Below are 56,108 nucleotides of genomic sequence, written 5' to 3' on the forward strand. Positions count from 1 at the left end.
TTATCCCCGTTATCCACAGGCTGTGGGTATAAATTTCAATCTGTTGGCGGGCTGTGGACAAGATTTCCGGAATCGAGGAGGGCGATAAGCGCCTGATTTTGCCCGCAACCTATCCCTTGCTTTATCCACAGCCTGCCCACAGAGATATTCGCGCCCCAAAGAGAAACCAGAAATGTCGCGCATTCATCTCCATCTGCTTTCGGACTCGACCGGCGAAACGCTGGAAAACATCGCCAAGGCGGCGATCGGCGCGTTCGAAAATGTCGAGGCGGTGCGCCATTTCTGGCCGATGGTGCGCTCCGATGTCCATCTTGATCGGATCATGGAGGAGATCGCCGCTAATCCCGGCCTGGTGCTATTCACCCTGTCCAACCACCAGCTTCGTCGGCGGCTGGAGACGCGCTGCCGGGCGCTCGGCCTGCCGCATGTGGCCGCGCTTGACAGCGTGACCGATGCGCTGTCCAACATATTGGGGCAGGAAACCCGCAACCGGCCGGGCCGCAAACATATTCTCGACGAAGCCTATTTCGCGCGGATCGAGGCGATCCAATTCACCATCGCCCATGATGACGGCGTCGGCCATGAAAATTGGGAGGAGGCCGATATCGTCCTCGCCGGTGTTTCCCGCGCCTCCAAGACGCCGACCTCCATCTATCTTGCCAATCGCGGGTATAAAACCGCCAATATTCCTCTGGTAATCCAGTCGCCGCCACCGCGCACCCTCTATTCGCTGAAGCATCCGATGGTGGTGGGGCTGACCGTCAGTCCGGAGCGGCTGGTGCAGATCCGCCGCAACCGGCTGCTTTCCTTGAACCAGGCGCCGGAAACCAGCTATGTCAATCTGGAAAAGGTGCAGGAGGAACTGGCCTTCGCCCGGCGCATGTTCGCGGATAATGGCTGGCCGGTGATCGATATGACCCGCCGGTCGATCGAGGAAGCGGCAGCCGCCATCATCAACCTGTTCAACGACCGCGTGCTGGCGGAAGGAGCATGAGACCATGATCGTGCTGGCATCGCAAAGCGCGAGCCGCCGGGCGCTGCTGGAAGCGGCGCAGGTGCCGTTCGAGGCGCTGTCGCCCGGCGTCGACGAGGAAGCGGCCAAAGAAGCCCTGCGCGCCGACGGTCTGGATGCCCGGCAACTGGCCGATGCGCTGGCGGAGCTGAAGGCGCTCCGCGTGTCGCGGCGGGTGCCGGGCGGGCTGGTGCTGGGCTGCGACCAGACCCTGAGCCTGGACGAGGGCACGATGATCGACAAGGCGCTCGACCGTACCGATGCCGAGCGCATATTGAAGTTGTTCTCTGGCCGGGTGCATCATCTGCACAGCGCGGCGGTGATCGCGCTTAATGGCGAGCCGATCTGGCGGCATATCGAGCGGGTGCGGATGACTGTGCGGCCCTTGTCGGAGGCTTTCATCACCTCCTATCTCGACGGCGATTGGGAGCATTGCCGTTGGTGCGTCGGCTGCTATCGGATCGAGGGTCCGGGCGCACAGCTTTTTGCGAAGGTCGAAGGCAGCCAATTCGCGATTCAAGGCCTGCCCCTGCTGCCTTTGCTTGACTTTCTGCGCGTCCGGGGCGTTCTGGCGTCATGACCGACAAGCTCCCTTATGCCGAAGTGATCGGTGATCCGATCGCGCACAGCAAATCACCGCTGATCCATAATTTCTGGCTCGATGCGTTGGGTATCGAGGCGGAATATAAGAAGACCCATGTGACCAGCGAGGGGCTGTCCGCCTATTTCCTGGCGCGGCGGGCCGATCCCGATTGGCTGGGTTGCAATGTCACGATTCCGCACAAGATCGCGGTGATGGACTATACCGACGATCCGGGCGGCGTACGCGAACGGATCGGGGCGATGAACACCATCGCCAGCGAAACGGGCGGACCGTTGATCGGCACCAATACCGATGCGGGCGGATTCCTCCAGCCGCTGCTGCGCGACAAGTGGAAGGGGCAGAGCGCGGTGCTGGTCGGCGCGGGGGGTGCGGCGCGGGCGATATTGTTCGCGCTGACGAGTCTGGGCGTGCCCGACATCACGGTCATGGCGCGTGATGCGGGGCGAGGGCAGGCGTTGCTCGACCGCGCAGGGGTCAAGGGCCGGGTAATCGGCATGGCGGATGCGCTACCCAGGGCCGACCTGCTGGTCAACACCAGCTCGCTTGGCATGGTGGGGCAACCGCTGCTGGATCTGGACCTCAAACCCCTGGCTGACGACGCGACCGTTTATGATATCGTCTATGCGCCGCTGGAGACGCAATTGCTCAAGACGGCGCGGGCGAGGGGTCTCAAGACCCTCGATGGGCTGGAAATGCTGATCGGGCAGGCGGCACTGGCCTTCGACATCTTCTTCGATGCCGAGGCGCCGCGCGAGCGGGACGAGGAATTGCGCGCCTTGCTGCTCGCTGCCTGACGTCCATGAAGATCTACGGCCTCACCGGCTCCATCGGCATGGGCAAATCGGCCGTGGCCGCCATGTTGCGGCGCGAGGGCGTGCCTTTGTTCGATGCCGATGCCGAGGTGCACCGCTTGCAAGGGCCGGGCGGGGCGCTGCTGCCCGCGATAGAGGCGCGTTTTCCCGGCACGACGGGCTCCAAGGGCGTCGACCGGGCGAAACTGGGCGCGGCAGTCTTTGGCCATGCTCATGAGCTGAAGGCGTTGGAAGCGATCGTTCATCCTGCCGTGCAACAGAGCCGTAAGGCCTTTCTGCGTCGGCATCGGTCGCGAAAATTCGTCGTGCTGGATATTCCGCTGCTGTTCGAGACCCATGGCTATCGCAGGCTGGCAGGCGTCATCGTGGTCACTGCCCCCGCCTGGAAGCAGCGCAAGCGAGTCCTGGCCCGGCCCGGCATGACCGCTGCAAAATTCCGCCGGATTGTCCATCTGCAAACACCCGATGCTGAAAAGCGGCGGCGGGCTGACTATATCATTCACACAGGGACGACCTTCGCTGAGACACGTTTTCAGGTACGCCGCTTGGTCGCTTGCCTTGGTGCGAAGACAGGCCGATAAGAGGGGTCCGGTGAGATTGGCCGGCCAGAGTCGTTGAAGAGGGCGATGCGCGAGATTATTTTCGACACCGAAACGACTGGCTTCGACCCTGCCTCAGGCGATCGTCTGGTCGAAATCGGATGTATTGAGCTCTTCAATCGGGTGCCCACGGGCCGTACCTTCCATGCTTATTATAATCCGCAGCGGTCTATGCCCGCAGCGGCGGAGGCCGTGCACGGGCTGTCGGACGGTTTTCTGAGGGACAAGCCGGTGTTTTCGCACGGTGTCCAGGAATTGCTGGCCTTTCTGGAGGACAGCCATCTGGTCGCGCATAATGCGCGCTTCGACTTCGGCTTCCTCAATCATGAACTCAAGCTTTGCGGCCTGCCCGAAGTGTCGATGGAGCGGATGATCGACACCGTCGCCATCGCCCGCCAACTCCACCCCGGCGCCAAGCACAGCCTGGACGCGCTCTGCACCCGCTACGGTATCGACCGCAGCCATCGCATCAAGCATGGCGCCTTGCTCGACGCCGAATTGCTGGCCCAGCTTTACATCGAACTGACCGGCGGCCGTCAGATCGGCCTTGGTCTTGCACAGGAGGAAGAGAAACTCGTTGTAAATATGGAACTTGCGGCGAAAGTAGCGGTTCGCCCTGTACGCCCCGCGCGCGTCTTTGCGGCCAGCGCGGAGGAGCTGGAGAGGCATGCAGCGTTCGTCGCGACGCTGGACAAGCCGCTCTGGCTTGAGGAGGCCTGATTACAGCCGTCCCTCTTCCGGGATGCACTGCCTTCAAGCCTCCATGCCAACCGGATCGCCATCCCGGGCGGTTCGGCAAGAATAAGGAGAAGGCATATGGATATTCGTGTTTCCGGGCATCAGGTCGATACGGGTGACGCGCTCAAGGAGCATGTCTGGACCCGTCTGGAGGCCATGGCCGAGAAATATTTTTCCCGCGCGCTTTCCGCCCAGGTGACATTCCGGCCGGCTCCGCACGGCGCCTTCCATTGCGACATCGTCTGCCATGTCATGACCGGCCTGATCCTGAAAGGAGCGGGCGAGGCGCAGGAGGCACATCCGGCCTTCGAACAGGCCGCCGAGCGGATCGAAAAGCAGTTGCGCCGCTATCTGCGCCGCCTGAAGGACCGCAGCGCGCAGGCCGCCGCCGCCGAAGCCAGCCGGACCAACGGTTTTGGTCCCGATGGACTGGACGGGGCGGGCTATACGATTTTCGCTTCCTTGGCCGATGAAGAGGAACCGGCCGAAGCTCCACTGATCGTGGCGGAAACTCGCGTCGACATTCCCGAAGCCAGCGTGTCCGACGCAGTCATGATGCTGGACCTGCGCAATACGAACGCCCTGCTGTTCGTCAATGCCGGGACGGCCGCCTATAACATGGTCTATCGCCGGCATGACGGGACCATCGGCTGGGTGGAACCGCGCCTGGGCTGATATCGTTCCCTTGGCCGCCGGTTGACCTTGATCGGCTGGCGGCCTATGGGGCCGGACTTTAAAGATCCGGGCATTGCGTCATTTTTCCGAAGCTGGGCGCGGCTCGGCTGGGATTCGGCATGGTTCATTTCAACGATATCGTCGCACCGGATGCATTGGGCACAGGCCTTTCGGTGAATGGCAAGAAGCAGTTGTTTCAGAAGATCGCCGTGTTGGCGGCAGCGGCCTATGGCTTGAACGCCGATCTGGTGGCCGAGGCGCTGCTGGAGCGCGAAAAGCTCGGGTCCACCGGTTTTGGTGGCGGCGTCGCAATTCCCCATGCCAAGATTCCCGACCTGCAGAAGATGTGCGGCGTGGTCGTCCTGCTCGATCCGGCGGTGTCGTTCGACGCGGTGGACGAAGCGCCGGTGGACATCGTCTTCGCGCTGCTCTCGCCGGTCGATTCCGGGGCCGAGCATCTGAAGACCCTAGCCCGCGTTTCGCGCTATCTGCGCGATGAGGGGCAGGTCGCCCGCCTGCGCGGCGCCAAGTCGACCGCGGCGCTCCATGCCCTGCTCGCCGGTGGCGAGGCGCGTGACGCTGCCTGATTCCGGGCCTGGTACTGGCGTGTCGCCCAGCGGAGAGGCGGCGCATTTCCGGGCGTTGGAGAATCTCTATCGCTCCGCGCCGATCAACCGGTTGTTCCAGTCGGAACTGACGATCCCGGAAGAAGGCCGGTCGGTCATCCATTTCGATGTGGATGAGAGCCAGTTTCATGCAGCCGGCGCGATACATGGCACGGTCTATTTCAAGATGCTGGACGATGCGGCCTTTTACGCCGCGAACAGTCTGGTCAGCGACCGTTTTCTGCTGACGACCAGCTTCAACCTGTTGTTCACCCGACCGATCGGACCCGGCCGCATCCGCGCCGAAGGGCGGTGGATCAGCGGCAAGCGGCGCGTCTATGTTGCCGAAGCGAGCCTGATCGATACGGAGGGTGAGGAGGTTGGGCGCGGCACCGGCACCTTCATGCGGTCGCAATTCCCGCTGTCTTCGCTGCCGGGCTATGCCGCCTGATCGACCCACCGACGCCCGGCTGACCAGCGCGATGCTGGTCGGCGTTCTGGTGCGGCGCAGCGCAGCGGCGGGCGGCTTTGCCACGATATTGGTCAAGGGCGATGCGATCAGCGGCGTGATTCTGATTCAAGCGCTTGAAAAAGGGCGGGAACTAGGCTTGTTCGAGCGCGTTTCTGACTTTGCGGGCGGCTATAGCCTGACCCGATGTGGCCCGGACCCGGAAAAGGGCGCCGAGGCTATGGCGCAATATTTGGAGCGTCGCCTGAGGTCGGACCCCGATCTGTGGGTTGTGGAGCTTGATATCGCGGATGTGGAACGGTTCGCCGCTGAAACGATCTGTTGATCGTTGACTCATTTCCCGTGCGCGGGCACAGGCCTCCGACGCTTCAACGCGCAGGTTGCCGGTTTTCGTCCATGGGGGGCGGATGCGGTAAACACGCAGACGGGGGGCGGCCGGACGTCGGTGTTTTGGGGTTTTGACGTCCTCGGCCAAGAACCGCACGATTTTGAGCTGTAATGAGTTTTCGTCTAAGGGCTGCGATCGTCGCGGCATTTTCCCTGTCCGCCACTGCGGCGTTGACCACAGCCGACATGTCGAGCGCTTCCGAAGCGGCTCCGTCGGTTCTCTCCCTTCCGGGGAGCAATGAGCTCAATGCAGCTCCGGCCGGCGTGAAGCCCGCCGTCACTTTTGCCGCGCCGCGCGAAGTCGCGCAGTCGCTGGCTCCTCTTTCCGACAGCGACGATGTGAAGGCAGACAATCTCGCCGCCCTCGTGAACGCGCAAGGCGTGGCCGAGGATGTTGCAGGCGATATGAAGTGCCTGGCCGGCGCCGTTTATTTCGAATCCAAGGGCGAAAGCCTGGAAGGCCAGTTGGCCGTTGCCCGCGTCATCATCAACCGCGCCAAGTCCGGCCGCTTTGCCGACAGCCTGTGCGGCGTCGTCTACCAGCCGGGCCAGTTCAGCTTTGTGCGCGGCCGCGGCATGCCGTCGATCCGCATGGGCAGCGAAAGCTGGCGCGAAGCGGTCGCCATCGCCCAGATCGCGATGGACGATAGCTGGGACAGCAAGGCCGAGGGCGCGCTGTTTTTCCATGCCCGCCGCGTTTCGCCGGGCTGGGGCAAGCGCCAGCTCGCCGCGATCGACAATCATATCTTCTATCGCTGACACGCTTTCGCGCCGGGCGCGAAGGGGGTGAAGAGGGCCGGTTCGGGCGATGCCTGAATCGGTCCTTTCTTTTTGTTCCCGTCCTGTTCTAAAAGGGGTGCATGGAATCCGACTTTTCCGACAGTTGCTCGCCCCTGACTGACGGCACGGCGCTGGCCGTGGCGCGGGGCACGTTGCGCCTGTTCTTCCGGCACGATATGAGCGGCATATTGGAAGTACCGCTGCCCAATGGCCGTCGCGCCGATATCATGGCGCTGGATGGGGCGGGGCGGATCACCATCGTGGAGATCAAATGCAGTCGCGCCGACCTGTTGGGCGACATGAAATGGCCGGATTATTTCGACTATTGCGACCGCTATTTCTGGGCGGTGCCGTCGGGATTCGACCTGTCGTTGTTCGAGAGTGAGGCGCTGTGGCCCGGACGGACCGGACTGATCGTCGCGGATCAATATGATGCCGAACTGGTCCGCCCGGCGCCGATGGAACCGCTGGCGGCGGCGCGGCGCAAGGCGGAGACTCTGCGCTTCGCCCGGCGGGCAGCGCGACGGCTGACAGCGCTGGCCGACCCGGACCATGCGGCGGAACTGGGATGGTAGTATGACTTGGGCGGAGATGGATGGGAAGGCGGACATCATTTCCGTCATCCCAGCGAAAGCTGGGATCTCGTGAGGCCAGGTCGTGCACTATCGCCTGAGATCCCAGCTTTCGCTGGAATGACGATATTATCAACGTTCCCTATTAGCCAAAATCAGAATACCGGCCCCTGAACCGGCCCCTTGGGCGCAGCCGTCGTCTTCGCCGCGTTCAGCGCTTCCACCAGCCCCGGTGTGCGGCCATCGCGCTGCGCATAGTCCCGCGCCGACATGCCGGCGATCGTATCGCGCTTGTCGGGATTGGCCCCCTGCGCCACCAGCAACCGGACCAGCCCGAGATCGCGCAGTTGCACCGCCCGGATCAGCGGCGTTTCACCGCTGCCATTGGCCTTGTCCACCAGCGCATTATAGGTGAGCAGGCTGCGCGCGCCTTCCTCGAACCGGGCCTGCACCGCGTCCATCAGCGGCGTGTTGCCGTTGTTGTCGGTCAGGTTCGGGTTCGCACCCTTGGCGAGCAGGAAAGTCAGCCATGTATTGTCGCGCCGGGCGACGACCAGATGCAGCGCGGTGTCGCCCGTGGTCACGTCCCGGCTGTTGATGACGGTGGAGCCGGGCTTCTGGATCAGGTCGGTCACCTTCTGCCCATCGGCATCCTTGACCGCCTTCAGAAAGTTGTAATTGTCCGAAAACTGCGCCTGCGCCGCGACCGGCGACAGCAGCGCCAAGGCCAGAGCGGCGGCACGGCCAACGCCCATCCAAGCCGGAAAACGTCCTGTCATTTTGTCCATAGCCCCGTTGGGATTTGCAAATCGGGCCATAGCAGGGCATGGCTGGCGGCGCCATGAACAAAGCGCTGATTTCGCTCGCCCTGCCGCTGACCGCCCTGCTGGCAGCCTGTAATATGGGGACAGGAGGCAATGCATCAAGCGGTGAGGAGAGCGCCCAGGGCGATCTGCATGGGGCGAGCATCGGCGCGCCCTTCACCCTGACCGACCAGGATGGGAAAAAAGTCCGCTGGGAGGATTTCAAGGGCAAATACCGGCTGGTCTATTTCGGCTACACCTATTGCCCCGATGTCTGTCCCATCGACCTGCAACGGATCATGCAGGGCTTTGCCAAGTTCGAGAAGGACCAACCGGCCCTTGCCGCGAAGCTCCAGCCGATCTTCATCAGCGTCGATCCGGAACGGGATACGCCTCCGGTCCTCAAAACCTATGTCGCGGCCTTCCACCCCCGGCTGATCGGCCTGACCGGCACGCCGGACGAGATCGCCAAGGTGGCCAAGGATTTCGTTGTGCTCTACAATAAGGAAGAGGCGAAGGGCGCGAGCGGCTATCTGGTCAGCCACAGCCGGACGCCCTATCTTTTCGGGACCGATGGCGCGCCGGTCGCTTTGGTGCCGGTGGACGATCCGGGGACGCCGGACGCTGATGAGGGCGATCCCGGCAAGGTGATCGCCTTCCTCGAAAAATGGGTGAAGTGACGGTTGGACTTCTGGGAAAAGCCCCTCGACAAGCTGGACCGCGCCGAATGGGAAGCCCTGTGCGACGGTTGCGGCAAATGCTGCCTGCACAAGGCTGAGGATGAAGATACGGGGCGAATCTACCCCACCAATGTCGCTTGCCGGTTGCTCGACCGGCACAGCGGACAATGCACCAATTACAAGGAACGGCGCCGCTTCGTGCCCGATTGCGTGCGTCTGACGCCTGCGAAGGTGAAGACGATCGGCTGGCTGCCGCGCACCTGCGCCTATCGGCTGCGCGGCGAAGGCAAGCCGCTGCCGGAATGGCATTATCTGATCTGCGGCGATCGGGAAGCGGTGCATAAGGCGAAGGAGTCCGTGCGCGGCTGGACGATTGCCGAGGCCGATGCGGGCGATTGGGAAAACCATCTTGTCGACAGAGAGCTCTGACGCCGTCCTTGTCGTCGACGGTGTCGCCGTTCCGGTGCGGATACGCCGGTCGGCGCGGGCCAAGGCCTATCGGCTGTCGCTGGACCATGCGCGGGGGGAGTTGCGGCTCTCGCTGCCTACACGCGCCAATCTGAAGCAAGCTCTCGGCTGGGCGCAGGAGCATGAGGGCTGGGTCCGGTCGCAAATGGCGCGGCAACCGGCGCAAGTGACGCTTTGCGACGGCGCCGTCTTTCCGCTGGAGGGGCGGGAGGTGCGCATCTGTTGGGTCGAAGGCGCCCCCCGCACGATCCGGCTGGAGGGCGAACGGTTGCTGCTCGGCGGGGCGGCGGAATCGGTGGGGCCGCGCGTGCTGCGCTGGCTGAAGACGCGGGCGAAGACGGTGCTGGAAACCGAAAGCCATGCAATGGCGCGGGATAATGGACTGATCGTGGCGTCGGTCGGCATTGGCGATCCGCGCAGCCGCTGGGCGAGTTGCGCCTCCAGCGGTGCGATCCGCTATAGCTGGCGGCTGATCCTCTGCCCGCCCGAGGTGCGCCGGGCGACCGTGGCGCATGAACTGGCGCATCTGCTGCACATGGACCACAGCCCGGCCTTCCATGCGGCGCACAAGCGGATTTTGGGGGAAGATCCCCGACCGGCGCGGGCGTGGTTACGCGCCTATGGAACGGCGCTGCATCGCTTCATGGGCTGAAGGACGCATGGGCAGGAAGAAGCGCTATCTGACAGCCACGATGCCGGACGGCTATGTGAAGACCATCGGGCCGACGGCGGACGCCTTCACCCATTATTGGCGGATCGTCGCGATACTGGAAAATGGCAGGACGGAGGTGTTCTGGGGTCATGCGCGCTCGCTGGCCGAGGCGAAGAAGAAGCGGACGGCGGTGGAAGAAGGTGCCCGGATGCGCGGCTGGAAAAGCTATGCGTTCGAGATAGCGGAACTGGTCGAAACGCCCGCTTAACCCTGCTTTCTGTGCGGCCATGCGCCCGAAGAATCCGCCGGACAATCATGCGCGGCAGTGCGGTTATAGGGCAATCCGCAGTCGCGGCAGGTGACATAATCGCCCTGTTTCAGCCCATGGCCCACGGCCACCCGCTCGTCGAAGACATAGCAATCGCCCTGCCAGCGGCTGTCCGCTTCGGGTATTTCCTCCAGATAGCGCAAGATGCCGCCGCGCAGATGATAGACCTCGTCAAAGCCGCGGGCGCGGACCAGCGCGGTCGATTTCTCGCATCGGATGCCGCCGGTGCAGAACATGGCGATGCGGGGTTCACGGCCCTCTTCGCGCAGCTTTTCGGCAAAATCGTCGAACCAGGCGGGGAAATCGCGGAAGGAGCGTGTACCCGGATCGATCGCGCCTTCGAAGCTGCCGACCGCCACCTCATAGGCGTTGCGCGTGTCGATGATCACCGTGTCGGGATCAGCGATCAGCGCGTTCCAGTCCGCCGGATCGAGATAGGCGCCCGCCTGGTTCGCCGGATCGAGATCGCCCGCGCCCAAGGTGACGATCTCCGTCTTCACCTTCACCTTCATCCGGGCGAAGGGGGCTTCATCGCTATGGGCATATTTGACGTCGAGATCGGCGCAGCCGGGCAGGGCGCGGATATGCGCCACCAGCGCCTTAATCGCCGCCTCGCTCCCCGCGACCGTACCGTTAATCCCCTCGCCCGCCACGATCAGCGTGCCGCATGTCTCCAGATCCGCACAAAGCAGGCGCAAATCGCGGGCGATCGCGTCCGGATCGGGGAAGGATGCGAAGCGGTAAAGCGCGGCGATGGTGAAAACGGACTCCATGGCAGCGCCCATAGCCGCTTCGCCGCCCTCTTGAAAGCCGGAGGGCAAGGGCGCATAGCCGGCCTATGGTTCCCCTTTCGTTCGCGGGTCACGAATTTCTGGCATTGCCGGAAGCGGCGCTGTTCTGGCCGGCGCGCTCGGCTTTGCTGGTGGCCGATCTGCATTTCGAAAAGGCGAGTTGGTTTGCGCGCTTCGGACAGTTCCTGCCTCCGCATGACAGCCGGGCGACGCTGGATATGATCGAGATGCTGGTCGAACGGACGGGCGCGCGGGCTGTCTGGTCCCTGGGCGACAGTTTTCACGATGCCGATGGCGCGGCACGGCTCGATCAGGGGACGCGGGCGCGGTTGACGGCGCTGACGGACCGGCTCGACTGGGTCTGGATCACCGGCAATCACGATGTCGGCATGGCCGACACGCCGGGCGGAGAACCGCGCGTTGACATGCAGGTCGATGGCATCTGGCTGCGGCATGAGGCTGATCCTGCGGATCTCCAACCGGAAATATCGGGGCATTTTCACCCCAAATTCCGTCTTTCGGTGCGGGGACGACACGTGTCGCGGCGCTGCTTCGTGGGATCGCGCACCAAATTGATTCTGCCCGCATTGGGGGCGCTGACAGGGGGTCTCGATGCCGGTCATGGCGAAATCCGGCGCGTAATGGGCGAGGGCGCGACCGCATTGGTGCCGGTTGCGGGTCGGCTGCTGCGATTTCCCATAGCATAAAGGACGTAACGGAAACCGGAATTTAAGCTGTCGCCGTTAAGCAACAGTGGATGAGAATCCGGTTGCGACGAGCGGTCAAGAGCCTAGAAAATCACGGCTATTCTTGCCTTCGTCCTGCCGTGTCAGCATAGTTGGACGATAATATCGACGCGGCACCCAAGTCGCGCGGATGACGAGAGGGAGCATCATCATGAACAAGAGCCTTTGGCTGATTTCTGCCGGTGTCGTCGCATTGGGCAGCAGTGTTCCGGTCGCATGGGCGCAGGAAGGTGGCGCGGCGGTCGATCAGGACAGCGTCAACATCATCGTCACGGCCACGCGGCGCGCCAGCCCGCTGTCCGACGTGCCGATCGCCGTGTCCGCCGTCACAGCGCAGGCGATGCAGAATAGCGGCGCCACCGATATCCGCGCTCTCAACCAGTTGGCGCCCTCGCTGCTGCTGTCCTCCACGGGGACGGAGGCCAATGCGTCGGCGCGCATTCGCGGCATCGGCACGGTGGGCGACAATCCGGGGCTGGAAAGTTCGGTCGCGGTGTTCATCGACGGAGTTTATCGCTCGCGCACCGGCGCGGGCCTCAACGAACTGGGCGAGATCGAGCGGGTCGAGGTGCTGCGCGGGCCGCAGGGCACGTTGTTCGGGCGCAACGCTTCGGCGGGCCTGATCAACATCATCAGCAAGGCGCCGGAGTCCAAGCTCGCGGGCAAAGCTGAAGTCACCTACGGCAATTATGATTATTGGCGTCTGGCGGGCCGCATCACCGGACCGGTCACCGATCAGTTGGCGCTCAGCCTGGACGGCGTCTGGTCGAAGCGCGACGGCTTCTACGATCTGGTGAACGTCAGCGGCGGCAAGGTCGGGGAGACCAATGACCGCGACCGCTATTTCCTGCGCGGGCAGGCGTTGTTCGAACCCAATGACGCGCTCTCCATCCGCCTGATCGGGGATTATACCAACCGCGACGAAAGCTGCTGCGGCGCGGCCTATATCGAGACGCGCGAGCGGCTGCCGCTGGCGGGCGGGGGCTACCGCACCGCGTCGTCCAACCGCATAGCAACGCTTCTGGCGCGGCAGGGCAGCGTCTTCGCCGCCGATCCCTATGACCGCAACCTCACCATCACGCCCGGCCGCAATTATGTCAGCAAGCTCAAGGATTGGGGCGTCTCAGGTGAGATAAATTATGATCTGGGCGGCGCCAAGCTGACCAGCATCACCGCCTATCGCGACTATAAGAGCCAGGATTATGGCGATTACGACTATAGCGGGGCCGATCTGCTCTATCGTGATCCCAACACCTATCGCCAGTTCAGAACCTTCACCCAGGAGCTGCGGGCGCAGGGGTCGGCCTTCAATGATGTTCTGGACTGGCTGGTGGGCGGCTATTACGCGCATGAAAAGCTGACGTTAGAGGATAATATCCGTTTCGGCGCGGATTATGGCGCCTTTGCGACCTGTCGGCTTTTGCTCGGTGCCGGGGCAAATCCCAGTGGACTTGCTCCCTTCATCGATCCATCACAGCAGCGCTGCCTCACGCCGACCGGTCGGGCTGCGGCGACCGCTTCGTTCGGACCGCTGGCGCCGCTCGTCAATGGTGCGCTCGATCGGCTGTATGGCATCGGCAATGTGGGTGACGTCAGCTCCCGCTATTTTCAGACTAGCGAGAATTGGGCACTTTTCACCCACAACATTGTCCATCTGACCAAGCAGCTCGATCTGACGCTGGGGCTGCGCTACACGCATGAGACCAAGCGCTTTTCGGCTGATCTCAATAATGACAATGCCACCTGCGCAGCGCTTCAGACGCGCAATCCGGGACCATTCAATGATCTTTACGAATTGGCGACCGGGCAGATTCCCGGTGCGCCTGTCGGATCGAACGGGGCCACATTGGCGGGTGGAATCCTGACGCTGGGCTGCCTTGGCAACGGCTCGACGGGTCTCAACGCGCTCAACCTCAATGACAAGATCAGCGATGGCCAGTTTTCCGGCACCGCCGTCCTGTCATGGAAGCCGGTCAACGAACTGCTGGTCTATGGCAGCTATTCGAAGGGCTATAAGGCGGGCGGCTATAATCTCGATCGCTTCCAGCTCGGATCGACGGGTTTGAACCCGGTTCCGGCGGTGTTCGCGCCGCGCAGCGATGCCGACGTGACCAGTCTGCGCTTTGCGGCGGAGAAGGTGGACGCGTTCGAAATCGGCCTGAAATATACCCGGTCCAAATGGAGCGCGAATGTCGCTGTCTTCCGGCAGGAGTTCAAGAATTTCCAGTTGAACACCTTCAACGGCACCAGCTTCGTCGTCCAGAACATCAATGGTTGCGACAGCGCGCTGACGACGGCGCGGACCTGCGCCAGCGGGGATGTGGGACCGGGCCTGATCAGCCAGGGCGTGGAGCTGGAACTGTCGGCAACGCCGGTGCGCAACGTCCGTTTTGCCGGGGGCTTCACCTATGCGCGCGCCAAATTCGCCAACCGGCTGGTCGGCAGTGGCAATGGGGCGGTGCCGCTCGATCCGGCGCTGTTCCTGCTCCCGGGGTCGATCAACTCGCAAGCGCCGGAGCTGGTGACGACGGTCAGCGCCTCCTGGACGCCCAGCCTGGGCACTGGCGGGCTGTCGGCGCTCTTCTATGTCGACGGGCGGATGAGCAGCGACTTCAACACCGGGTCCGACCTGTTCCCGGAAAAGCGGCAGGATGGCTATGCGGTGTTCAACGCCCGCGTCGGCATCCGTGGGCCGCAGCAGCGTTGGGCGGTGGAATTCTGGGGCCAAAATATCTTCAACCAGGACTATACCCAGGTCGCTTTCAGCAGCCCGCTTCAGTCAAGCAGCCCCGATCAGTCCACCATCGGTCAGTTCGGGCGGCCGGGCAATGTGATGGCGAACCAGTTGATCTCGGCCTATCTGGGCGACCCCCGCACCTATGGGATCACCCTGCGCGGGAGTTTCTGATCATGCCCCTGCCGCTCCCCGGTATCGGGCGAGCGGCAGGGCGCTCGCCAAATAGCGCCGTGCCGACGCGAATATCGGTGGCGCCCAGCATGATCGCCGTTTCAAAATCCCCCGACATGCCCATGGAGAGCCGTTCCAGCCCTTCTTCCCGCACCATTTTCGCCAGCAGCGCGAAGAAGGGGGCAGGCTCGACATCGGCGGGTGGCACGCACATCAGGCCGAGCAGCGGAATATCGGCGTCTCGCGCCGAACGAATGAGCGCGGGAACATCGGCGATCGGACATCCGCCCTTTTGCGGTTCCGCGCCGATATTGACCTGAAGGAAGCAGGGCACGCGCTTGTCCGCCGCGTCCATCGCCTTGGCCAGCGTGGTCAGCAGCGATAGGCGGTCGAGCGAATGGATGACGTCGAACAGCGCAACCGCATCGCCTGCCTTGTTCGACTGAAGCTGGCCAACCAGATGCAGGATGAGATCGGGATGCTCTTCCCGCAGGACCGGCCATTTGCTTTCCGCTTCTTGCACGCGATTTTCACCGAAGACGCGCTGGCCTGCTTCTATCAGTGGGCGGATGGCGTCGGAGCCTTGCGTCTTGGACACGGCGATCAGGGTGATGTCGTCGGCGGTGCGGCCGGTGAGGCGGGCGGCGCGGCCTATGGCTTCGCGCACATGGGCCAATCGGTCTTGGGCCAGCCGGTTTGCGGCTTCGATGCTGTCGATCGTCATGGCGGCTGCTATAGGCTAGGGTCATGCAGCGCCGCCACCGCAAAAAACTGCCGACGATCTGGCTGATGACCGACGAACGGGTTGGGGAGGCGGCCTTGCTGGCCGCTGTCGCGCGACTGCCGATGGGGGAAGCGGGCGTCATATTTCGGCACTATCGCACGCCCAAGGCGGAGCGCCGGACCTTGTTCGACCGGGTGGCGCGGATTGCGCGATCGCGGCGGCTAGTGCTGATGCTGGGCGGAACGGCGCGCCAGGCGCGGGGCTGGGGTGCCGATGGCTGGCATGGGCGCGATCGGCTGGGCGGGGGAAGGGCGCTGCTTCATAGCATGCCGGCGCATGACGAGCCGGAAATGGTTGCGGCGTTGCGTGCTAGGGCCGATTTGGTCTTTCTCTCTACGCTTTTCCCGACGCGCTCGCATGTCGGTGCGCGGGCATTGGGGCGGGTGCGATTCGCGGCTCTGGCGCGGTTGGGCAATGGTCCGGTAATCGCCTTGGGTGGGGTGCGCGCGGCGCATTGGCCTATGCTGAGGGGAATCGGTGCGGCCGGCTGGGCGGCGATCGACGGCCTGTCGGTTTAGGGGTGATGATGACGGCTTTGGGTGGAGAGTGGACGGTCTGCGTCGCGCTGCTTTCCTTGAAGCGCATCGTGCTCCTGCCTTCGCAGGAACACATATCCGCTCAATGGCTTGCATTGGTCAAAAACAGGCAATATCTGACCCAGGCAAACCACCTAGCCAATATGCAGTCGCCCTTTAAAGGCCGCGTTTTAGAATTTGAAGATCGTGCCCAGATAGACGGCCTGCGCATCCTGGCGGTCGTCGGTCATCGGCGTCAGGCGGCCGGCGAAGCTGTTATTATAGCGCACGCCTGCCGTAACGTTCAGATTGCGCGTCAGCGAATAGGAACTCGCCAGATCGAGCGAATAATCCTTTTCCGCGCTGGGATTGCGGATCGTCGCGACCGGCTCGCGGCGGCTTTCGATCAGCACCTTCGTGCTGAAGCGATCCTTGCGACCCTGATCCAGCGAGAAATTCCTGGCGCCCGCGATCGGTTCGACCGAAACCGGGTCCAGTTCCTTGCGGCCCACCGCTTCGGGCAGGGCGAACTTGCGCCAATTATGCGCGCTGTTCAGGCTGAACGCGACGGGCGCGATATTCACCGGATCGAGCGTCCGGCTGACGGCGACCCGGTCATTCAGGTCGGCGGCGCGCACCATGACCGTGACCGAACGCTGGCCGCTCAGCGAACCGCTGGTGGGCGTGAAACGGAAATTCTGGCGACTCGCGGACGCGGCGATCTTCGCATAGGCTGCGGCCAGGCGGCTATCCTTGGTCGTCGGGGTGAAGGAGGAAATGCTGCCCAGCGCGCCCAACGATACCGGCGTCTCGGCACGCATGCGGACGAGATCGGTCGCCGCGCCGATGGCAGGAGACAGCATGAAGCCGGCCACGGCGATTGCCGAGCCTGCCAATGCGATATGTCCCCTTTTCAGGCGCATGTTACGAATCTCTTCCCCACCGACTACTTTTCTGCCTTCTCTCATATACGCAAGGCTCTGGAATTGGTAGAGCGCTACCGGTTTTTTGTCCGAGCTGTTGCACGGAACACACAGGACTCCTGCCGGCCGCGCGATGGGCTGTTGCCATGCGGTGCCCCGGTCCCCCTTGCCCATTGGCGCGGCTTCTCTATAGAAGCGGGGCGTTTTTCTTGTTTGATGGGACAGTAATGATGGTCCGCCGCCTTTCTTCGCGCCTTTCCGCCGGTCTGCTGCTGGCCGCACTTCTGCCGCTCGCCGCCTGCGGAGGCGGGGCCAAGGACCGCCCCAAGGCCGACCTTGCCGCGTCGAAGGTGACGACCATCGGCGTCAACGCCTATCTGTGGCGGGCGACGCTGGACACGTTGTCCTTCATGCCGATGGTGCAGACGGATTCCAACGGGGGCGTCATCGTCACCGACTGGTACGCCAATCCGAACAGCCCCAATGAGCGGATGAAGCTGACCGTCTCGATCCTTGATCAGGATCTGCGCGCCGATGCGCTGCGCGTCGCCGCCAGCCGTCAGATCAGCCAGAATGGGCAGTGGGTCGACGCCCCGGTGCAGGCCGCGACCGTTCAGAAGTTGGAAGAGATCATCCTGACCAAGGCCCGCGACCTGCGTCGCATGGCGATCGCAGGCTAAAGCCCTTTATCCGTCTATTATTTCAACAACGGGGCTGGGCTTGCAAAAGCTCGGCCCGAACGCATTTTGAGGACTAACCCATGCAAAGGCGCTTCAACCCGCTTGAGGCCGATGCCCGCTGGCAGGCCGTCTGGGATGAGAAGCAGACGTTCAAGGCGTCGGACAGCAGCGACAAGCCGCGCAGCTACGTGCTGGAGATGTTCCCCTATCCCTCCGGGCGCATCCATATCGGCCATGTGCGCAATTATTCGATGGGCGACGTGCTGGCGCGCTTCCGCCGGATGACCGGGCATGAGGTGTTGCACCCGATGGGCTGGGACGCCTTCGGCATGCCCGCCGAAAATGCCGCGATGGAAAAGAAGGTGCATCCGGGTAGCTGGACGCGCGAGAACATCGCGACGATGCGGGCGCAGCTCAAGAAGCTCGGTTTCGCGCTCGACTGGAGCCGCGAGCTCGCTACCTGCGAGCCGGATTATTACGGCCATGAACAGGCGCTGTTCCTCGACATGCTGCAAGCGGGCCTGGTCTATCGCAAGGAATCGGCGGTCAACTGGGATCCGGTCGACATGACCGTGCTGGCGAACGAGCAGGTGATCGACGGCAAGGGCTGGCGCTCCGGCGCGCTGGTCGAGAAGCGCAAGCTCTCCCAATGGTTCCTCAAGATCACCCAGTTCGCGGACGATCTGCTGAGCGGGCTCAAGACGCTCGACCAGTGGCCCGAAAAGGTGCGGTTGATGCAGGAAAACTGGATCGGCAAGTCGGTCGGCCTGCAATTCCGCTTCAAGCTGGACGCGCCGGTGGGCGAGATCAGCGATCTGGAGGTCTTCTCCACTCGTCCCGACACGATTTTCGGGGCCAGCTTCGCGGCGATCGCGGCGGATCATCCGATCGCGCTGGCGCTGGCCGAAAAGGATGGGGCGCTCGCGGCCTTTGCCGAGGAATGCCGCCAGACCGGCACCGCCGCAGCCGAGATCGAGACGCAGGAAAAGAAGGGCTATGATACCGGCCTGTCGGTGATCCATCCCTTCACGGACCGCAAGCTGCCGCTGTTCGTGGCGAATTTCGTGCTGATGGATTATGGCACCGGTGCCGTCATGGCGGTTCCGGGCCATGATCAGCGCGACCTCGACTTCGCGCGCAAATATATGCTGCCGGTCGAGCGCGTCGTCGCCGCGCAGGGCGATGAGCAAAAGGGGATCGGGGACGAGGCCTATGTCGGCCCCGGCAAGCTGGTGAATTCCGACTTCCTCGACGGCCTCAGCGTCGATGATGCCAAGGGCGAGGTGATCCGCCGCGCCGAACAGGGCGGCTGGGGCACCGGCACCACCGTGTTCCGCCTGCGCGACTGGGGCGTTTCGCGCCAGCGCTATTGGGGCACGCCGATCCCGGTCATCCATTGCGAGGATTGCGGGGTCGTGGGCGTGCCCAAGGATCAGCTTCCCTTGGTGCTGCCGGAGGATGTCAGCTTCGACATTCCCGGCAATCCGCTGGACCGGCATCCGAGCTGGAAGCATGTCGATTGCCCGAAATGCGGCAAGGCGGCGCGGCGCGAAACCGACACGCTGGACACTTTCGCGGATTCGAGCTGGTATTTCATCCGTTTCGCCAGCCAGCCCAAGGACAAGCCTTTCGACCGCGAGACGGTCGAGAAATGGCTGCCCGTCGGCCAATATATCGGCGGCGTGGAACATGCGATCCTGCACCTGCTTTATGCGCGCTTCTGGACCCGCGCACTCCAGCATATGGGGCAGATCGGCTTTGCCGAGCCGTTCACTGGCCTCTTCACCCAGGGCATGGTGACGCACGAAACCTATAAATCGCCCGAAGGCGCCTGGCTCGCCCCGCAGGATGTGGAACGGCAGGGCGACAAGGTGGTGATGCTCGACGGTGGCGCGCCGGTCACGATCGGCCGCGTCGAGAAAATGTCCAAGTCCAAGAAGAATGTCGTCGATCCCGATGACATCATCGCCCAATATGGCGCGGACGCGGTGCGCTGGTTCATGCTGTCCGACAGCCCGCCGGAGCGCGACCTGCCCTGGACCGAGGCGGGGATCGAAGGCTCGTGGCGCTTCGTCAATCGCCTGTGGAGGCTGTTCGGGGAAGCCGACAAGGCCGCAGAGGGCCAGGACAAGGCTCTCGACCGCAAGCTGCACCAGACCATCGACGGCGTGGCCAAGGACATCGAAGCTTTGTCTTTCAACAAGGCGGTGGCGAAGATCTACGAACTCACCAATGCGGTCGAAAAGGCCAAGCCTTCCGCCAGCCGCAGCGCGGCGATCCGGGCGCTGGCGCTGCTGGTCGCGCCGATGATCCCGCATCTGGCCGAAGAGGCTTGGGCGGACATGGGCGAACAGGGTCTGATTGCGGAAGCCGCCTGGCCGCCGGTCGATCCGGCGCTGCTGGTCGAGGATGAAGTCACCATCGCCTGCCAGGTCATGGGCAAGCTGCGCGACACCATCACCGTTCCCAAGGGCACGCCGAAGGATGAGCTGGAAAAGCTGGCTCTCGCCGCGCCCAATGTGGTGCGGACGCTGGATGGTGCCACGCCGAAGAAGGTGATCGTGGTGCCGGACCGTCTGGTGAATCTGGTGGTTTGAAAACGCCGTTCGGGCTGAGCCCTTCGTCTGCCTGCCAAGGCAGGCGCTCAGGATAAACTTGCCTTCGGCAAGTCGAAGCCTTGCCCTTCGACAAGCTCAGGGCGAACGGATATAGGATTGCTCATGAAGCCCTTATTGTCGCTGCTCCTCCTCGCTTCCCTCTCCGCCTGCGGCCTCCGCCCCGTCTATAGCGGGGGCAGCCAAGGCGTAGTCGCGCAGGCGCTGGGGCGTGTCGAGGTGCAGCCGATCGAGGGCAAGGGCGGCTGGCTGGTGCGCAATGCGCTGAACGACCGGCTGGCGGCGATGAGCGGCACTGGCCCCGGCTACAAGCTGGTGGTGAAGCTGGACGACAATATCAGCGGCTTCGGTCTGCGATCCGACGCTGCCGTCACCCGCGAGCGGCGGACCCTGCGCGCCCGCTATCAGCTTATCGACGACGCCACCGGCGCACAGATATTGGACGACACCGCCGGGTCGGATGTCGGCATCGACGTGGTTTCCAGCGAATATGCGACCATCGCGGCGGAAGACACGGCGCTCGAACGCCTGTCGCAGACCATTGCCGACCAGATCGTCGCCCGGCTCGCCCGCTTTGCGACGCGGGATGGTTCGCAGGACAAGCCGCGTTGAAGGCCAATCGCGGCCAGATCGAAAAGGCGCTCGACGCGCCGCCTGCCGACTGCCGCTTCTTCCTGCTCTACGGCCCCGATGAAGCGGGCAGCGCTACGCTCGCCAAGCGGCTGGAGCGCGCCATGGGGCCGGAGGCGGAGCGGATCGACCTCGACGGATCCACGCTGCGCGACGATCCGGCGCGGCTGGCGGATGAGGCGGCGTCCTTCTCCATGTTCGGGGACAAGCGCTGGATTCGCATCAACGGCATGGGGGAGGAATCGCTCCCCGCGCTGACCGCGCTGCTGGAGGCGGAGGTGGCGGGCAATCCCGTCATCGCCATCGCCGGCGCGCTCAAACCCGCCTCCAAGCTGCTCAAGCTCGCCCTCGACCATAAGCAGACGATGGCCTTCGTCTCCTACCAGCCCGACGCGCGCGAGGCGGAGCAGATCGCCATCGGCATTGCGCGGGAGGGGGGGCTGCGCCTTTCCTCTGATCTGGGCCGCCGCATTGCCGACCTCACCAATGGCGACCGCACGCTGATGGCGGGGGAGGTGGAGAAGCTGATCCTCTATCTCGACGCCGCGCCCGATCGCCCGCGCGAGGCGACCGAGGAAGCGCTGGATGCCCTTTCCGCCGACAATCCCGATAGCGACGCCGCACCTTTGGTCAATGCCGTGCTGGGCGGCGACCTGCGCGGCATGCACCGGGAATTGGGGCGCCTGGCCGAGGCCGGGACGGCGATGGCGGCGGTGCTGCGTCCGCTGCTCACCCGCGCCATGCTGCTCGCCAATATCCGCGCCGATTTCGATGATAGCGGAAGGCTGGAGGGCGCGGTCGAGATGGCGGGCAAGGCGGTTTTCTGGAAGGAAAAGGGTGTCGTCACCCGCCAGGTCCGCATCTGGGACGCGCCCGGCATCGCCCGCGTCATCCAGCGCCTGGCCCAGGCCGAGCGCGCCAGCCGGTCGGGCAGGGGTCTGGGCGACCTGATGGTCCGCCACGAACTGCTCGCCATCGCCCGGCAGGCGGCGCGGGAACGATAGGCTCTACATTGCTCCAATGGCCAGCGCGCATCCTAAGCGCTTGATCGTACGTCCCGCCATCGCCATATTGCTGCGCATGGACAAGCTCAACCTGACCGACGCCGAATGGCGCGAGCGCCTTTCCCCCGAACAATATCATATCCTGCGGGAGGGTGGCACGGAGCGGGCGTTCACCGGCAAATATAACAGCAACAAGACCGATGGCCGTTATTTCTGCGCGGGCTGCGGCACGGAGCTGTTCGACGCGGAAGAAAAATATGACAGCGGATCGGGATGGCCCAGCTTCACCGCGCCGGTCGATATCGACGCGGTCGATGAAATTCGCGACACGAGCCATGGCATGATCCGCACCGAAGTCCGCTGTTCGAATTGCGGCGGGCATCTGGGCCATGTTTTCCCCGACGGGCCGGGGGTCAACGGCCTGCGCTATTGCATGAACAGCGCGTCGCTCGATTTCAAGCCGCGCGACGAAGCCGAATGATGGTTCATCGCCTGTAAATCGTCCCTACTCTTGAGAATTCCCGATTTTTGTGCGGCCTGCATGGGTTTTCCACTGGCCGCTGCATTACATAGCGCATATCCGGGCGAACCATGGCACGATCAGGCAAGAGCAGCGAACCGCGGGGCAGAGTGAAGAAATGGCTGATGCGGGGTCTGAAGATCGGCCTCGTCGGCACGTTCAGCGCGCTCGTCGCGATCGTCGTCGCGGTGGTCATCGCCTATCAGTCGCTGCCCGATTATGAATCGCTCAAATCCTCGCCCAATGGGCAGATGATCCGCGTCCATGCGGCGGACGGCAGCGTCATCGTCTCGCTGGGGCCAAGTTTCGGCCGCTGGCTGAGCTATGACCAGATCCCGGCCGTCATGGTCGACGCGATGGTCTCGACCGAGGACAAGCGCTTTTATCTGCACCCCGGCGTCGACCCCATCGGCATGGCCCGCGCGGCCTGGGTGGCGATGGAGCGGCGCGGCAGCGGTCGCCGTTGGCAGGGCGCCTCCACCATCACCCAGCAGGTGACGCGCAACATCTTCCTCAACAACAGCTATAGCTGGGGCCGCAAGGTCCGCGAAATGGTGCTGGCGCTGGCGCTGGAGCGCAAATTCTCCAAGCGGCAGATTCTCGAACTCTATTTGAACAAGGTCTATTTCGGCGGCGGCGCCTATGGCATCGACGCTGCGAGCCGGAAATTCTTCGGCCATCCCGCGACCGGCCTGAACCTCCCCGAGGCCGCGATCGTCGCGGGGTTGGTCAAGGCGCCTTCCAGCTATTCCCCGACCGCCGATGCCGATGCCGCCATCGGCCGCGCGGGCGTGGTGCTGGAACTCATGCAGGAAAATGGCAAGATCAGCGCTGCCGAGCGTGCCAATGCCCATCTTCAGGATGTGAAGATGGCGCCTGAGCCGCCGCAGAACAGCGTGCGCTACTTCACCGACTGGGCGCTGCCGCAGCTCGATACGCTGATCGATGAGCCCAATGAGCCGCTGGAGGTCTATACCACCATCGACCTTGGCATGCAGAAGGCGGCGACCGCGGCGATCCAGGCCAATGTGCCCAATGGGACGCAGGGCGCGCTGGTGTCGCTCGACCGCGACGGCGCGGTGCGGGCGATGGTCGGCGGGCTGGATTATGTGAGTTCCAATTACAACCGCGCCACCACCGCGACGCGTCAGCCGGGCTCTTCCTGGAAGATCTTCGTCTATATGGCGGCGCTGGAGGCGGGCTATACCCCCGATACCGGCGTCACGGACAGCGCGGTCGACATCAACGGATGGAAGCCGCGCAACAGCAATGGCCGCTTCTCCGGCGACATCGACATCCGCACCGCCTTTGCCTATTCGGTCAATACCGTGGCGGCGAAGCTGGGGGTGGAGGTCGGCTTCCCGACGGTCGCGGACATGGCGCGGCGTTTCGGCATCACCACGCCGATCAACACCCATCCCTCGATGGTGCTGGGCACATCCGACGTGCGGCTGATCGACATGACCCGCGCCTTCGCCTCGATCGCGCGCAAGGGCGTGGCGGTGACGCCCTATGGCATCACCAAGGTGACGACCGCCGAAGGCCGGGTTCTCTATGAGCATCAGGACGACACCAGTCGCGTGCTGGTTGCGCCCTGGGTTGCGGCAGGCATGACCGACCTCATGCAGACCGCCGTCAGCACCGGCACCGGCAGGGCGGCGCAGATCGACCGCCCGGTCGCGGGCAAGACCGGCACCACCAGCAGCAACAAGGACGGCTGGTTTCTGGGTTTCTCCAGCGGCATCACCACCGGCGTCTGGATGGGGCGTGACGACGCCCGCGCCGTGGGCGTGTTGCAGGGTGGCCGGGCGCCGGCCCATGCCTTTGCCGACTATATGAAGGTCGCCGTCGCCAAACGCCCGGTCGAGCAGTTCGAGACGCAGGTGACTCTGCCCGAATGGCAGCTCGAACCCGATGACGAAGCCTATTACGGCCAGCCCGACAACGGAACGGACGGGGGCATGATGGTCGATGAAAATGGCTTGCCCATCGAGCGGGGCCAGCAGGCGTCGGAGGAGCGGCAGCAGCCGGACGACAGCGAACAGGCGGCGCCCAATCCCGTCGACCGGCCGCAGCCGCCACGCCTCGACCAGCAGTGGATCGACAATGTGCTGGGTCGGAACCGGCAGCAGCAGGCGCCGCGATAGAATTGTGACTTGGCGTATTCCTGCCCGAGCAGGAGCACGCCAAGAATCAACCCGCCGCCCTCCGCGTCGCCGCAAAGCGCGTCCGATCAAGCAACCCGGTATCGGGCAGCAGGAAATCCACTTTCCCCCGCCCGAAATCAATCGCCACCCGGTCGAAAACCTTGAGCGCGTCGATGCCGAGCAGCAGCGCCGGTTTATCCTGAAGGTCCAGTTCCGCGAAGGGCTGGGCGTCGGCAAACATGACTGGCGTGTCCTTCAGCGTCACCTGACCCATCCGCACCCGGTCGATCAGCCCCAACTGACCGACCAGCGTATCGCCCGTCACGCTGGTCAACGTCACGAGGTTCAGCGCCGGAGCCTTCTTCTTGCGCACCAGCTTGCTCATCAGCGCCATATTGCCCACGCTGATCGACGTGCCGGTGTCGAGGATGATGCTGACCTTCATTCCGTTCACGTCGGAATCGAGCAGGATCAATTGGCCCTTGCGCCGCCGCGCTTCGACGATGATGACGTTGGGATCGCGCCAGCTCTGCTTGCTGTTGCTGATCTCCATCCGCCCGGTGCGGAAATTGAGCAGCAGCCGCTTGGCATGCAATCCATCCAGTCCCAACAGCCCCGGCGCGCCGATATTCTCGCCCTCCAGCACCGGCGCCTCGATATCGTCCACCACCGTCTTGCCGAAGCCCAGGCGCGGCACAGCCACGGTATTCACCTCCGCCCGGCCCGTCATGCTGATCACCGTCACCCGCTCGCGCATCGGCAGCGCGAGCCGTTCGGCCAGATCACGCGAAATGACCGTCCGCTGCGATCCGGTGTCGATTACGAAGTTCCACGGCCCCTTGCCGTCGATCTGGATGGGAATGGTGATGCGGGTGTCGGGACCGGGAACCGTGCGGACGACTGCGGGCGGTTCGTCGGGGACGAGTGCCGGGCGATCCTGCGCGGCGAACGAAGGGCTGGCGATCGCGATGGCGATGCCCAGAGCGGCGCGCAGGCGTCCCATCTCCTCGATCCTCCTTATTATATTCTCGTATAGCATGAGCGGCCCCGTTCCGCCCATCCCATTTCATTCGCGGCAGGACGCATATCGGCAATTTTCTGTCGGTCCGAATGGCTCTGCCACCTTGACTTGGGCTAGGACAGATCGCTAAACGCCAAACATTCTATCCCGCCCGTCCGGCGCGGGTTCTCCCGAGTCATTGCCGGGTCAGCCTTCCCCCATCTTTCCTTTTCTCGTCTCTCATTCCATCGGACTTCACGCGAATGCATCTCAAGGATCTCAAGAAAAAAGCGCCCGCCGAACTCGTGACCATGGCGGAGGAACTGGGCGTCGAAGGCGCATCGACCCTGCGCAAACAGGATCTGATGTTCGCGATCCTCAAGGTCGAGGCTGAAAATGGCGAGCAGATCATGGGCGAGGGCACGATCGAGGTGCTGCCCGACGGCTTCGGCTTCCTGCGCAGCCCGGAAGCGAACTTCCTCGCCGGTCCGGATGACATCTACGTCTCGCCCAACCAGGTCCGCAAATTCGGCCTGCGCACCGGCGACACGGTGGAAGGCGAAATCCGCGCGCCCAAGGATGGCGAACGCTATTTCGCCCTGACCAAGCTGATCTCGGTCAATTTCGACGATCCCGAAGTCGTCCGCCATCGCGTCAATTTCGACAATCTGACGCCGCTCTACCCGACGCAGAAGCTGACGCTCGACGCGGTCGACCCGACGGTCAAGGACAAGTCGGCCCGCGTCATCGACATCGTCTCGCCGCAGGGCAAGGGCCAACGCGCGCTGATCGTCGCGCCGCCGCGCACCGGCAAGACGGTTCTGCTTCAGAATATCGCCAAGTCGATCACCGACAATCACCCCGAAGTCTTCCTGATCGTCCTGCTGATCGACGAGCGTCCGGAAGAAGTCACCGACATGCAGCGCAGCGTGAAGGGCGAGGTCGTCTCCTCGACCTTCGACGAACCGGCGCAGCGCCACGTCCAGGTCGCTGAAATGGTGATCGAAAAGGCCAAGCGCCTCGTGGAACATAAGAAGGACGTGGTGATCCTGCTCGACTCGATCACGCGTCTGGGCCGCGCCTACAACACCGTGGTGCCTTCGTCGGGCAAGGTGCTGACCGGCGGTGTCGACGCCAATGCGCTCCAGCGGCCGAAGCGCTTCTTTGGCGCCGCGCGTAATATCGAGGAGGGCGGTTCGCTCTCGATCATCGCGACTGCGCTGATCGACACGGGCAGCCGCATGGACGAAGTCATCTTCGAAGAGTTCAAGGGCACCGGCAACTCGGAAATCGTGCTGGACCGCAAGGTGGCGGACAAGCGCATCTTCCCGGCGCTGGACGTCGGCAAGTCGGGCACCCGTAAGGAAGAGCTGCTGGTCGACAAGGCCAAGCTGTCGAAGATGTGGGTGCTGCGCCGTATCCTGATGCAGATGGGCACGGTCGATGCGATGGAATTCCTGCTCGACAAGATGAAGGATTCCAAGACCAACGAGGATTTCTTCGATTCGATGAACCAGTAACCGGCCGGGCGGTTTGCGGTTCGGCAGGTCCGGAGGCGCAAACATATTGCCTGGCCAAGCGTTGCGATTTTTCGGGCCGTCAGACTCCGGTCTGGCGGCCGCTATTTTTTAAGGCCAATATTTCAGGGCCAGTAATTTCAGGGGACATCAGGCCGCCATGCTCGACCTTTTCGCCACAGCCGCCGCGGCCGCCCAAGGGATGGGTTCGCCCGCCGATATCTGGGCGCATATCGTCAATGATTTCAGCAATATCGGATCACCCGCCGCCTTGGCCGCCTTCGGCCAGGTGCTGATGATCGACGTGCTGCTGGCCGGGGACAATGCCATTGTCGTCGGCGCGCTGGCGGCGGGCCTGCCCGCGGAACAGCGCAAGAAGGTGATCCTGATCGGCATCATCGCCGCGCTGGTGCTGCGCATCGGTTTTGCGCTGGTGGTGACGCAGTTGATGCAGATCGTCGGCCTGATCCTGGCGGGCGGACTGCTGCTGCTCTGGGTCGCCTTCAAGATGTGGCGCGAACTGCATCCCAAGCGGGGGGGGGACACGCTGGACCCGAGCGACGACGACATATCCGGCCTGCGCCCAGCCAAGAGCTTTGCAGGCGCGGCCTGGGCGGTTGCGGTCGCGGACGTCTCCATGAGCCTGGACAATGTGCTGGCGGTGGCCGGTGCGGCGCGGGACCATCCTGGAATCCTGATCATCGGGCTTGTTCTTTCCGTGGCCCTGATGGGCATCGCCGCGAACATCATCGCCAAATATATCGAGCGCTTCCGCTGGATCGCCTATCTGGGCCTGGCCGTCATCATCTATGTCGCGATCAAGATGATCTATGACGGCATCGTCGATCATCAGGTCGGCATATTGACGCTCTTTATCTGAATCGTGTGGCGGACGGATCAGCCGTCCGCCGCGCCTTTGAGACCGAGGGTTGCCATGGCTGCTTGCTCCCAGCCACCAGCGCGGCAGAATGCGCCGCTTGGCTATGCGGGGCAGGCTCCAGACGTCCTATCCTTTGGCCGACCGGAATGGGTTGCGGCGGCCATAGGCCTAGATTTCCACTGCCGACCGCCGATACAAGCCCTGCGCGCTTCCACACGCCCCATCAGGGGATCAATAATGTGCTACCCGTGGTTTTCCGTGCTTCCAGCGCCCGATGCGCTTCAGCGGCGTCGGCCAGGGCGAAGCTTTGGCCGACGACGGCCTTTACCACGCCTCGCGCCATGCGGTCGAACAGTCTTTCGGCGGTCGATGCCAACTCTTCGGGCGTAGCAATATAGTCGTATAGGGTGGGACGGGTGACATAAAGCGATCCGCCCCGGCTGAGGTCGAGCAGGTTGACCGGCGGCACCGGACCCGAGGCATTGCCATAGCTGACCATCAGCCCGCGCCGTTTGAGCGAAGCCAGCGACGCGCTCCAGCTATCCTTGCCGACTCCATCATAGACAACGTCCACGCCACGGCCCGCCGTGATTTCCCGCACGGCTGCGGCAAGACTGTCGAAGGCGCCATGCAGGCTATGCTCGGCGTTTACCCGCGCCGCCTTCTCCGCCGATCCGCAATGGGCGATCACGATTACGCCCTTGTCGCGCAGCCAGGGCACCAGCACGGAGCCGACACCCCCAGCCGCCGCATGGACAAGCGCGAACTGACCGGCTTGCAAGGTGACGATGTCCTCCGCCAGATAGCAGGCGGTCATGCCCTTCAGCATCATGGCCGCGGCATCCTGCGTACTGATGGCGTCGGGAATCTTCACGGCCTGTTCCGCCCGCAGGAGGCGATGGGTGGCATAGGCTCCAAACCCCGTTGCGCAGCCCACCTTGTCGCCCACGGCAAAGCCGGTCACGCCGGGGCCGATAGCAGCGACGTGGCCCGCGCTCTCCGCCCCGAGCGGGGTCGGCAGCGGCGCTGGATAGAGGCCGGTACGATAATAAGTGTCGATGAAGTTGAGGCCGACGGCATCCTGCGCGATCAGAAGCTCGCCTTCCCCCGGCAGGCCGGGATCGAAATCCTCCCGCGCAATCACTTCGGGCCCGCCATGGCTGCGGGCCACCATCCGCCATGCCTGTGTCAATGCCGTCGCCTTCCTGTCAGAGATGAGCCGCGAAGAAATCGGCGGTGCGGCTGTCCGCGAGCTGTGCAGCCGCTTCATCGCGGCGGGCGCCCATTTCCGCGGCAAAGCCATGATCGAGTCCCACATAATCTTTCAGGGTCACATGGCGGTTGTCCTTCAACCCCTCATGCATTTTCTGCTGCGCTTCGGGCGGGACGAAACCGTCCGCGGTCGGAATATGCAGCAGCACCGGCTTGCCGATCGCATGCTGCTCGTTCAGCAGGCCGTCGATGCCGACGCCATAATAGGCGACGAAAGCATCGCCATCGGTGCGGCAGGCCGACATGAACACCAGCCGCCCGCCCAGGCAATAGCCGACCAGCCCCACCTTACCGTCTTGCCCCAGTTCGGCGCGGGCAGCCTTGATCGTGGCTTCGATATCGCGAATGCCCTGATCCTGATTGAATTTCTGCATATGGCCGATAGCTGCCTGAAAATCCTCGGCTATGTCGGCGTCCAGTTCGACATGCGGCTTTTCCCGCCAGAACAGGTCGGGCGCCAGAGCGAGATAGCCCGCCGCCGCCCAGCTATCGCATTTGCGGCGGATACCCTCATTCACCCCAAAGATTTCCTGGATCACCACAATGGCGGCCTTTGGCGTCCCTTCCGGCCGGGCAACATAGACATCGAATTGGGCGTCGCCCTCCAGCGTGGAGATGGATGTGAATGCTGCCATGGGATATCCTTTCCTTGCTTGTAGACTTCTATAATGGCGCTTGCCGGGCTCAGCGCAACCGTCCTTGCCGTCAAAAAATTTGCCTTGCCTGCCCATGTTGCGGCATGAGGCTTTATTAATGGGAGCCCGCAGCAAAAGGTAGCGAGATATGAAGGTAAGCGTGGACGTCGACTGCACTCCTGCGGAGGCTCGGGCTTTCCTTGGCCTGCCGGATGTCACCCCCATTCACGATAAATATGTGAAGACGATGCTCGACAGTTTCGATGGCGTTGCCAATGTCGAGCAGATGGAAACGCTGTTCAAAAGCTTTTCGCCGCTCGGAGACGCGGGCATGCGGCTGTTCAAGCAGATGATGGATATCGGCCTGGCGGGGATGCCGAGCAAGAATGGCGACAAGAGCTAGGGCTGACCCTTTTACGAAGACGCCGCCGTGACGGATACTATCTTCGCGCTGTCGAGCGGCGCGCCCCCGGCTGGCATCGGCGTGATCCGCATCAGCGGGCCGTTGGCTGGACCGGCTCTTGCGGCTTTGGCGGGGAGCTTGCCGCCGCCGCGCCGGGCGCGGCTTTCGTCCTTGACCGATCCGCGCGACGGCACTTTGCTCGACCGGGCGCTGATCCTGTGGTTTCCCGGTCCTGATACGGCGACCGGCGAAGACCTGGCAGAATTGCATTGCCATGGCGCGCGCGCGGTGATTGCCGCGCTGGAGGATGCGCTTGGTACGCAGCCCGGATTGCGCCGGGCGGAAGCGGGGGAGTTTACCCGCCGCGCTTTCGACAATGGCCGCATGGACCTCAACGCGGTGGAGGGTCTGTCCGATCTTCTCGCCGCCGAAACGCAGCAGCAGCGTCGCGCCGCGCTGTTGATGGCGGAGGGGCATTTCTCCCGCCGGGTGGAGGGGTGGCGCCGGACACTGCTTGATCTTTCCGCCATGACCGAGGCGGCCCTGGATTTTTCCGATGAGGATGATGTGCCCGATGAGGGGATTGAAGTCCGGATCGGGCAGGGCATCCGGACCTTGGCGCAGGACATCGAAACGGTGCTCGCCGCCCCCTCGGCCGAACGGCTGCGAGATGGGGTGCGCGTGGTTTTGGCGGGTCCGCCCAATGCGGGCAAGTCCACGTTGCTCAACTACCTCGTCGGGCGGGAAGCGGCCATTGTGTCGGATATTGCGGGGACGACTCGAGACCGGATCGAGGTGCCCGCCGCGCTGGGTGGGGTCGCTTTCCTGTTCACCGATACAGCGGGCCTGCGTGCCGAGACGGGCGATGTGATCGAGGCGATCGGCATGGAGCGGGCGCGAAGTGCGCTTGATGCGGCAGATATCATTCTTTGGCTCGGTCTGGCGGGAGAGGCGCCCCGTGGCGATGCCGTCCTGATCGCTGCGCAATGCGATCGGGGCGGAGAGGGGGAGCGACCTGGTCTTCAGCTCTCTGCGGTGACGGGGGAAGGGATGGCTGATTTGGTCGCGATCCTGCTCGACCGGGCGGCTGGCCTGCTGCCGGGGGAGGGGGACTACGCCCTGCACAAGCGGCAGCGGGATGCGGCGACCCTTTTGCGCTCCCATTTGATCTTGGCGGATGCGAGCCATGATTTGTTGATCGTAGCAGAGGAATTGCGGCAGTCGCGTAATGCCATCGATCAACTGACGGGGCGGGCGAGTACCGAAGATATGCTCGACCATCTGTTCGCCGGATTCTGTATCGGCAAATAGCATTGTTCCACGTGGAACAGTTTTGACCGGGGCGCCCGACATCTGTTAAGGGGCGCGCATGCGAACAAGCTATGATGTGATCGTGGTCGGCGGTGGCCATGCGGGCTGCGAGGCGGCATCTGCTGCGGCGCGCAAGGGCGCGTCGGTGGCGTTGCTGACCTTTGAGAAGGCGACTGTCGGCGCCATGTCCTGCAACCCCGCCATTGGCGGACTTGGCAAGGGCCATCTGGTGCGGGAGGTCGACGCGCTGGACGGATTGATCGGACGCGCCGCCGATGCCGCGGCGATCCATTACCGCATGCTCAACAGCAGCAAGGGTGCGGCTGTTCAGGGACCGCGCATCCAGGCCGACCGCAAGCGCTATCGCGCCGAGATTCATCATCTGCTCGATGCCCAATCGGGGTTGGACATCATCGAGGGCGAAGCGGTTGGCTTGCTTCTTTCTGAAGGCAAGGTGGCGGGGCTGGCGCTGGCTGATGGGCGGAATCTCGATGCGCCGGCGGTGGTGCTGGCGACCGGCACATTCCTGGGCGGCAAGCTTTTCAGGGGTGAGGAAACCACCATTGGTGGCCGGACCGGCGAACGGGCGGCAACGGCCCTGGGTGTTCAGCTTCGTGCGCTCGATCTGCCGATCGGCCGACTCAAGACGGGCACGCCGCCGCGTATCGATGGCCGCACCATCGACTGGGCACGGTTGGAGGAGCAGCCATCGGACGATGGGAGCTGGACGATGTCGGCTCTCTCGCCGGGTCGTGTCCTGCCGCAGCTCAGTTGCGCGATCACCCGGACCAATGATCGGACCCACGCCATCATTCGTGAAGGGCTGGGACGTTCACCGTTGTTCAGCGGGGCGATCGAAGGGCGCGGTCCGCGCTATTGCCCCTCGATCGAGGATAAGGTGATCCGATTCGGGGATCGCGACGGGCATCAGATTTTCCTGGAGCCGGAAGGACTGGACAATCATCTTGTCTATCCCAACGGGATCAGCACCTCGCTTCCCGCCGATGTTCAACTGTCGATGATCAGGTCGATGACGGGCCTGGAAAGGGCCGAGATTGTCGTGCCGGGCTATGCGGTCGAATATGACCATATCGATCCGCGCGCGCTGGAAGCGACATTGGAGGTGCGTGCAATTCCCGGCCTCTTTTGCGCGGGGCAGATCAACGGCACCACCGGCTATGAAGAAGCGGCGGCTCAAGGCCTGGTTGCGGGCGTCAACGCGGCCGCCTGCGCGAAAGGGGAAGAGCCGCTCATCCTGGATCGCGCCAGCAGCTATATCGGCGTGATGATCGACGATCTGGTGTTGCAAGGCGTGACTGAGCCTTATCGCATGCTGACGGCGCGTGCCGAATATCGCCTGAGGCTGAGAGCCGACAATGCGGGAAGCAGACTTGCGCCGATTGGCCGCCATCACGGCATTTTGGGTGCGCAACGCGCCGCACATTATGCCTTGCGCGATGCGGATCGGCGGACGGTGGAAAGCGAGCTGGGCCGTTCCTTGTCCGCAACCGAGATGGCCAGAGCGGGAGCTGCGGTTCGACAGGACGGCGCACGCCGTTCGCTGTTCGAATGGGCGCGCTTCCCCGAAGTGGGGCGCAATCTTCTGTTCGAGCTTGCGCCTGCCCTCTCTCAAATATCGGCGGATGTGCGTGACGAGATTTTGGAGGACGCGCATTACGCCCCTTATCTCGAGCGGCAAGAGGCGGAGATTTCCGAAATGCGGCGGAATGAGCGGGTGACTATCCCCGCCGATTTCGATTTCGCTTCGATTGGCGGCTTGTCGACGGAGATGATCGAGCGCCTCAATATGGCGCGCCCGGATACGCTGTCGGCGGCGGGACGGATTCGGGGAATCACGCCTGCTGCGCTGGCGGCTGTCCTTGTGCATATCCGGCGGCGCGCGGCGTGACGGAGGATGAAGCGCGGGAATGGCTCGCTCAACGGTTCGATGTTCCACGTGGAACATGGGATAGGCTTGAACGCTATGTCGCCATTCTCCTGACGGAGATGGAGCAGCAAAATCTCATCGCGGAATCGACCCGTCCGCATATTTGGGCGCGGCATATCGTGGACTCCGCTCAGCTTATTCCCTTGGCGGAAGACGCCGGGGAGGGGCAGTGGATCGATCTGGGATCGGGCGCCGGGCTGCCCGGCATCGTCGTCGCGATCCTGACCGACCGGCCCGTCCAGATGGTCGAATCGCGCCGCAAGCGGATCGACTTTTTGAACGGCGTGATCTCTGAACTTGGCCTTGCCGGGGCCAGCGTTTTCGGTGGGCGGGTTGAGACTGTGCCTTCAACGCGGGCGGCCATCATCAGCGCCCGCGCTTATGCGCCCCTTCCGAAGCTATTCGAATCGGCGGTGCATTTGTCCGATGAAAAAACCATCTGGGTGCTGCCAAAAGGACGAAATGCGCAGAATGAACTGGAGGCGGCGAGTCGATCATGGCAAGGTGCGTTTCACGTGGAACGCAGTGTGACTGACGCCGACAGCGCCATCATCGTCGCACAGGCGGTCCGATCCGTCAGGAGGAAAGCCCGAGGATGATCAGTATTGCCATCGCCAATCAGAAAGGCGGCGTCGGGAAAACCACCACCGCTATCAATCTGGCAACCGGTCTGGCTGCCACGGGGTTGCGGGTGCTGCTGGTCGATCTCGATCCCCAGGGCAATGCCTCGACGGGTTTGGGCGTTGCCCAATCGGACCGGGCGCAATCGAGCTATGATCTTCTCGTCGGCAATTGCGCCCTTGAAGATGCAATCATCACCACCCGCGTTCCCAAGCTCGACATCGTGCCCGCCACCCAGGATCTGTCGGGCGCGGAGATCGAGCTGATCGAATATGAGGAGCGCACGCATCGGCTCGAGCGCGTGCTGGCGGAGGCGCAGCCCGGCCGCTGGGATATCTGCCTGATCGATTGCCCACCCTCGCTCGGCTTGCTGACCATCAATGCCATGGTTGCGGCACAATCGCTACTGGTGCCGCTGCAATGCGAGTTTTTCGCGTTGGAAGGTCTGTCGCAACTCCTCCAGACGGTTGAGCGCATTCGCGGACGGTTCAATCCTGGCCTCTCGATCATGGGCGTGGCGCTCACCATGTACGACCGGCGCAACCGTCTGACCGATCAAGTGGCGGACGATGTGCGCGCCTGTCTGGGCGATCTCGTTTTCTCCACTGTCATTCCCCGCAATGTGCGCCTGTCGGAAGCGCCCAGCCATGGCGTTCCGGCCTTGATCTATGATTTCCGCTGTTCTGGGTCGGAAGCCTATATGCGTCTGGCGCGTGAATTGATTGCGCGTCTGCCCCGCCAGGAGGTCGCTGCTTGAGTAACGAGAATGTGATGAAGTCCCCCAAGCGTCCTCACGGGCTTGGGCGGGGTCTCTCGGCTTTGTTGGGGGATGTTGCGCGGGAAGAGCCGGTGGCGTCGACGGCTGCCATCCCGCCCTCGACCAAGGCGATCCAGAGTATTGAAGTTGCCCTGATTCAGCCGCATCCCGAACAGCCCCGCCGGCATTTCGATGAAGGCGCCTTGCAGGAACTGGCCGACAGCATCGCCAAGCGCGGCGTCATCCAGCCGATCATCGTCCGTCCCCATGGCGGCGGGTTCCAGATCGTTGCGGGCGAGCGCCGCTGGCGCGCCGCTCAGCGTGCCCAGCTTCACCGCATTCCCGCCATCGTGCGGGATTTCGACGAAGCGGAAACGCTGGAAATCGCGCTGATCGAGAATATCCAGCGCGAAGACCTCAATCCGATCGAAGAAGCCGAAGCCTATCGGAAGCTGATCGCGGAATTCCAGCACAGCCAGGAAGCGCTCGGCCGCCTCGTCGGCAAGTCGCGAAGCCATGTTGCGAATCTGATGCGCCTGCTCGATCTTCCCGCGCCGGTGCAGCAGCAGGTGGTCGAACAGAAGCTCAGCATGGGTCACGCCCGCGCCCTGATCGGCGCGCCCGACTGCGAAACCCTCGCCCGGACTGTCGAAGCCAAGGGTCTGTCCGTTCGCGATACCGAGCAACTCGTCCGCCGCGCCAAAAAGGGGGATGACGCGCCCAGCCGAAAGCGCGCGGCTGCGTCCCGGGAGAATGATCCCGACATCGCGGCTCTGGAGCAGCATCTGGCCGACATATTGGGCGTGAAGGTCAATATCGACTATGGTCAGGGCGGTGGCGGCGTCCTGTCGCTGCATTATTCGACGCTGGACCAGCTCGATATGCTCTGTCAGCGCTTGTCGGGCGAACGTATCTAACCGCCAGAAAAAGCCAGTGGCCGCCCGCATTTCGGTGAGGCGGCCACTGGCCTTTTCTGCGTCGACTCCTTAGCCTGTGCGCATGGCAGATATTTCATCCTCCCCCCTCGCGCCCCATATCGTCCGTCGCGAAGAGTATCGCCCGCCCGATTGGCTGGTACCCGACATCGCCCTGGATTTCGATCTGGATGCAGCGGCGACGCAGGTGCGGGCGACATTGTCCGTTACCCGCAACGGCGATCATGACAGGCCGCTGAAGCTGGACGGAGACGGGCTTCTGCCGCTGGAAATCAAGGTCGATGGCGAGCCGCTGACGCCCGGCCAATGGTCGCTCGAAGCGGGAGAGCTGATCATCCCGCTTTCTGGCCCCGCGCACCAGGTCGAAACGAAGGTGGAAATCAGCCCTCAAGGCAACAGCAAGCTGATGGGGCTATATGCCAGCGGTGGCTTGCTCTGCACCCAATGCGAGGCCGAAGGGTTTCGCCGCATTACCTTCTTCCCCGACCGTCCCGACATATTGTCGCGCTATTCCGTTCGGATGGCGGCCGACAAGGCGCTTTATCCCGTGCTGCTCGCCAATGGCGATCCGGTCGAGCAGGGCGACCTGCCCGATGGCCGCCATTGGGCGCGCTGGAACGATCCCTTTCCCAAACCCTGCTACCTGTTCGCGCTGGTCGCGGGCGACCTTGCCTGCAATGCCGACCGTTTCGTGACGGTCAGCGGGCGTGAGGTGCAACTGGGGATCTGGGTCAAGGAAGCCGATCTTCCGCGCACCGCTCATGCCATGCAGGCGCTCAAGAACAGCATGGCGTGGGACGAGCGAGTCTATGGCCGCGAATATGATCTGGACGTGTTCAACATCGTCGCCGTAGCCGACTTCAACTTTGGTGCGATGGAGAATAAAGGCCTCAACATCTTCAATTCGCGCTATATATTGGCCGACCCGGAAACCGCCACCGACATCGATTATGACGGCGTGGAAGGCGTGGTGGCGCATGAATATTTCCACAATTGGTCGGGCAACCGGGTCACCTGCCGCGACTGGTTCCAATTGAGCCTGAAGGAAGGCTTCACCGTCTTCCGCGACCAGAATTTCTCCGCCGACATGGGGTCGCATGCGGTGAAGCGGATCGAGGATGTCCGCATCCTGCGCGCTGCCCAGTTCCAGGAGGATAGCGGGCCGCTCGCCCATCCGGTGCGGCCGGAATCCTATATGGAAATCAGTAACTTCTACACCGCGACGATCTACAACAAGGGCGCCGAGCTCATCCGCATGATGGCGCTGATGTTGGGCCCGGAGCGCTTCCGCGCAGGAACGGACCTCTATTTCGACCGGCATGATGGCGAGGCAGCGACCTGCGAGGATTTCGTCCGCGCCATGGAAGAGGGCGGGGAGATCGACCTCAGCCAGTTCCGCCGCTGGTATGAACAGGCCGGAACGCCCCATGTCCGGGCGTTGCTGACGCATGATCCGGCGACGCAGACCGCCACGTTGCTGCTGGAGCAGGCTGTTCCGCCGACACCCGGCCAACCGGAAAAGCAGCCCATGGCCATCCCATTGCGCACTGCCCTGTTCGATCGGGAAACGGGCAAGGATCGCGGCGACGAACTGCTGATGCTGACGGAGGCCAAGCAGAGCTTTACCTTCGATGACTGGGCAACGGCGCCGATCCTTTCGATCAACCGCGGCTTTTCCGCGCCGGTGATCGTGGAAACCAATCGCAGCCAGGCCGACCTCGCCTTCCTGTCCGCCCATGATGACGACCCCTTTGCCCGCTATGAGGCGATGCAGCAGCTCATGGTCAATGTGCTGGTCGGTCGCATCGGCGGGCAGGCGGTCGATGAAGATGCGGTGATCGCCGCGATCCGCAACACCGCCACCGATCCGCTGCTCGACCCCGCCTTTGTTGCGGAAACGATCCGTTTGCCGAGCGAAGCCTATTTGGGCGATCAGATGGCGGTGGTCGATCCCGATGCGATCCACGCGGCTCGCGATGCCCTGCAACGGCGGATCGGGGCTGAACTGGAGCCGTTGTGGCGCGACATCCATGGCAAGACCAAGGCCAACGCCTTTGCGCTGTCGCCGGCCGCCAAGGGCGCGCGCAAGCTGCGCAACACCGCCTTGCTCTTTCTCGCCGCATCAGGCGCGGGCGATGGCGCGGCTGTCGCCTTTGGCCAGTTCAGCGAGGCGGACAATATGACCGAGCGTCAGGCGGCGCTCGCCACATTGGCGAACGGCACCAGCGCGGAGCGGGAAGCGGCGCTCGACATCTTCTACAATCGTTACCGGGATGATGCGCTGACGCTGGATAAATGGTTCCAGACCCAGGCCTTCGCCTTCCATCCCGACACGGTCGATCTGGTCGAGGATCTGAGCCAGCACAAGGATTTCACCCTGGCCAATCCCAATCGGGTGCGGGCGCTTTACGGCGCCTTTGCGGGCAATCAATGGGCGTTCCATCATCGCTCGGGCAAGGGCTATCGCCTGGTCGCGGACTGCATCATCGCGCTCGACAAGCTAAACCCCCAGACTGCCGCCCGGCTGGTGCCGCCACTGGGCCGCTGGAAGCGTTTCGATGAGGGGCGCGCGGCGCTGATGCGGGCGGAGTTGCAGCGTATCCTGGGCGTGCCGGGGCTGTCGAAGGACGTCACCGAACAGGTGAGCAAGAGTCTGGAATGACTTAGATTGTGCTTCTGCGAAGGCAGGAGCCTAGTTCAGAGGGCAGAACTGGGCTCCTGCCTTCGCAGGAGCACGGGGTACAAGATTTCTAACGCCCCGAGGCCGCCAGCCAGGCGGCGACATCCGCCGCCACCTTGTTCGCCGCGGCGTTGAGCGGACCGCCCACGTTGTTCGCGTCGATCTTGCCACCGATCGGCGCGGTGGCGGTGAAGCGCTGCTTGGCGATCGCCGTGCCGCCCGGTCCGGCCAGCAGCGCGTCATAGGTCACGACCGCGCTGTTGCTTGCCTCGTCCACGCCGAAATCGACCAGCTCGCCCATCAGCCGCTGACCCGAATCGGCCGAATATTGGCCGGGATCGAGCACGATGCGGTTGCTGGTGGCGGCGATGGTTTCGGCCAGCAGCTTCTGGAACAGATGGCGCGGCGTGTCGGCCCACTGCACCTTGGTGACATAGGCCACCGAAGTGGGGGAGGTGATCACCGGCACCCGCACCGTGTCGAGCATCTTGGGCGCCTCCGGATCGGCCACCGTGATGGCCGTGCCCGCCGAAGCGCTGCGCAGCGTGCCCGGCGCGACCTTCTGCGTGGCGTTCAGCGACAGCAGCCGTTCGGGCGGCTTGCCCCCGAAGGACACGCAACCGGCCAGCATCAATGCGCCGAGGGCCACCGGCATCAGGCCCAGTTTCCTGTGAAACATCATCATGTCCCTCTTATCGCTTATAATCGGGCAGCTTGGGCGATCCGACGATCGACCCCGCGCCCTGCTGATCGAGTTTTTCGGCCACGCCGCGGAAGGAGCGCGACATTTCGCGCAGGTCGCGGACGAGCTGGTTGACCTCCGGCATGGTCTGGTTGCTGAAGGCGTGGACGCCCGGCTGCGCTTCCGCAATGGTCTTGTCGAGCGTGTCGATGCTGCGGGTGGCCGACTGGATGCTCTTGCGCAGGTCGGCCAGCAGCGGACGGCCCTCATCATTCACCATGGCGTCGGTGGACGCGGCCAGCTTGCCGATCTGCTCGGCGGCGATGCCGGTGCGCTGCACGGCGATGCGCGCCTCGGCCAGCGTGGCGGCGATTTCCGGGCTGCGGTCGGCCAATGAGCCGGAAATGCGCTCCACATTGGCGAGGATACTCGCGATCGACTGCTGATTCTTGTCGTTGAGCAGCTCGGTCAGCCGTTCGGTCAAGGTGGACAGCCGTTCCAGCAATTGCGGCGCATTGTTGAGCAACTCGCCCAGCGCGCCCGGCTTGGTCGGGATCACCGGCACGCCGTCCGGGCATGCGGCCAGGGGGTTTTCCGCCGGGCAGGCAATCGGCGGCGCGCCCTTGACCGCGCCATCCAGCACGATTTCCGACACGCCGGTAAAGCCCACACCCGCAATGGTCGCGGTCGTCCCCAGCAGGACGGGCGTGCCTTCCTTCACTGAAATGCGCACCTTCACGAAGCCGGGATCGCGCTTCCACAGCTCGATCTTCTCGACCTGGCCGGAAGGGACGCCCGAATAATTGACGCTCGACCCTTTGGCGAGGCCGTTCACCGACTGTTTGAAGAAGATGTCATATTCCATATTGTCGCCCTGGGAGAGGCGCGAGAACCAGAAAGCCGCGATCATGATCGCCGCGAGCAACAGCAGCGTGACCGTGCCCACCAGCACATGGTTGGAGCGGGTTTCCATATCCTATCGCCTCTTATTCTTTTCGCGATCGACCGCCGCCGTCGCGGCGCGCCCGCGCGGGCCGTTGAAATATTCCTGAATCCACGGATGGTCGGTCGCCAGCAGCTCATCGATCGTGCCGACCGCCGTCACCTTCCTGTCCGCCAGCACCGCCACCCGGTCGCAAATCGAATAGAGCGTGTCGAGATCATGGGTGATGAGGAAGACGGTCAGCCCCAGCGTCTGCTGCAATTTGCGCGTCTGATCGTCGAAGGCCGCCGCGCCGATCGGGTCGAGCCCCGCCGTGGGTTCGTCGAGGAACAGCAGGTCCGGATCGAGCGCCAAGGCCCGCGCGAGCCCCGCGCGCTTCTTCATGCCGCCCGACAGTTCGGCGGGATATTTGGGGCCGGCTTCGGCAGGCAGGCCGGTCATGCGAATCTTGTAGGCGGCGATCTCGTCACGAAGTTTTGGACCGATATTGGGGTAATATTCGCGGATCGGCACTTCGACATTCTCGGCCACGGTCAGCGTCGAAAACAGCGCGCCGCCCTGAAACAGCACGCCCCAGCGCTTGCGGATCGCCAGCGCCTCGTCATCCAGCCGACCGATCATCGATTCACCGAAGACGTGGATCTCGCCCTCATCCGGAGTTTGAAGGCCGATGATCGAGCGCATCAGCACCGACTTGCCGGTGCCCGATCCGCCGACCACGCCCAAAATCTCGCCCTTGCGCACGTCGAGGTTCAACCCCTCATGCACCACCTGCTCACCGAAGCTGTTCCGCAGGTTGCGGACCGATATGGCGATGCCATCCCGCTCCACGGCCTTTTCGACCCGCGCTTCCTCCGCGGTCATTTCTTCTTCGGGCTCCATCAGTTCCAGCCCACCCAGGTGAACAGAACCGCGAACATGGCGTCGAGCACGATGACGAGGAAGATCGCCTGCACGACCGCGGCTGTCGTGCGCAGGCCGACTTCCTCGGCATTGCCCTTGACCTGCATGCCCTGAAAGCAGCCCGCCAATGCGATGATGACACCGAAGACGGGCGCCTTGATCAGGCCCACCCACAGATCATGAATCGGCACCACTTCCCGCAATCGCTGGACGAAGGTGATCGGCGGGATGTCGAGCGACACGGCGCAGAGAAATCCGCCGCCGATGATCGCAACGACGGAGGAATAGAAGCCCAGCAGCGGCATCATCACCACGACAGCCAGTGTGCGCGGCAGCACCAGCGCCTCCATCGGCGACACGCCGATGGTGCGCATGGCGTCGACCTCTTCGGTCAGCTTCATCGTGCCCAATTGCGCGGCAAAGGCGGAACCGGAGCGGCCCGCGACCATGATCGCGGTCATCAGCACGCCCAGTTCCCGAAACGTCAGCCGGCCGACGAGGTTGATGGTCAGCATCTCCATGCCGAACTGACGGAGCTGTACCGAACCCTGCTGCGCGATGACGATGCCGATCAGGAAGCTCATCAGGCCGATGATGCCGAGAGCGGACACACCGACCACCTCGAACCGCTGGACCACGGCATTGATGCGGAAGCGGCCGGGGTGACGGATGACATTCCACGTCGCGACCAGCGTGCCGCCGAAAAAACCAAGCAGGCCGAGCAAGGTGCTGCCCGCATTGAGCACGGCCTCCCCGATCTGGCCGACCACGCGCTGCCAGGGCGGCACATAGTCGGGGCGGATGTTGACCGGCTCATCGACCCGGCCGACCGCCGCGATCAACCGCTCCGCGTCGCACTTGTCGCCTGTGATCCTGCAGTCCCAACGCTTGATCGTGCGATGCAGCACCCAGGCGCCGATCGTGTCCATATGATCCACGTCCGACAGGTCGATCGTATGAATCGGGCCTTCTATGGCGTCCAGCCGGTCGGGCAGCTGGTTGAGGCAAGCTATGGAAAGATTGCCAGAAAGCCGAATGACCGTCTCGCCGTCGCGGACTTCCTGAGCAAGATCAGCGGCTTTGTTCATCAAGGCGGAGATGTGGTCCATTATCGGTTGCACGGCAAGCCGAAACGGCCCATCCGCACGATCAAACGAAGGGACGCCCCAAAAAGTTTCGGACACGGCATGACGCACAGGCTCGCAATCTACGATATGGACCGCACGGTGACGTTCAGCGGCACCTATACCGGCTTTCTGCTGCACGTGGCGAAACGCATGGCGCCGTGGCGTCTGGCGCTGTTTCCCGGCGTGATCCTGCTGATGCTGGCCTATGTGCTGAAACTCATCACCCGGCAGCGGCTGAAGGAGCTGAACCAGGCGCTGATGATCGGTCATAATGTCGAACGCGCCCGGCTGATGCCGCATGTGGAAAGCTATGCGGCCAGGGTGGTGGCGAAAAATGTCCGCTCAGGCGCGCTCGACCAGATCGCGAAGGACAAGGCGGACGGCTATAGGCTGGTGCTCGCCACCGCCTCCTACCGCCTTTATGTCGAGCCGATCGCCCGGCGGCTGGGCTTCGACGCGGTGATCGCGACCGACCATCTGTCGCAGGATCTGCGTTATGTTCGCGCCAAGATCGCGGGCGAAAATTGCTACGACACCGGCAAGCTGCGGATGATCAAGGCGTGGATGGCGGCCGAAGCTATCGACCGGACGCAGGCGCATATCCGGGCCTATTCGGATCATGTTTCGGACGCGCCGATGCTGGAGTTCGCGGATGTTCCCTTCGCTTCGAACCCGCACAAGCCGCTGGCGAAGCTGGCGGCTGAACGCGGATGGAAGCGGGTGGATTGGAACTGAGGGGAAGGGCAGAGGACGATATGTTCACCTGACCGGCGAAACCAGCGGCTCCCCTGCGAAAAAGGCGGACAGGTTCGCCAACAGCATATCCCTCATCCGCCCGACCGCCTCATAGGTCGCGCCGCCCGTATGCGGCGTCAGCACCACATTTGGTACATCCGCCCAGCGCGCCGCAGGCGTGGGCTCGCTTTCGAACACATCCAGCGCAGCGCCGCCGAGCCGTCCTTCTCGCAAAGCCGCGATCAGCGCATCCTCATCCACCAACTGCCCCCGCGCGACATTCACCAGCAGCCCCTCGGGACCCAGCGCATCGCAGATCACCGCCGAGATCATCCCGCGATTTTCCTCATTAGCCTTGGCCGCGACCACCATGACGTCGTTGTCCCGCGCCAGCGCCTCCAGGCTTTCCGCCCTTGGCCAGCGCAATTCCGGCTTCTCCCGAGGGCTCCACCAGCCGATCCGCATGCGCATCGCCTCCGCCCGCTCGGCCAGCGCAACGCCGATGCTGCCCATGCCGACGATCCCGATCCGCGCGCCCGTCATCGACCGGGTGAGCATCTTCGCTCCGGCCGTCCATTCGCCCGAACGCACCTGCCGGTCGCCCATGAGAATCTGCCGGCGATGGGCGAGGATCATCCCGAGCGCATGATCCGCCGCATCCTCCGCATTGGCGTCCCCCGCATGGGTCACGGCCACGCCCCGCGCCCGCGCCCAGTCGAGATCGACGCCATCATAACCCACGGTGAAGCAGGCGATCAGCCGCAGCGCCGCCATCCGATCCAGCATCGCCGGATCGAGCCGGAACTCGCCCGCCGTCACCAATATCTCGGCCTCCGCCAGCCGCGCCCGCCCGCTCTCCTCCCACAGAGCCATGACGTCATATCGGGAGGAGAGCACGTCCAGCAGCGGCGCCAGATGCGGCTGCGCCACCAGGATCAGCGGGCGAGCCTTCATCCCACCGCCCGCAACGCCTGAGCGAAGTCCGCGATCAGATCCTCCGCATCCTCGCAGCCGATCGAGATGCGCACCATATTGTCGCTGATCGCCAGCGCCTTCTTGCGTTCGGCGGGCACGGAAAGATGCGTCATCGCCGCGGGATGGCTCGCCAGCGTTTCGGTGCCGCCCAGGCTGACGGCAAGTTTCGCGATCTTGAGCGCGTCCAGAAAGGCGAAGGCCTCCGCCTCGCCACCCTTCAGATAAAGCGAAAAGGTCGATCCCGCGCCGGTGCAATGCCGGCGGTAGATATCCGCCTGCCGCTCCGTTTCCGGAAAGCCGAGATAGACGACCTTCTCCACCTGCGGCTGGTCCTTCAGCCAAGTGCAGACCTTGGCCGCATTCTCGCCCGCCCTGCTCATGCGCAGTTCAAGCGTCTCCAGCGACCGCAGCAGCATCCAGGCCGAATGCGGGTCCAGGATCGTCCCGATCGTGTTCCGCATCAGCCGGATGGTGTTGATCAGCGCATTGGACCCCAGTACGCCGCCCGCAACCAGATCGCTATGCCCGCCCGCATATTTGGTGAGGCTGTAGATGACGAGATCGGCCCCATGGCTGAGCGGATGAAGCCAGAGCGGGCCAAGGAAGGTATTGTCGATGGCGATCGGCGGCCGATATTCTTCGCCTGCGAACAAAAAGTCGCGCCGCGCAACTACCGCCTCCAGATCGACCAGCACATTGGTCGGATTGGCCGGGCTTTCCAGGAAGATCAGCGCCACGCGGCCCAAGCCCTTGGCCTTTTCGATCACCGCGCCGATTTCCTCCTCGGTCGCGCCCGCCGGGAAATCCAGCCACTGCACCCCGAACTTGCCGAGAATGCGCCCGATCAGCGCTTCGGTCGCGGCATAGAGCGGCGCCGAATGCACGATCACGTCGCCCGGCTGCACGAGCGCCAGCAGGGTGGTCGCAATGGCCGACATGCCGCTGGAAAAGAGCAGCGCGTCTTCCGCTTCTTCCCAGACCGACAGCCGGTCCTCGGCAATCTCTTGATTGGGGCCGTTGAAGCGCGAATAGACCAGCCCTTCGGCGCCGCCGGGGCGGATGCCGGTCACGCCTTCGAAATGCCGCTTGCCCGCCGCCGCGCTTTCGAAGGCGAAGGTGGAGGTCAGGAAGATCGGTGGCTTCAGCGACCCTTCGGACAAAGTGGGGTCATAGCCATGCCCCATCATCAGCGTCGCGGGTTTCAGCTTGCGGCCCTCGATCTCCATGATCGGTTGCTTGGGGCGGCGGCGGTTGCGCGTGGGTTCCGCGCCCGTGAGGTCGGCTTCGGTTTCGCCGGTCATGTGATTCTCCTGCATGTCTGCGGTGTCTGTTGCGCCGCTCTATGGCAGGGAGTGTAACGCTTTTCGGGGGGAGGGGGCCAGAGCGGATTTGTTAGATTATTTCATGGAACCAAACTTAAATTACTAGGCGCTCCGTTTTGAGGTGAGGCCGCGTTGAACAGGATGACGTTTAAATGTTCTCATCCTACATCCCTCCCATGAACCAACGCCTACCCGAACCCTTGGAGCAATGGTTCACCTTGCGCGGCTGGACGCCCCGCCGCCACCAGCTCGACATGCTGACCGCCGCCCGATCGGGCAGCCATGCGCTGCTCGTCGCTCCCACCGGGGCGGGCAAGACGCTCGCCGGTTTTCTTCCGACCCTGACCGATCTGATCGAAAAGCCGGGCGAGGGTCTCCACACCCTCTATGTCTCGCCGCTCAAGGCTCTCGCCGTCGACGTCCGTCGCAACCTGCTGACGCCGATCGAGGAAATGGGCCTGCCGATCCGCGTCGAAACCCGCACCGGCGACACGCCTTCCGATCGCAAGGCCCGTCAGCGCGCCCGCCCGCCGCAGATCCTGCTCACCACTCCGGAATCGCTCTCCTTATTGCTAAGCTATTCCGACAGTTTCCTGATGTTCGCGGACCTCAAGACGGTCATCATCGATGAAGTCCACGCCTTCGCCACCCAGAAGCGCGGCGACATTCTCAATCTCTCGCTCTCCCGCCTCCAGAGCATCAACCCCGGCCTCCGTCGGGTCGCCCTGTCCGCCACCGTCGCGGATGTCGACGCCTATCGCGCCTGGCTCGCGCCGGATGGGGACATCAACGCCGTCACCCCGGTCATCGGTGAGGCGGGCGCCGACCCCCATGTCGCGATCCTCATCCCCGAAGGCCGCATCCCCTGGTCCGGGCATTCCGGCAAATATGCCGCGCGGCAGGTCATGGAGGAAATTGAGCGCCGCGCCACGACGCTGGTCTTCTGCAACACGCGGGGTCTGGCCGAACTCATCTTCCAGTCGCTTTGGTCGGTGAACGAAGCGAACCTGCCCATCGCCATCCATCATGGTAGCCTCTCCATCGAAGCCCGGCGCAAGGTCGAGGCGGCGATGGCGGCGGGAAAATTGCGCGCCCTCGTCGCCACCGCCTCGCTTGACCTGGGCGTCGACTGGGGCAATGTCGATTGCGTGATCCAGATGGGGGCGCCCAAGGGCAGCTCCCGCCTGCTCCAGCGCATCGGCCGCGCCAATCACCGGCTCGATACGCCCAGCGAAGCCATTCTCATCCCCGGCAACAGGTTCGAATATCTCGAAGCCCGCGCTGCACTCGACGCCGTTGAGGCGGGTGAGCGCGATGCCGACGATTTCCGCCCCGGCAGCCTCGACGTGCTGGCCCAGCATGTCATGGGTCTCGCCTGCGCTGCGCCCTTTCGCGAAGAGGAATTGCTGGCCGAAATCCGCTCCGCCACGCCTTATGGCGCGCTGACGGAAGAGGCCTTCGCCAACGTCCTCCACTTCATAGAGGGCGGCGGCTATGCCCTGCGCGCCTATGACCGCTTCAAGCGCCTGACCCGTGACGCGGATGGCACATGGCGCGTCTCCCACCCGCGCTTCATCCAGCAGCATCGCCTGAACGCGGGCATCATCGTCGATCAGCCCGCGCTTGCCGTCCGCTTCGCCAATGGCCGTAAGTTGGGCACGGTGGAGGAGGGGTTCGCCGCGACCCTAAGCCCCGGCGACTGCTTCTTCTTCTCCGGCGCCGCGCTGGAGGTGGTGCGGATGGACACCACCGACCTGATCGTCCGCGCCACCTCCAAAAGCGCGCGCATCCCAAGCTGGGGCGGCACTCGCATGGCGATGTCCACGCGCCTGGCTGATCGTGTTCGCCACTTCCTGGCCGAACCCGGCCAATGGTCCCGCTTCCCCGACGATGTGCGCGAGTGGCTGGAGGTGCAGAAATATCGTTCGGCTTTGCCCGAACCGGGGCAACTGCTCATCGAAACCTTTCCGCATGAAGGGCGCCATTATCTGGTCTGCTACAGTTTCGAAGGCTGGAACGCGCATCAATCCCTGGGCATGCTTCTCACTCGCCGCATGAATGCGCAGGGGCTGATGCCGATGGGCTTCGTGTCCAACGACTATGCGCTCGCCGTCTATGGCTTGAAGCCTATCACGGACCCGCAAAGCCTCTTCTCCGCCGACATTCTCGACCATGAATTCGTCGAATGGGTCGAACAGTCGAGCCTGCTCAAGCGCGCCTTCCGCGACGTGGCGGTGATTTCCGGCCTGATCGAGCGCCAACATCCCGGCAAGCGCAAGACCGGGCGGCAGGTCACTTTTTCGACCGACCTCATCTATGATGTGCTGCGCAAATATCAGCCCGATCATCTGCTGTTGAAGGCCGCATGGGCCGACGCCCGCGCCCGCATGACCGATGTGGGGCGTCTGGGCGACCTGATCGACCGCGCTTCGGCCACCATGCTGCATATCGAACTCGATCGGGTGAGTCCGCTCGCCGTTCCCGTGCTGATCCTCATCGGCCGCGAGCAGGTTGCCCAGCATGACGTGGAGGACGCCCTGCTGATCGAGGCCGAAGCCCTGGTGACGGAGGCCATGCGGACGGATTGAATCCGCCCTGTGGTGGACTCCGGCTTAACCCGCGATCAGGCGGATCGCGGCGCTCGAAACCCAGCCGCTGAGGCAGGGGCCGTCATAGGGTTGCTTGCGGTCCACCGGGTCGGAGACGCCGCAATCGGCGGGAGCCGCCGCATTGTCCGCCGCGGGTTTGGGGGCCAGCACGACCCCCAGCCATTTCTGGTCGATGCTGCGGGTACAGACCCAGGCGCGGCTCCCCTCCACTATCCGGGCGATTTCCTTCGCTTCGGCAAAGGGCGCGGCGCGCACGGCCAGACCCTTGGCGCCAACACGGACCACCTGTCCCATGGCGCCGCAGGCGTCGAGGCGCTGGCCGTCCTCCCCGATCATCACCGGGCGAGTCAGCGTCGATTCCAGGCGGGTTTCCGGCACATCCTCACGCGGCGCGCCGGCCAGCGAGCTGTTGGGCAAATCCTCCAGCACGTCGCTGCTTTTGGAACAGGCGGCCAGCATCAGGGCCAGGGCAAGGACGACACGCATAGCTGCCTGATAGACCTTGCTTCCCATGGGCGAAAGGCGGCATGTTTCGCTTTAGTTTCTTGGGCCTTTTCCCTATATGCTCGATATGAGCGAGGAAAGTCAGAACAGCCCCAACAGCAACGCCTATGGCGCCGACAGCATCAAGGTCCTGAAAGGTCTGGATGCCGTGCGCAAACGGCCCGGCATGTATATCGGGGACACCGATGACGGCTCCGGCCTGCATCATATGGTGTTCGAAGTCAGCGACAACGCGATCGACGAGGCGCTGGCCGGTCATTGCGACCGCATCCTCATAACGCTGAACCCGGACGGCTCGGTGAGCGTCGAGGATAATGGCCGCGGCATCCCCACCGGCATCCACAAGGAAGAAGGCGTGTCGGCGGCAGAGGTCATCATGACCCAGCTCCACGCCGGGGGTAAGTTCGAGAATACCAGCGACGACAATGCCTATAAGGTGTCGGGCGGCCTGCACGGCGTGGGCGTGTCGGTGGTGAACGCGCTCAGCGAGTTTCTGGACCTTCATATCTGGCGGGACGGTAAGGAGCATTATATGCGCTTTGCCTATGGCGACGCCGTGGCGCCGCTCAAAGTCACGGGCGATGCGCCTGCGGGCAAGAAGGGCACCCGCGTCACCTTCCTCCCCTCGACCGAGAAAGTGCCCGGCGACGGCGGCACCTTCAAGAATCACACCGAATTCGATTTCGAGAAGCTGGAGCATCGCTATCGCGAGCTGGCGTTCCTGAACTCCGGCGTGCGGCTGTTCCTGGCCGATGCGCGGCATGAGGAAAGGAAGGAAGTCGAGCTGTTCTATGAGGGCGGCATCGCGGCCTTCGTGAAATATCTCGACCGCAACAAGCAGCCGCTGATGCCCGATCCGATCGCGATTTCGGGCAGCCGCGACGATGTGACCATCGACGTCGCGCTGGAGTGGAACGATTCTTATTATGAGAACGTCCTCTGTTTCACGAACAACATCCCGCAGCGGGACGGCGGCACGCACCTTGCCGCCTTCCGTGCGGCGCTGACTCGGACGCTCAACAATTATGCCGACAAGTCCGGCATGTTGAAGAAGGAGAAGGTGTCGCTGACCGGCGAGGATATGCGCGAAGGCCTGACCGCCATCGTGTCGGTCAAGCTGCCCGATCCCAAATTCTCGTCGCAGACCAAGGACAAGCTGGTCAGTTCCGAAGTCCGCCAGCCGCTGGAAAGCCTGATGGCCGACAAGATGGCGGAGTGGCTGGAGGAGAATCCCGGCCACGGCAAGTTGATCATCCAGAAGGTGATCGACGCCGCCGCCGCCCGCGAGGCCGCGAAGAAGGCGCGTGAACTGACCCGGCGCAAGGGGGTGATGGACATCGCCTCGCTGCCCGGCAAGCTGGCCGACTGTCAGGAACGCGACCCGGCCAAGTCCGAACTCTTCCTGGTCGAGGGTGACTCGGCAGGCGGTTCGGCCAAGCAGGGCCGCAACCGGCATAATCAGGCGATCCTGCCCTTGAAGGGCAAGATCCTGAACGTCGAGCGCGCCCGCTTCGACCGGATGTTGTCGTCCAAGGAAGTCGGCACGCTGATCCAGGCGATGGGCACCGGCATTCGCGACGATTTCAATCTGGAAAAGCTGCGCTACCACAAGATCGTCATCATGACCGACGCCGACGTCGACGGCGCGCATATCCGCACGTTGCTGCTGACCTTCTTCTATCGCCAGATGCCGCAGATCATCGAGGCGGGGCATCTCTATATCGCCCAGCCGCCGCTCTACAAGGCAACGCGGGGCCGGTCCGAGGTCTACCTCAAGAACGAAGCCGCGCTGGAGCAATATCTGGTCGACAATGGCGTCGAATCGATGGCGCTGGAAACGACCGGCGGGATGCGCTCTGGCGACGATCTGCGTTCGCTGATCGAGCATGGGCGGCGGATGCGCGCCGTGATGCGCTATGTGCCGCGCCGCTACAATCCCGCGATCATCGAAGCGTTGGCGATCAACGGCGCGCTCGATCCGGAACTCAGCCATGAGGCGCAGGCCGAACGGCTGGCGAACACCGTCCGCTGGATGCACGCGCAGGATGAGGAAGGGAGCTGGAGCGGCCGCATCGCTGAGGAAGGCGGCTTCCATTTCGAACGGCTGTGGCGCGGCGTCACCGATCACCACATGATCGAGGCAGGATTCATCGGATCGGCCGAGGCGCGCAAGCTGCACAGTTTCGCGGCGGAGGAAGCGGATAGCTATCGGACTACCAGCCGTCTGGTGACGGCCAAGGCTGCCGCCGCCGCCGAGGAAGCCGGGGACGACGATCTGCCGGTCGCTTCCAAGCGTTCAGTGGCCGTCACGCGGCCGAGCGAATTGCTGGAAGCGATCCTGGCGTCCGGGCGCAAGGGGCTGGCGATCCAGCGCTATAAAGGCCTTGGCGAGATGAATGCCGAGCAATTGTGGGAAACCACGCTGGACCCGGACAATCGATCCATGCTGCGGGTCGAGGTCGAGCAGGCGGATGTCGCTGACGAAATCTTCACCCGCCTGATGGGCGATGTGGTCGAGCCGCGGCGCGAGTTCATCCAGGACAATGCGCTGAACGTCGCCAATCTGGACGTCTGATCTCATGGAGCGGGTCCGTTGCGGCTGGGCCGGGACCGACCCGCTTTATTGCGCCTATCATGACGAGGAATGGGGCGTACCGGAACGCGATTCGCGGATGCTCTGGGAAACGCTGATGCTGGAGGGATTCCAGGCCGGGCTTAGCTGGATCACCGTCCTGCGCAAGCGGGAGACGTTCCGGTCCGCCTTTGCCGGTTTCGATCCGGACAGGGTAGCCGCCTTTGACGAGGCCGATATCGAGCGGCTGATGGGCGATCCCGGCATCATCCGGGCGCGGGCGAAGATCGAGGCGACGATTCGGGGCGCGCAGATCTTTTGCGCCATGCGCGACCGGCGCGAGGATTTTTCCGCCTATGCCTGGGGCTTTGTCGATGGCGGGCCGATCCGCAATGACGGCGTGACCTTTCCGGCGAAGACCGAGCTGTCCGAAGCGATCTCCAAAGACCTCAAGAAACGCGGCTTCAAATTTGTGGGGCCGACCATCGTCTATGCCTGGATGCAGGCTGTGGGGATGGTGAACGACCATGCCGCGACCTGTTTCCGGCGGGATCAAGTCGCAAAAGCATGAGACGGCTCTGGCCCTTGGCCTTCGCTCTTATGGTGGCGGGCTGTGATGGCGAGAAGGAAGCGCCCGCCGTCAATATGCAGTCTCAGGCTTCCGCACCGATCGTCGTTCAGAACGAGGCGGTGAACCAAGCCGACCAAAATGGCGCGGAAAGGGTTTCACGTGAAACGGACGTGGAACCGGCCCTCGTGCCTCCAGCCTCCGGTCGCCCTGCCAAGGATTATAGGGCGATCGGCACCGAGCCCTTCTGGGCGGTGACGGTGAAGGGATCGACCGCGACATTGGAGCGGCCGGACAGGGCGCCGCTCCGCTACGCGGTTTCGCGCAACGACGACAAGCGGGCGATCCGGTATCTGGGGGATGGCTTTTCAATGACCGTCACTGAAGGACCGTGCAGCGATGGGATGAGCGATGCCGTCTGGTCCGAACGGGTTGCGGTCGCCTTTGGCGAGGGGACGCTGAACGGCTGCGGCGGTTTGCGGGATGATCAAGGTCGGCCTTGAGATGGGCTTGATCCTTCGCCCGCATGGCACGGGGAGGAGGAAGATGTCCGCAAATGGCCAATGCAAGCCATTGAGCGCATCCGTGTTCCTGCGAAGGCAGGAACCCAGTTCTGCCGCTTGTGGATCATCGCACCGTAGGAACTGGGCTCCTGCCTTCGCAGGAGCACGATGCGCTTCAAGAAAAAGCGCTAAGCAGACCGTCCGCCTTCCACCCATTCCGCTCTACGGCGGGCATATCCAGCACGGCATTTCGACAGACGCATATGCAAAAAAAGGGCCGCGTAAAATCATCCACGCAGCCCCTTTTATCCACTATAATCGTTTGCTTTAAGCGGCCTGCTTGCCAGCCTTGTAACGCTCGATCGCTTCCAGCGTGATGCGGCGGGCGTCTTCCGCGCCGCCCCAGGTGCCGATCCGCACCCACTTGGTCTTTTCCAGATCCTTATAGTGGGTGAAGAAATGTTCGATCTGCTCCATCACGATGCCGGGCAGATCGTCCTTTTCATCGACGTCGCTGTAATAAGGGAAGGTCTTGTTGTCGGGCACGCAGACCAGCTTTTCGTCGCCACCGGCTTCATCTTCCAGATTCAGCACGGCGATGGGACGGGCGCGCACGACCGATCCGGGCACGAAGGGCGAGCGGGCGATGACCAGCGCGTCCAGCGGATCGCCATCGGGCGACAGGGTGTGCGGCACGAAGCCGTAATTCGCCGGATAGCGCATCGGCGTATGCAGGATGCGGTCCACGAACAGAGCGCCCGATGCCTTGTCGAACTCATATTTGACAGGTTCCCCGCCGACCGGAACCTCGATGATGACATTCAGGCTGTTGGGTGGATCATCCCCGACCGGGATCAGTTCGATATTCATGGGACTTCAAGCCTTTGTAAACGCGTTGGTCTTCGGGCGATTATGTTTTCGGTTTCAGCAGCCGGTCCAGGCTGCCTTCACCCTCTCCTGTCTTTTCGAGGCGCGGATAGCGCAGGCCGCCGGAATATGCGAGGGTCAAAGTGCGGTAATATTTATCTTGGCGTAGGATGATCTGGAGCGGCTTTCCGGACCTGATCGCGGCCTTGAACACATCGCCCGAATATTCGTCGCCGTTGATCGCGACGATTTTGGAGCCGATGGCGAGGCCCGCCTTGAAGGCTGGGCTGTCCCAGACGACGTTGGAAATCTCGCCGTCATTCTTGACGATCATGCCGATGCCGAAGCTCTGATCGGTGAATTTGCCCGACCCCTCGGCCGCCTTGGTGATGGCGCCCGGCGTGTCGCCATAAACCAGCTTGTAGCCGCCCAGCGCGAAGCCGCCCTTGGGCGTTTCCTTTGTCGTGCTGTCGACATATTTCTGGAAGAAGCCCGCCCAGTCATAGGGCGCGACGCCGTTCAGCGTCTTGATCACGTCGCCGCGATTATAGACGACCTGACCCCAGTCGCCCGGATTGATCCCGAAGAAAGCCTGGGCGAAATCATCCAGCCCCTTGGCGCCCTTGGTCTGCTGACGGATGATCGCATCCGCCTCCAGCCAGATCATCAGGCCTTCGTTGTAATAATCCTCCGACCGCTGCCAGCTCGACCAGCCTTTGGGCCGACGGGCGGAGATGATGGGATCATGGGTGGTGTCCTCCATCGGCCGCCATTCGCGGCCCTTGGCGGTGTCCAGCTTCGCCGCGATATGGGCATAGGCGTCCAGCGTTTCCTGCTTGTTGAACAGGCCTGACCGCGCACCCAGCACATAGCCCCAGAATTGCGTCTGCCCTTCATAGACCCAGAGCAGATTGTCCTGCATCGGCACGTTGAAATCGGGCGTCCACAAAAGGTCCGGGCGGCGGAACTTGCCGTCCCAGCTATGGGTGAATTCGTGCGGCAGCAGGTTGCGGTCCAGCAGCGCGTCGCCATCGCCCCATTTCTTGAAATAGCCCGGCTCGACCTGATTTTCGGAACTGCGGTGATGCTCCAGCCCGATGCCGCCCATCTCGTCGGTGATGGCGAACAGGAAGTCATAATGGTTGAAATGATAGGTGCCGAACAGCGCGCCTGCTTCGTCCACCAGCTTCTTGTGTTTGGCGATCTGGTCGGGCTTGGCATCCAGCTCGTCGGCATCGTCCGCAACGATGTTCAGCGTCACATTATGGCCAAGGTCGACGGGCTTGAAATACCGTCCCGCGAAGACCGGCGAATCCTGCAAGGCTTCATAATCGATCACGTCATAGGCGACCGTCGATCCGGTCTTCTTGCCCCGCAACGCCGTCGCCGCCTGCCAGCCTTCGGGATAGGTCACGGTCGCCTGCACCGGAATCTGGCGCGTATAATAGCCCGCCGGATAGAGCGACACCGACTCCCACTGGATGTTCAGCATCTTGGGCGTCACGACGACCCGGCCCTGATTGGGCTGGGTGGCGGACAGGAACTGGAAGCTTGCGACGACCTGCTTCGTCCCCTGCGGCACGTCGATCACAAAGCCGTAGACGTTGAGCGGATCGCGCTTCCACGCCAGCGGCTTGCCGTCGGCGGTGAAGCTGATGCCGTTGACCTTTTCAATGGCTCCGCGCGGCGCATGATTGCCCGGCAGCCATTGCGGCACCAGCAGCGTCATCGGGCCGGCGGCGGCGACGGGGATCGTCTCCTTGACGCGGAAGATGCGCTGCACCGTGTCGGTGGCGTCGACCTCCAGCTTGATCGTGCCGCCGGGATAGGGAATGTCCTTGGGCGTGGGCGCGGCATTGTCGACCGGCAGCGCCGTCGGCTTGGAGCGGATTGCATCCTGCGCGACCAATGGTCCTGCGATAGCCGTAGAAAGGAAAAGGGCGGCAGCAAGGCTGCGGATCATGAACATCTCCGAAAAAGCTTGTGGTCGAACGACCGTATAACAACAGAATGGCGAGCCAATCCGCTCTCGTCCACCCTGAACAATGCTCGCGACATATTGGGACAAAAAAGCGCGTTTCCTTGAAGCATCTTTATCGTTAAAGGCGCTCCCCCATGGCCAAGATTGAAACGCCGCGTCCGGTGCGCGGCACGCAGGACATGCTGGGCGGCACCACCGAAGCGTTCCAGGAACGTTTCGCGCACGTAGTCGCCACCTTTGAGCGGGTGCGAAAGCTCTATGGATTCCAGCGGGTGGAAGTGCCCGTCTTTGAATCGACGGCGGTGTTTGCCCGGTCGCTGGGCGAAAGCACGGACGTCGTTTCGAAGGAAATGTACACGTTCGAGGATCGCGGCGGCGACAGCATCACCCTGCGCCCCGAATTCACGGCGGGCATTTCACGCGCCTATATCACCGAGGGGTGGCAGCAATATGCGCCGCTGAAAGTCGCGACCCATGGCCCGCTGTTCCGTTACGAGCGCCCGCAAAAGGGCCGCTTCCGCCAGTTCCACCAGCTCGACGCCGAGATCATCGGCGCGGGCGAGCCGGGTGCGGATGTGGAACTGCTGGTTCTGGCGGATCAGTTGCTGCGCGAACTGGGCGTGTCGGAAGGCGTGACGCTCAATCTCAACACGCTGGGCGACGGGCCGAGCCGCGACGCCTGGCGGGCGGCGCTTATCGCGCATTTCGAGGCGCATCGCGACCAGCTTTCCGAAGAGAGCCTGGATCGTTTGCAGCGCAATCCGCTTCGCATCCTCGACAGCAAGGATCCGCGGGATCGCCCGGTGGCCGACAGCGCGCCAGACATCGACGCCTATCTGACCGACGAAGCCCGGACCTTCTTCGAAAAGGTGACGGCGGGCCTCGATGCGGCGGGCGTAGCGTGGGAGCGCAATGCCCGGCTGGTGCGCGGCCTCGATTATTATCGCCACACGGCTTTCGAGTTCATCACCGATCGCCTGGGCGCACAGGGCACTGTGCTCGGCGGCGGGCGTTATGACGGGCTGATCGAAAATCTCGGCGGTCCCTCGACCCCGGCGGTCGGCTGGGCGGCGGGGATCGAGCGGTTGGCGATGCTGGTGGATATGCCGGAGATTGCCGGACCCGCTGTAGCCGTCATTCCCATGGGTGAAGCGGCTGAAATCAAGGCCACCGGCATCGTAGCCGATCTGCGCCGCGCCGGCGTCGCCTGCGACATGGGCTATCGCGGCAATATGAAGAAGCGGATGCAGCGGGCCAATGCCTCGGGTGCGGCCTGGGCGGTGATCCTGGGCGACGACGAGCTGGCGCGGGGCGAGGCGGCTGTCCGCAATCTGGGTACGGGTGAGCAGCAGGCCGTTGCATTGGATGCACTGATCGAGAAGTTCGCGACACTCTGATGCACATTTCCGCC

Annotated in this window: 56 protein-coding genes (1 of these 56 running past the window's edge); 40 read left to right on the plus strand and 16 right to left on the minus strand. The window is 63.4% G+C overall.

What is annotated here, in order from left to right; genetic code table 11:
* The first annotated feature begins 172 nt into the window (after window positions 1–172).
* The 11 genes from K426_RS00005 (at window position 173) to K426_RS00055 (ending at window position 7,256) form a co-directional block, all read left to right on the plus strand.
* Window positions 173–994, plus strand: coding sequence for a pyruvate, water dikinase regulatory protein (locus tag K426_RS00005; RefSeq protein ID WP_066552696.1), 822 nt, complete (start codon window positions 173–175; stop codon window positions 992–994).
* Window positions 995–998: 4 nt separating this feature from the next.
* Window positions 999–1,592 carry a Maf family protein gene (locus K426_RS00010; RefSeq protein WP_066552700.1) on the plus strand — a complete coding sequence of 198 codons (594 nt, stop codon included), beginning with the start codon at window positions 999–1,001 and terminating at the stop codon, window positions 1,590–1,592.
* Window positions 1,589–2,410 (plus strand): shikimate dehydrogenase, encoded by an 822-nt coding sequence (aroE, locus tag K426_RS00015; protein ID WP_066552702.1) that lies wholly within the window; start codon window positions 1,589–1,591, stop codon window positions 2,408–2,410. Before K426_RS00010 ends, aroE begins: the two co-directional genes overlap by 4 nt.
* A gap of 5 nt (window positions 2,411–2,415) precedes the next feature.
* Window positions 2,416–3,009, plus strand: a complete 594-nt coding sequence (gene coaE, locus K426_RS00020; protein ID WP_066552704.1) for a dephospho-CoA kinase — start codon at window positions 2,416–2,418, stop codon at window positions 3,007–3,009.
* A 45-nt stretch (window positions 3,010–3,054) separates the two neighbouring features.
* A complete protein-coding gene (dnaQ, locus tag K426_RS00025) occupies window positions 3,055–3,747 on the plus strand; it encodes a DNA polymerase III subunit epsilon (protein WP_066552707.1) in 693 nt (230 codons plus the stop codon).
* 96 nt (window positions 3,748–3,843) lie between these two features.
* Complete coding sequence (gene hpf / locus K426_RS00030; RefSeq protein WP_066552710.1) at window positions 3,844–4,440, plus strand: ribosome hibernation-promoting factor, HPF/YfiA family; 597 nt, start codon at window positions 3,844–3,846, stop codon at window positions 4,438–4,440.
* Between the two features lie 119 nt (window positions 4,441–4,559).
* A complete protein-coding gene (locus K426_RS00035) occupies window positions 4,560–5,027 on the plus strand; it encodes a PTS sugar transporter subunit IIA (protein ID WP_066552713.1) in 468 nt (155 codons plus the stop codon).
* Entirely contained in the window at window positions 4,987–5,496 is a 510-nt protein-coding gene (locus K426_RS00040; RefSeq protein WP_066552715.1) for a PaaI family thioesterase, read from the plus strand. Before K426_RS00035 ends, K426_RS00040 begins: the two co-directional genes overlap by 41 nt.
* Before the next feature lie 31 nt (window positions 5,497–5,527).
* Complete coding sequence (locus K426_RS00045) at window positions 5,528–5,839, plus strand: DUF1491 family protein (RefSeq protein ID WP_087575998.1); 312 nt, start codon at window positions 5,528–5,530, stop codon at window positions 5,837–5,839.
* Window positions 5,840–6,012: 173 nt separating this feature from the next.
* A complete protein-coding gene (locus K426_RS00050; RefSeq protein WP_066552725.1) occupies window positions 6,013–6,660 on the plus strand; it encodes a cell wall hydrolase in 648 nt (215 codons plus the stop codon).
* A gap of 101 nt (window positions 6,661–6,761) precedes the next feature.
* Window positions 6,762–7,256, plus strand: coding sequence for an MmcB family DNA repair protein (locus tag K426_RS00055; protein WP_066552727.1), 495 nt, complete (start codon window positions 6,762–6,764; stop codon window positions 7,254–7,256).
* A gap of 152 nt (window positions 7,257–7,408) precedes the next feature.
* Here the strand turns inward: K426_RS00055 and K426_RS00060 are convergent, their stop codons facing one another.
* Window positions 7,409–8,032, minus strand: a complete 624-nt coding sequence (locus K426_RS00060; protein WP_237229858.1) for an ankyrin repeat domain-containing protein — start codon at window positions 8,030–8,032, stop codon at window positions 7,409–7,411.
* A gap of 47 nt (window positions 8,033–8,079) precedes the next feature.
* Here K426_RS00060 and K426_RS00065 point away from each other — a divergent pair, with 47 nt between their 5' ends.
* The 4 genes from K426_RS00065 to K426_RS00080 are packed head-to-tail and all read left to right on the plus strand — an operon-like array spanning window position 8,080 to window position 10,124.
* Complete coding sequence (locus tag K426_RS00065; protein ID WP_197672735.1) at window positions 8,080–8,736, plus strand: SCO family protein; 657 nt, start codon at window positions 8,080–8,082, stop codon at window positions 8,734–8,736.
* A gap of 3 nt (window positions 8,737–8,739) precedes the next feature.
* Window positions 8,740–9,165: a YcgN family cysteine cluster protein gene (locus K426_RS00070; RefSeq protein ID WP_066552733.1), complete on the plus strand. Its 426-nt coding sequence runs from the start codon at window positions 8,740–8,742 to the stop codon at window positions 9,163–9,165.
* A complete protein-coding gene (locus K426_RS00075) occupies window positions 9,146–9,856 on the plus strand; it encodes a M48 family metallopeptidase (RefSeq protein WP_066552736.1) in 711 nt (236 codons plus the stop codon). Before K426_RS00070 ends, K426_RS00075 begins: the two co-directional genes overlap by 20 nt.
* Before the next feature lie 7 nt (window positions 9,857–9,863).
* A complete protein-coding gene (locus K426_RS00080; RefSeq protein WP_066552739.1) occupies window positions 9,864–10,124 on the plus strand; it encodes a hypothetical protein in 261 nt (86 codons plus the stop codon).
* On the opposite strand, the gene trhO is transcribed toward K426_RS00080, so the two are convergent.
* Window positions 10,121–10,957 carry an oxygen-dependent tRNA uridine(34) hydroxylase TrhO gene (gene trhO, locus K426_RS00085; RefSeq protein ID WP_082748738.1) on the minus strand — a complete coding sequence of 279 codons (837 nt, stop codon included), beginning with the start codon at window positions 10,955–10,957 and terminating at the stop codon, window positions 10,121–10,123. The genes K426_RS00080 and trhO overlap by 4 nt on opposite strands.
* Window positions 10,958–11,022: 65 nt before the next feature.
* Between trhO and pdeM the strand changes: the two genes are divergently transcribed.
* Together pdeM and K426_RS00095 are read left to right on the plus strand one after the other, a co-directional pair.
* On the plus strand, window positions 11,023–11,682 hold the full coding sequence (gene pdeM / locus K426_RS00090) for a ligase-associated DNA damage response endonuclease PdeM (RefSeq protein ID WP_066552751.1): 660 nt from the start codon (window positions 11,023–11,025) through the stop codon (window positions 11,680–11,682).
* A gap of 190 nt (window positions 11,683–11,872) precedes the next feature.
* Complete coding sequence (locus tag K426_RS00095) at window positions 11,873–14,629, plus strand: TonB-dependent receptor (protein WP_066552754.1); 2,757 nt, start codon at window positions 11,873–11,875, stop codon at window positions 14,627–14,629.
* Here K426_RS00095 and K426_RS00100 read toward each other — a convergent pair.
* Complete coding sequence (locus K426_RS00100; RefSeq protein WP_066552757.1) at window positions 14,607–15,353, minus strand: YggS family pyridoxal phosphate-dependent enzyme; 747 nt, start codon at window positions 15,351–15,353, stop codon at window positions 14,607–14,609. The two genes, K426_RS00095 and K426_RS00100, sit on opposite strands and share 23 nt — an antisense overlap.
* A 23-nt stretch (window positions 15,354–15,376) precedes the next feature.
* On the opposite strand from K426_RS00100, the gene K426_RS00105 reads away from it, so the two are divergent.
* Entirely contained in the window at window positions 15,377–15,931 is a 555-nt protein-coding gene (locus K426_RS00105; RefSeq protein ID WP_066552760.1) for a thiamine phosphate synthase, read from the plus strand.
* Window positions 15,932–16,119: 188 nt separating this feature from the next.
* Here K426_RS00105 and K426_RS00110 read toward each other — a convergent pair whose 3' ends face one another.
* Window positions 16,120–16,851 (minus strand): hypothetical protein, encoded by a 732-nt coding sequence (locus tag K426_RS00110; protein ID WP_066552762.1) that lies wholly within the window; start codon window positions 16,849–16,851, stop codon window positions 16,120–16,122.
* 230 nt (window positions 16,852–17,081) lie between these two features.
* Between K426_RS00110 and K426_RS00115 the strand changes: the two genes are divergently transcribed.
* The 6 genes from K426_RS00115 (at window position 17,082) to K426_RS00140 (ending at window position 24,447) form a co-directional block, all read left to right on the plus strand.
* Window positions 17,082–17,531 carry a DUF3576 domain-containing protein gene (locus tag K426_RS00115; protein WP_066561195.1) on the plus strand — a complete coding sequence of 150 codons (450 nt, stop codon included), beginning with the start codon at window positions 17,082–17,084 and terminating at the stop codon, window positions 17,529–17,531.
* Between the two features lie 80 nt (window positions 17,532–17,611).
* Window positions 17,612–20,128, plus strand: a complete 2,517-nt coding sequence (leuS, locus tag K426_RS00120) for a leucine--tRNA ligase (protein WP_066552765.1) — start codon at window positions 17,612–17,614, stop codon at window positions 20,126–20,128.
* Between the two features lie 123 nt (window positions 20,129–20,251).
* Window positions 20,252–20,758 (plus strand): LPS assembly lipoprotein LptE, encoded by a 507-nt coding sequence (gene lptE / locus K426_RS00125; RefSeq protein ID WP_066552767.1) that lies wholly within the window; start codon window positions 20,252–20,254, stop codon window positions 20,756–20,758.
* Entirely contained in the window at window positions 20,755–21,780 is a 1,026-nt protein-coding gene (gene holA, locus K426_RS00130) for a DNA polymerase III subunit delta (protein ID WP_066552769.1), read from the plus strand. Before lptE ends, holA begins: the two co-directional genes overlap by 4 nt.
* A gap of 76 nt (window positions 21,781–21,856) precedes the next feature.
* Window positions 21,857–22,261 (plus strand): peptide-methionine (R)-S-oxide reductase MsrB, encoded by a 405-nt coding sequence (msrB, locus tag K426_RS00135; protein WP_066561197.1) that lies wholly within the window; start codon window positions 21,857–21,859, stop codon window positions 22,259–22,261.
* Window positions 22,262–22,371: 110 nt separating this feature from the next.
* A complete protein-coding gene (locus tag K426_RS00140; RefSeq protein WP_066552771.1) occupies window positions 22,372–24,447 on the plus strand; it encodes a transglycosylase domain-containing protein in 2,076 nt (691 codons plus the stop codon).
* Between the two features lie 46 nt (window positions 24,448–24,493).
* Here the strand turns inward: K426_RS00140 and K426_RS00145 are convergent, their stop codons facing one another.
* The gene (locus K426_RS00145) at window positions 24,494–25,450 is read right to left on the minus strand and encodes a retroviral-like aspartic protease family protein (protein ID WP_066552774.1); all 957 of its coding nucleotides are present in this window, start codon (window positions 25,448–25,450) and stop codon (window positions 24,494–24,496) included.
* A gap of 260 nt (window positions 25,451–25,710) precedes the next feature.
* Between K426_RS00145 and rho the strand changes: the two genes are divergently transcribed.
* Together rho and K426_RS00155 are read left to right on the plus strand one after the other, a co-directional pair.
* The gene (gene rho, locus K426_RS00150) at window positions 25,711–26,967 is read left to right on the plus strand and encodes a transcription termination factor Rho (protein ID WP_066552776.1); all 1,257 of its coding nucleotides are present in this window, start codon (window positions 25,711–25,713) and stop codon (window positions 26,965–26,967) included.
* Window positions 26,968–27,124: 157 nt separating this feature from the next.
* Complete coding sequence (locus K426_RS00155; RefSeq protein ID WP_066552778.1) at window positions 27,125–27,844, plus strand: YjbE family putative metal transport protein; 720 nt, start codon at window positions 27,125–27,127, stop codon at window positions 27,842–27,844.
* A 223-nt stretch (window positions 27,845–28,067) separates the two neighbouring features.
* Here the strand turns inward: K426_RS00155 and K426_RS00160 are convergent, their stop codons facing one another.
* Together K426_RS00160 and K426_RS00165 are read right to left on the minus strand one after the other, a co-directional pair.
* On the minus strand, window positions 28,068–29,018 hold the full coding sequence (locus K426_RS00160; RefSeq protein WP_066552782.1) for a quinone oxidoreductase family protein: 951 nt from the start codon (window positions 29,016–29,018) through the stop codon (window positions 28,068–28,070).
* Between the two features lie 34 nt (window positions 29,019–29,052).
* Window positions 29,053–29,751, minus strand: a complete 699-nt coding sequence (locus K426_RS00165) for a dienelactone hydrolase family protein (RefSeq protein ID WP_066552788.1) — start codon at window positions 29,749–29,751, stop codon at window positions 29,053–29,055.
* Between the two features lie 148 nt (window positions 29,752–29,899).
* On the opposite strand from K426_RS00165, the gene K426_RS00170 reads away from it, so the two are divergent.
* The 7 genes from K426_RS00170 to pepN all read left to right on the plus strand — a co-directional run bounded on the left by K426_RS00170 (window position 29,900) and on the right by pepN (window position 38,388).
* Window positions 29,900–30,154 (plus strand): DUF6489 family protein, encoded by a 255-nt coding sequence (locus K426_RS00170; RefSeq protein ID WP_066552790.1) that lies wholly within the window; start codon window positions 29,900–29,902, stop codon window positions 30,152–30,154.
* 27 nt (window positions 30,155–30,181) lie between these two features.
* On the plus strand, window positions 30,182–31,465 hold the full coding sequence (mnmE, locus tag K426_RS00175; protein ID WP_066552791.1) for a tRNA uridine-5-carboxymethylaminomethyl(34) synthesis GTPase MnmE: 1,284 nt from the start codon (window positions 30,182–30,184) through the stop codon (window positions 31,463–31,465).
* Between the two features lie 58 nt (window positions 31,466–31,523).
* Window positions 31,524–33,374 (plus strand): tRNA uridine-5-carboxymethylaminomethyl(34) synthesis enzyme MnmG, encoded by a 1,851-nt coding sequence (gene mnmG, locus K426_RS00180; RefSeq protein WP_066552795.1) that lies wholly within the window; start codon window positions 31,524–31,526, stop codon window positions 33,372–33,374.
* On the plus strand, window positions 33,371–34,012 hold the full coding sequence (gene rsmG / locus K426_RS00185) for a 16S rRNA (guanine(527)-N(7))-methyltransferase RsmG (protein WP_066552798.1): 642 nt from the start codon (window positions 33,371–33,373) through the stop codon (window positions 34,010–34,012). The genes mnmG and rsmG overlap by 4 nt, the downstream gene beginning before the upstream one ends.
* Window positions 34,009–34,791, plus strand: a complete 783-nt coding sequence (locus K426_RS00190; protein ID WP_066552800.1) for a ParA family protein — start codon at window positions 34,009–34,011, stop codon at window positions 34,789–34,791. Before rsmG ends, K426_RS00190 begins: the two co-directional genes overlap by 4 nt.
* A gap of 14 nt (window positions 34,792–34,805) precedes the next feature.
* On the plus strand, window positions 34,806–35,708 hold the full coding sequence (locus tag K426_RS00195) for a ParB/RepB/Spo0J family partition protein (protein WP_066552807.1): 903 nt from the start codon (window positions 34,806–34,808) through the stop codon (window positions 35,706–35,708).
* Window positions 35,709–35,790: 82 nt separating this feature from the next.
* Complete coding sequence (gene pepN / locus K426_RS00200) at window positions 35,791–38,388, plus strand: aminopeptidase N (RefSeq protein WP_066552809.1); 2,598 nt, start codon at window positions 35,791–35,793, stop codon at window positions 38,386–38,388.
* 88 nt (window positions 38,389–38,476) lie between these two features.
* Here the strand turns inward: pepN and K426_RS00205 are convergent, their stop codons facing one another.
* From K426_RS00205 to K426_RS00220, 4 genes are read right to left on the minus strand one after another with little or no spacing between them, the layout of a single operon-like run.
* A complete protein-coding gene (locus K426_RS00205; protein ID WP_082748333.1) occupies window positions 38,477–39,091 on the minus strand; it encodes an ABC-type transport auxiliary lipoprotein family protein in 615 nt (204 codons plus the stop codon).
* A 7-nt stretch (window positions 39,092–39,098) separates the two neighbouring features.
* A complete protein-coding gene (locus K426_RS00210; RefSeq protein ID WP_066552811.1) occupies window positions 39,099–40,061 on the minus strand; it encodes an MlaD family protein in 963 nt (320 codons plus the stop codon).
* 3 nt (window positions 40,062–40,064) lie between these two features.
* Window positions 40,065–40,913, minus strand: a complete 849-nt coding sequence (locus K426_RS00215) for an ABC transporter ATP-binding protein (RefSeq protein ID WP_066552813.1) — start codon at window positions 40,911–40,913, stop codon at window positions 40,065–40,067.
* Window positions 40,913–42,022, minus strand: a complete 1,110-nt coding sequence (locus K426_RS00220) for an MlaE family lipid ABC transporter permease subunit (RefSeq protein WP_066561201.1) — start codon at window positions 42,020–42,022, stop codon at window positions 40,913–40,915. Before K426_RS00220 ends, K426_RS00215 begins: the two co-directional genes overlap by 1 nt.
* 99 nt (window positions 42,023–42,121) lie before the next feature.
* On the opposite strand from K426_RS00220, the gene K426_RS00225 reads away from it, so the two are divergent.
* Window positions 42,122–42,796: an HAD family hydrolase gene (locus K426_RS00225; RefSeq protein WP_066552821.1), complete on the plus strand. Its 675-nt coding sequence runs from the start codon at window positions 42,122–42,124 to the stop codon at window positions 42,794–42,796.
* Between the two features lie 24 nt (window positions 42,797–42,820).
* Here K426_RS00225 and K426_RS00230 read toward each other — a convergent pair whose 3' ends face one another.
* Window positions 42,821–43,750 carry a 2-hydroxyacid dehydrogenase gene (locus K426_RS00230; RefSeq protein WP_066552823.1) on the minus strand — a complete coding sequence of 310 codons (930 nt, stop codon included), beginning with the start codon at window positions 43,748–43,750 and terminating at the stop codon, window positions 42,821–42,823.
* Complete coding sequence (locus tag K426_RS00235) at window positions 43,747–45,072, minus strand: cystathionine gamma-synthase family protein (RefSeq protein WP_066552825.1); 1,326 nt, start codon at window positions 45,070–45,072, stop codon at window positions 43,747–43,749. The genes K426_RS00230 and K426_RS00235 overlap by 4 nt, the downstream gene beginning before the upstream one ends.
* Window positions 45,073–45,269: 197 nt before the next feature.
* On the opposite strand from K426_RS00235, the gene K426_RS00240 reads away from it, so the two are divergent.
* A complete protein-coding gene (locus K426_RS00240) occupies window positions 45,270–47,681 on the plus strand; it encodes a ligase-associated DNA damage response DEXH box helicase (RefSeq protein ID WP_066552827.1) in 2,412 nt (803 codons plus the stop codon).
* Window positions 47,682–47,705: 24 nt separating this feature from the next.
* On the opposite strand, the gene K426_RS00245 is transcribed toward K426_RS00240, so the two are convergent.
* Window positions 47,706–48,188 carry a hypothetical protein gene (locus tag K426_RS00245; RefSeq protein ID WP_066561204.1) on the minus strand — a complete coding sequence of 161 codons (483 nt, stop codon included), beginning with the start codon at window positions 48,186–48,188 and terminating at the stop codon, window positions 47,706–47,708.
* Between the two features lie 85 nt (window positions 48,189–48,273).
* On the opposite strand from K426_RS00245, the gene gyrB reads away from it, so the two are divergent.
* From gyrB to K426_RS00260, 3 genes are read left to right on the plus strand one after another with little or no spacing between them, the layout of a single operon-like run.
* On the plus strand, window positions 48,274–50,781 hold the full coding sequence (gyrB, locus tag K426_RS00250) for a DNA topoisomerase (ATP-hydrolyzing) subunit B (RefSeq protein ID WP_082748740.1): 2,508 nt from the start codon (window positions 48,274–48,276) through the stop codon (window positions 50,779–50,781).
* A gap of 4 nt (window positions 50,782–50,785) precedes the next feature.
* On the plus strand, window positions 50,786–51,349 hold the full coding sequence (locus K426_RS00255; RefSeq protein ID WP_066552833.1) for a DNA-3-methyladenine glycosylase I: 564 nt from the start codon (window positions 50,786–50,788) through the stop codon (window positions 51,347–51,349).
* Window positions 51,346–51,849 (plus strand): COG3650 family protein, encoded by a 504-nt coding sequence (locus K426_RS00260; protein ID WP_066552835.1) that lies wholly within the window; start codon window positions 51,346–51,348, stop codon window positions 51,847–51,849. The genes K426_RS00255 and K426_RS00260 overlap by 4 nt, the downstream gene beginning before the upstream one ends.
* A gap of 327 nt (window positions 51,850–52,176) precedes the next feature.
* Here K426_RS00260 and ppa read toward each other — a convergent pair whose 3' ends face one another.
* Complete coding sequence (gene ppa / locus K426_RS00265) at window positions 52,177–52,719, minus strand: inorganic diphosphatase (protein ID WP_066552837.1); 543 nt, start codon at window positions 52,717–52,719, stop codon at window positions 52,177–52,179.
* Window positions 52,720–52,759: 40 nt separating this feature from the next.
* Window positions 52,760–54,679: a M61 family metallopeptidase gene (locus K426_RS00270; RefSeq protein WP_066561207.1), complete on the minus strand. Its 1,920-nt coding sequence runs from the start codon at window positions 54,677–54,679 to the stop codon at window positions 52,760–52,762.
* A gap of 152 nt (window positions 54,680–54,831) precedes the next feature.
* Here K426_RS00270 and hisS point away from each other — a divergent pair, with 152 nt between their 5' ends.
* Both hisS and prfA read left to right on the plus strand, forming a co-directional pair.
* The gene (gene hisS / locus K426_RS00275; protein WP_066552847.1) at window positions 54,832–56,094 is read left to right on the plus strand and encodes a histidine--tRNA ligase; all 1,263 of its coding nucleotides are present in this window, start codon (window positions 54,832–54,834) and stop codon (window positions 56,092–56,094) included.
* Window positions 56,094–56,108: the 5' portion of a peptide chain release factor 1 gene (gene prfA / locus K426_RS00280; RefSeq protein ID WP_066552849.1), read on the plus strand. It continues 1,077 nt past the right edge of the window; the window shows 15 of its 1,092 coding nt (coding positions 1–15); the start codon lies at window positions 56,094–56,096; its stop codon lies beyond the right edge, outside the window. The genes hisS and prfA overlap by 1 nt, the downstream gene beginning before the upstream one ends.

The organism is Sphingobium sp. TKS (assembly GCF_001563265.1).
Classification (GTDB): domain Bacteria; phylum Pseudomonadota; class Alphaproteobacteria; order Sphingomonadales; family Sphingomonadaceae; genus Sphingobium.

Coding starts and splice junctions, on each gene's coding strand:
- K426_RS00005 (WP_066552696.1), top strand. CDS start 173: ATGTCGCGCATTCATCTCCATCTGCTTTCGGACTCGACCGGCGAAACG.
- K426_RS00010 (WP_066552700.1), top strand. CDS start 999: ATGATCGTGCTGGCATCGCAAAGCGCGAGCCGCCGGGCGCTGCTGGAA.
- aroE (WP_066552702.1), top strand. CDS start 1,589: ATGACCGACAAGCTCCCTTATGCCGAAGTGATCGGTGATCCGATCGCG.
- coaE (WP_066552704.1), top strand. CDS start 2,416: ATGAAGATCTACGGCCTCACCGGCTCCATCGGCATGGGCAAATCGGCC.
- dnaQ (WP_066552707.1), top strand. CDS start 3,055: ATGCGCGAGATTATTTTCGACACCGAAACGACTGGCTTCGACCCTGCC.
- hpf (WP_066552710.1), top strand. CDS start 3,844: ATGGATATTCGTGTTTCCGGGCATCAGGTCGATACGGGTGACGCGCTC.
- K426_RS00035 (WP_066552713.1), top strand. CDS start 4,560: ATGGTTCATTTCAACGATATCGTCGCACCGGATGCATTGGGCACAGGC.
- K426_RS00040 (WP_066552715.1), top strand. CDS start 4,987: ATGCCCTGCTCGCCGGTGGCGAGGCGCGTGACGCTGCCTGATTCCGGG.
- K426_RS00045 (WP_087575998.1), top strand. CDS start 5,528: ATGCTGGTCGGCGTTCTGGTGCGGCGCAGCGCAGCGGCGGGCGGCTTT.
- K426_RS00050 (WP_066552725.1), top strand. CDS start 6,013: ATGAGTTTTCGTCTAAGGGCTGCGATCGTCGCGGCATTTTCCCTGTCC.
- K426_RS00055 (WP_066552727.1), top strand. CDS start 6,762: ATGGAATCCGACTTTTCCGACAGTTGCTCGCCCCTGACTGACGGCACG.
- K426_RS00060 (WP_237229858.1), bottom strand. CDS start 8,032: ATGACAGGACGTTTTCCGGCTTGGATGGGCGTTGGCCGTGCCGCCGCT.
- K426_RS00065 (WP_197672735.1), top strand. CDS start 8,080: ATGGCTGGCGGCGCCATGAACAAAGCGCTGATTTCGCTCGCCCTGCCG.
- K426_RS00080 (WP_066552739.1), top strand. CDS start 9,864: ATGGGCAGGAAGAAGCGCTATCTGACAGCCACGATGCCGGACGGCTAT.
- trhO (WP_082748738.1), bottom strand. CDS start 10,957: ATGGAGTCCGTTTTCACCATCGCCGCGCTTTACCGCTTCGCATCCTTC.
- pdeM (WP_066552751.1), top strand. CDS start 11,023: ATGGTTCCCCTTTCGTTCGCGGGTCACGAATTTCTGGCATTGCCGGAA.
- K426_RS00095 (WP_066552754.1), top strand. CDS start 11,873: ATGAACAAGAGCCTTTGGCTGATTTCTGCCGGTGTCGTCGCATTGGGC.
- K426_RS00100 (WP_066552757.1), bottom strand. CDS start 15,353: ATGACGATCGACAGCATCGAAGCCGCAAACCGGCTGGCCCAAGACCGA.
- K426_RS00105 (WP_066552760.1), top strand. CDS start 15,377: ATGCAGCGCCGCCACCGCAAAAAACTGCCGACGATCTGGCTGATGACC.
- K426_RS00110 (WP_066552762.1), bottom strand. CDS start 16,851: ATGCGCCTGAAAAGGGGACATATCGCATTGGCAGGCTCGGCAATCGCC.
- K426_RS00115 (WP_066561195.1), top strand. CDS start 17,082: ATGGTCCGCCGCCTTTCTTCGCGCCTTTCCGCCGGTCTGCTGCTGGCC.
- leuS (WP_066552765.1), top strand. CDS start 17,612: ATGCAAAGGCGCTTCAACCCGCTTGAGGCCGATGCCCGCTGGCAGGCC.
- lptE (WP_066552767.1), top strand. CDS start 20,252: ATGAAGCCCTTATTGTCGCTGCTCCTCCTCGCTTCCCTCTCCGCCTGC.
- msrB (WP_066561197.1), top strand. CDS start 21,857: ATGGACAAGCTCAACCTGACCGACGCCGAATGGCGCGAGCGCCTTTCC.
- K426_RS00140 (WP_066552771.1), top strand. CDS start 22,372: ATGGCACGATCAGGCAAGAGCAGCGAACCGCGGGGCAGAGTGAAGAAA.
- K426_RS00145 (WP_066552774.1), bottom strand. CDS start 25,450: ATGGGACGCCTGCGCGCCGCTCTGGGCATCGCCATCGCGATCGCCAGC.
- rho (WP_066552776.1), top strand. CDS start 25,711: ATGCATCTCAAGGATCTCAAGAAAAAAGCGCCCGCCGAACTCGTGACC.
- K426_RS00155 (WP_066552778.1), top strand. CDS start 27,125: ATGCTCGACCTTTTCGCCACAGCCGCCGCGGCCGCCCAAGGGATGGGT.
- K426_RS00160 (WP_066552782.1), bottom strand. CDS start 29,018: ATGGTGGCCCGCAGCCATGGCGGGCCCGAAGTGATTGCGCGGGAGGAT.
- K426_RS00165 (WP_066552788.1), bottom strand. CDS start 29,751: ATGGCAGCATTCACATCCATCTCCACGCTGGAGGGCGACGCCCAATTC.
- K426_RS00170 (WP_066552790.1), top strand. CDS start 29,900: ATGAAGGTAAGCGTGGACGTCGACTGCACTCCTGCGGAGGCTCGGGCT.
- mnmG (WP_066552795.1), top strand. CDS start 31,524: ATGCGAACAAGCTATGATGTGATCGTGGTCGGCGGTGGCCATGCGGGC.
- K426_RS00190 (WP_066552800.1), top strand. CDS start 34,009: ATGATCAGTATTGCCATCGCCAATCAGAAAGGCGGCGTCGGGAAAACC.
- K426_RS00195 (WP_066552807.1), top strand. CDS start 34,806: ATGAAGTCCCCCAAGCGTCCTCACGGGCTTGGGCGGGGTCTCTCGGCT.
- pepN (WP_066552809.1), top strand. CDS start 35,791: ATGGCAGATATTTCATCCTCCCCCCTCGCGCCCCATATCGTCCGTCGC.
- K426_RS00205 (WP_082748333.1), bottom strand. CDS start 39,091: ATGATGATGTTTCACAGGAAACTGGGCCTGATGCCGGTGGCCCTCGGC.
- K426_RS00210 (WP_066552811.1), bottom strand. CDS start 40,061: ATGGAAACCCGCTCCAACCATGTGCTGGTGGGCACGGTCACGCTGCTG.
- K426_RS00215 (WP_066552813.1), bottom strand. CDS start 40,913: ATGGAGCCCGAAGAAGAAATGACCGCGGAGGAAGCGCGGGTCGAAAAG.
- K426_RS00220 (WP_066561201.1), bottom strand. CDS start 42,022: ATGAACAAAGCCGCTGATCTTGCTCAGGAAGTCCGCGACGGCGAGACG.
- K426_RS00225 (WP_066552821.1), top strand. CDS start 42,122: ATGACGCACAGGCTCGCAATCTACGATATGGACCGCACGGTGACGTTC.
- K426_RS00230 (WP_066552823.1), bottom strand. CDS start 43,750: ATGAAGGCTCGCCCGCTGATCCTGGTGGCGCAGCCGCATCTGGCGCCG.
- K426_RS00235 (WP_066552825.1), bottom strand. CDS start 45,072: ATGACCGGCGAAACCGAAGCCGACCTCACGGGCGCGGAACCCACGCGC.
- K426_RS00240 (WP_066552827.1), top strand. CDS start 45,270: ATGAACCAACGCCTACCCGAACCCTTGGAGCAATGGTTCACCTTGCGC.
- K426_RS00245 (WP_066561204.1), bottom strand. CDS start 48,188: ATGCGTGTCGTCCTTGCCCTGGCCCTGATGCTGGCCGCCTGTTCCAAA.
- gyrB (WP_082748740.1), top strand. CDS start 48,274: ATGAGCGAGGAAAGTCAGAACAGCCCCAACAGCAACGCCTATGGCGCC.
- K426_RS00255 (WP_066552833.1), top strand. CDS start 50,786: ATGGAGCGGGTCCGTTGCGGCTGGGCCGGGACCGACCCGCTTTATTGC.
- K426_RS00260 (WP_066552835.1), top strand. CDS start 51,346: ATGAGACGGCTCTGGCCCTTGGCCTTCGCTCTTATGGTGGCGGGCTGT.
- ppa (WP_066552837.1), bottom strand. CDS start 52,719: ATGAATATCGAACTGATCCCGGTCGGGGATGATCCACCCAACAGCCTG.
- K426_RS00270 (WP_066561207.1), bottom strand. CDS start 54,679: ATGATCCGCAGCCTTGCTGCCGCCCTTTTCCTTTCTACGGCTATCGCA.
- hisS (WP_066552847.1), top strand. CDS start 54,832: ATGGCCAAGATTGAAACGCCGCGTCCGGTGCGCGGCACGCAGGACATG.